This is a genomic window from Acetivibrio straminisolvens JCM 21531, assembly GCF_000521465.1.
Lineage (GTDB): Bacteria > Bacillota > Clostridia > Acetivibrionales > Acetivibrionaceae > Hungateiclostridium > Hungateiclostridium straminisolvens.
The window spans coordinates 1-57,671 of record NZ_BAVR01000001.1 but is presented as its reverse complement, the minus strand read 5'-3'; the positions used below and the strand labels follow the sequence as shown (position 1 = coordinate 57,671).

Below are 57,671 nucleotides of genomic sequence, written 5' to 3'. Positions count from 1 at the left end.
CTCAATCTTTTCCCTGAACTCCTCCCCTGTCAGATAGGTAACTTCCTCGCCCTTTGCAATCAATTCTTTAACCAACCCAATAGTTGGATTAATATGTCCGTGAGCCGGAAGATTCATAAAAAGTACTTTTGACATCACATATCCCCCTTATCTAATCATTAACCGTTAAATCAAAGTAATCTTTCAGTACCCTGTCATATTCCTTATCATCTTCTATTACTGTTTTTGTAACTTCACCATTCTGCCTGATTTTCAATTCCTTGCCCATCAAGGTTATACGTCCCTCCGGTGTAGGTTTTGTACATATTTTCTTTCGTGTAAAAATTGAATAGGGCGATTTTGAGCAAAAATAATTTGCCACCAAATAGTCGGACGGATAGGTTTCTTCCAGCGTAAACGAGTACAGGCTGCGGTATTCTTCCAATCTTTTATGCTGCAATATATATCCGAATTTTTCATCACGAGTTAACCTGAAGGTTTCGGTAAATTGGTTTTGGACTATCCCTTCTTCAAAAGGAATTGGTGCTATAAGTCCGTTGCCCCCAAAGCCGACATCGGCGAGCCAATTTTTATCTCCAATTTCCACAAGCAGTAGTTGATGAATCTTGGCATTAACCTGTTCATTATCGGTAATTGGTCTTCCCAAAAGGATCTTACTTTGAATCCTAAGCTTTTTAGTATAAACTCAAAGAAAAAGTTCATTTCAAAGCAACATCCCCCTCGTTTACGTAAAACGATTTTCTTAAATAAAGATTTATTATCAAGCAGTATTTCTTTCCCCCGAATAATATCCAAATTTTCAAAAGGTACATTAGTTGTATAGCAAATATGAAGACCTTGAAGGGTATCGGCAGAAACATCTATTTTTCCACTGTACTTTATCCTGTGAAGGCATGCTTCCAGATTAAGTTCGTTTCCAGCCATATTATTTTTCCCTCAACCTTTCATCTATTTTAATTCCCACATGGCGTCCGCCGGCACAAACATATGCCAACACCTCATCTCCGGGTTTGAGTGTGGAAGCATTTAGCGGCTCGCCGTTCCCGCCGAGTATACGTATGTGCCAGTCATCCTGGACTATCACATTGATATTTACGCCTTCAGCCTCAACTTCAATCTTCAAAAGCGGCCTCAGTTCTGTTTTTACCCTGCCCACAGTTACTTCCCTAGTGTTTCCTTCTGTATCGACACAAAGTACCTTGCTTCCTGCTTTAAGCTCTGTAAGATAAGCAGTCATGCCCTCCGGAGCCCATACATATGAATGCACTGCACCTGCATTAACCCTGAAAGGTCTAAGTTCCATATATGGAAGGAAATGCGTCTCAGAGCTTACCAGGATACCGCCTTCGGATGTAGAACCTATGAGCATGCCTTCATTTTCCTTCATAAGAGTTGTAGTATCTATGCAGGATCTGTATCCCATTCCTACATGCTGAACATCCATAACTTTTCCTTTAACCAGTTCGATTTTTCCTTTTTCCTCTTTTGACATAAAGTTGTTTACCTCCACAATTTGATCCATATCCTCGGTTTTAAGCAAAACTCCGTCGCTTCCCACTTCCATCACCCCAAAGGCAATCTCGGCGTCCTCTGCAGTGTTTACTGCTTTTAAAATCACTGTATTCGTTTGCTGCAAACGGGCAATCAATAGTTCCAGAGGAATGTTGGTGGGGTCTTTAAACTCAACCACAAGAAAGTCTGCGGTTCTTCCGTCCATCCAGGCATTATTCATATCCTCCTCGTTATCAATGTTCTGATACAAGGCAGTTGAATATCCTTTGACCTTTGCTTCTTTAAGAATATCCTTGTTTTTCGATAAAACTACAGCTTCCTTCGGGAGGTTTTCAATCTCCTCATCGTCATACACCTCAACAATAAGCTTCATTTTGTGAGGTGCCTTGACTCGCTCAAGCATATCCTGCGAAATCAACAGATTCTCAAAACGAAGATTATAAATCAGGGGCAAAACTTTTTCTTCATTTTTTAAATTTCTCGCATCAAACCACACTAATTTTTTATTCATTTTTGATTCCTCCGACCATTTAATTGATTTTTTAGGCAATAAAAAAGCACCTCATTATATCGATGCTCCTTTTCGATTATTTCTTTTAACTTTTCTTGCGCAAAAGAAAAACTTTTCTTTTTTATACACTGAAGAATAAAAATATTTTGCAATAATCTTTCTTACTTCAGTCCAATCGGCAATGATTTCATCCAGCATCCCTATGGCTTCAAATTCTTTTGTGTAAAGCTTTTGAAGCCTGTATCTTTCCACCCGCTTAATATTTAGTACATTGTTAAGACCGCTAAAAATACTCTCTGCATGTTTTTTCAGCAATTCCTCGTTTCCGGTAATGCTTTCAAAGTCTTTACAGTAGCTTTTGAGGCTTAAAATTCCTTCAAAGATTTCTTCTTTCTTTTTAGTCATGTTCATATTGAAGATGTGCTTATATGCTTCCGATTCTTCCCGGTTTTCAACTTTGGCGGAAGCGGAGCAAACGCTGTAATACTCAGAATATACAGGCATGTCCACCTTTTTGCCGTAAAAATCATCAATATATCCTCTGCAGCAGTTTACAACATCCTGATAGGGAATTAGTTTTTTCTCATAAGAAAGGTTGTCCCTGTGATTGTGCTCAATTACACTGTATACCCTTTTTTCATTATCATAGCCATATACAAGGATACAATGCTCAAAATGCTTTTTGTTGTATGCATCAACTCTGACCGGTGAGTAAAAGCAGTCAATCCACAGCACCACAGGCCTTCCGTTTGAGATGGCTGTGTTTATTCTATCGCACAAGTTGTTGTCGTCCACTGTTGACACGCTCTTAATACCGATATCGTCAAGTATCTTTTCTATTGGCTCAACAAGCATGTATTGAAGGATGTTTTGCATATCTCCGGGTTTGTATTGGTATGCAATAATCTCATTTACCAAAAAAGGCATTATATCCCTGTTAAAATGTCTGACTATGGGAATCAGCGAATTTAGGTAACAGGATCTGTAAAACACATCATTAAACGGCTCAATATTATCAAGTATTCTGGAATCTTTTAATGTTTGCCCATCCTTTGAGTATTCATCCTTCGAGCAATACGTTTCTGTCTTTGGCTTTTTAGCAAAATTCTCCCCAAGTCCTTTATCCGTACTTTGGATTTTGCAGCTTTCAATTTTGCTTGCAAGATTCCTTACGGTTTTAAGTTCATAGACATCCCAGGCTGCCAGATCAATATTGCGTTTTTCCATTTCCACTTCGAATTTTATAGCCAGTATGGAATTTCCCCCTATATCGTAGAAGCTGTCATTCACATTGACTTTGTCTACATCCAATATTTCTTTCCATACATTCACCAAAAGTTTTTCCAGATCACTGGCAGGTTCTTCATCAATTCCGGCTGACGTCTTCTTTATTTCAATATTCTGTAATGCCATTCTATCCACTTTTCCGTTTTCGGTAAAAGGCATTTTGTCGATCCGGACTATGTGAGAAGGCACCATGTACTCCGGTAGTTGTGACTCAAAATACTGTTTTACATCCGATAATGACACTTCCTTGTCCGACACAAAAAACGCACAAATATAATTTTCTCCCCTATAATCCCTCTTTGCAATTACTGCCCCTTCTCTTACCGACGGGTGGTTTAACAATTTGGTTTCTATCTCCCCCAGCTCCACCCTGTTTCCTCTGATTTTGACTTGGAAATCTTTTCTACCTAAATATTCAATACTTCCGTCCTGCAAAAGCCTTCCCATATCACCGCTGCGATACGAACGCAATTTGGCATCGGTACTGTCCGCTGTAAAAACACTTTTACTAAAGCCGTCCATATTCCAATAGCCGGGCGCCAAATACTGGCTTTTGTAAACTATCTCGCCTACTTCATTTACTCCTGTCTTTATGCCCGGAAGACTTTCCAAGGTGATGTCCACACCATTTACGGGCAAGCCTACAGGCACTGAAATACTCTTTACTTCTGCCGATTTATCGAGAATATTTGCGGTCGCAATAATAACCTCTGAAGAGCCAAACAAGTTAACAAATACGCATCTGTCGGAGCAATACTTTTTGTAAAGTTCCAGATCCTTTGCATATACCGCTTCTCCCCCAATAACCATAGCCCTTACAGATGAAATTTGAACCGGATCGGTCAAAGTTTCCATAAAGAGCCTGTAGACTGTGGGAACCGAGTGAAATACAGTAATCCCCTCATCACATATCCACCCGGCAAGTCTTCCCATACTGCTTCTTTTTTTATATTGTAGGGATAAATGGCTGCACCGTTTAGCAATGCTGTAAATATGTCTATTGCCGCCACAGTATGGCTGTAAGATGTAAATAACGCAATCCTGTCATCCGGTGTGACATTCAGCATTTTTGAAAAACAGTCTATAAAGTGTAAAACATTCTCTTCCGTCTGTACTACTCCTTTAGGTTTACCGGTCGAACCCGAAGTATAGAGAACGTATACTTCTTTCGGCTCTTCCAATCCTTCTTTTATATCTTTTGCTTTGGGACTTGCGGTCAGCAAATCTACATTTATCACTTCAATGGAAGAAGAAACTTTACAAGCGAGCCTGTTTGCAAGCTCTAAATTTTTATTGTTGGTAAGAATCAAACCTGCATTTGAATCTTCCAGCATATACGAGAGCCTCTCAAAGGGATAGGATGGGTCTAAAGGAACATATATTTTTCCTGCTTTTAAGACTCCCATTAAACCGCTTATCATATCCGCACCATGCTCAAACAACATTGCCACTGTGATTTTGGGGAAAGTGAAATCCCTCCTCATTTCACAAACCCCGGTGATATGACCGGCAATGATATTTGCTTTATCATTCAATCCCCTGTATGTGAGAATTCCCGTATCTGTTTTTACCGCTGTTCTGTCTCCATATTCTTCTACCATTTTTTCAAAACGCTTAACTATGGACTTTGTCATACATTTCATCCTTCCCACGCCCCTGTTAATTAGCTGCCAAAATCAACTTAAAGAATTCCAAGGTGCAATCCTCAATCACCTTGATGCTTTCTTCCACCCTATCAAGAGGCAATGTTTTTCCCCTGTACAGACTTGCAACATAATTGTTAATCAGCATGTTCGAGTGGTTTATAATTCTTATGCCTAAGTCCTGAATATGCTTTTTCTCCTTACTTTCGGGACAGAAATATTTAAGCAAGGTATCTATTAGCAGTTCTTTCCCTCCCAATTGTGCATAAAGCTTGTCAATGCATTCTATGTCAAGGCTATTTCCCTTTTCCTTTACACTGTTATATACTGTGTAAGCATCTTTACCGGCATTGTTGTTTAATATAATAAACTTAACCGTATCCATAAACTGTTCGTGTAATTTGCCTGTCTTTATCAAATCAATCTCAGAAATCCTGTCTAAGGTAATAATAAACCTTTGCTCATTATCCTGACAGGAGTAAATGTTATCAATTGTATCAAAAGTGCAGTAAAACCTGCCGTAATCAACTTCTCTTGAATTGTTGAGTGAGCGCAAGTGGTTGTGGTCCAAAACCGAGTACACCTTTTTTTTCTTTGTTACAGCCGCTAATCACTGCAATATGCTTGGTATGGGAACTTAGATAAAAAGGAGTATAGAACAGGTAATATTCGTCAAACCAAACACAAACCGGTTTTCCGTCATCAATTACTTTGCAAATCTCAGAATTAATATCCTTTAGACCTATATCAGTAACTCTCAATTTGCACCCAAGCTTCTCCAACACCTTGTTGTGAAAAATCTCTTCCATCCAATCATCAGATTCTTCAAGTCCTATGTTTCCCAAGTCAAATCCTCTTTTGGCACCGATAAAAAATTTGAAGTAATTTACGAGCACATCATCCTTGTGCCCTAAAAGAAGAACAATACTTCTATCCCTGCAGTTCATCTGCCTCCACGTAAGACCGCTGACATATTTTACAGCATTGTTGTCACTTATTATATCATCAACAGTTTTACCGTGTACTGCGGTTGAATAGCCGTCATAAATGCCCCCAAAAGGATTTAATTTCTCCTTGCTTAAAGCTTCATTGCATATTTCTTTTTTGCCCTCATCATGAAATACGGTTTTGTAGTTGACAATATCTATTAAAATATTCCCATCTTTGCCAAACAGTGTTATGTCATAACTACTGCCCTCTGAAACATCTTCATTCGATATTCTTTTAATATATAAATAAGTTTTTTGAGTTACTTCCCCATACCACACCAGTTTGTCACAAGCAACAGGCTTCCATCCTTTTCCCGTCATATACTCCACAGACTTATCAAGCATGCAATCAATTATATTGGGAGTTAGCATATACCCCTTGAAAATTTGCGGCATTTCCTCAGGAATTTCAAATTCAAGCAATGCTTCCCCTTCACCTTTGTAAATGTGAAGATTGATATTCCACTCTTTATCCTCCCCGGACTTTTTTGCATAGGCTTTTAAGCTTGCAGCCGTTTCAATTCCCCCGCACCTATTTTTAATGTCTATTAACCCATTGCTCATGGTTTTTGGTGCTTTTTCTCTACACATTATCCCTTTCGCATGCTTTATCCATTGGGAACTTCGCTGTTCATCATTTTGAATGGCCTTACTGGAAATGATAAATTCAAGGTAATCAGCCTCTTTTTTTATCAAAGTACGTATCTTAGCAGGGTTTTCGTCATCCAATTCAAAAGGCTCAAAAAACATTACATCTCTAAGTTCCATGAACCCGTCCTGATAGTACTTGATAAAAGCATCCTTTGCAATTTCCATATATGTACTCACAGGAACCCTGTCGAATCTGCAACTGCTTAGCATGCTTTCATGTCTTACGGCACTAAATTCACTTACAACGCCGTTAACCCATTGCACGTATTCTCCCCCTTTTCGGACAGCTATTGTTGTATTTACGCAAAGCTTATTTTTTGATGTTTGACCTTCCGGTAATTTTAAATGAGTTTTACTTTTTAACGTGTATTGTCCTTGAAACGTATGTACGCCCTTCTTAGTTCCTCCGCCTTTTCCTCCGGCTGTGTAGGATTTACATGGGCCCAAGCTCCGGTCTCACCGGCTGCATTATATTTTTGGCTAAACTCAGACCTTAATGGCGAATAGAATTCTACATGGAAATGATAATGCTCTCCATAGCCATCACAATTTACAGGTGACTGATGCATACACATCATATACGGAAAACGAAAATTAAAAAGAGCATCATATGCTCCCGTAACCTCTTTTAAAATTCTTGCAAAATTTGACTTTTCGTCTTCGTCAAACTCCACAAGACTTTTTCTATGCTTTTTGCTCACAATATATACTTCATAAGGACATTCACTGAAAGAAGGCACAAAAGCAGAAAAATCCTTGTTTTCCGTTACCACTCTTCTTCTTGATTCTGTCTCGGTTTTGAACATATCGCAAATCAAACAGCTATTGCTCCGCTTTTGATACTCACGGCACGACTCAAGCTCAAGTTCAATTCTTTTCGGTATAAAAGGATAAGCATATATTTGTCCGTGGGGATGGGGTATTGTGGCCCCTACCATCTCTCCTCTGTTCTCAAACATATAAATGTACTTGATCCTTTTGTCTTCCTTTAAGGCATTAAATCTTTGTATCCAGAGGTTTACCAGTTTTTCAATCTGTTCTTGGGGAAGTTCCCATAAGCTCTTGGTATGCTCCCTTGAATACAATACTACCTCGCATTTTCCATAGGCCGTTTCACGTCTGTATCTTTCTCCTTCATAGCCTTCTTCCATGCAAGCATCCTTGGCCAAAGAAGGAAAATCATTGTCATAACACAGCACATCATAGCTTTCAGGGACCTTTCCCGAACCGGGACAAAAAGGACACCAGTCCTTTGGCACATCAGGCCTTCCCTGTCTTTTGGGTGCAATAATCACCCAATCTCTTATTAATGGATTCCAACGAAGTTCCGACATAAGCTCTACCGTCCTTATAACACTTTAGTTCAAAGAAGATTTTTCTACCTTGTTATAATTTCGCCCATTCCATACTTATCAGATTTTTCAACTCCAAAACTTCCTTTGTCTTTTCCAAAGAAATGCTTGCAGCTTTTGCTATCTGCTCTGCCGCTAGTTTATTTTGATTCTCTCTTCCCAGAGTTTCTGCGAGTTTTACGTAAAATTTAACCAGCAGGCTGTCCTTATCCCCCTTAAACTTTCCATTTTCCTGTGCAATCCTCAATGCTTCAAGGAATCCGTCAGTATCAACAGCCGCTTTTTGTTCATAGTAGTGCATTATCCGTGCCCGGGATACTGTGGGCGTTCCTTGCGGAATTCTATATTTTGAAGGAATATGGGGAGAATAAATATAATCCCCTCCTCCGGCAGAATACCTAAGCCAGGCATGCTGATCTTCCGACACTCTCTCGGCCGGAAACGGATATTTGAATGCAACATCAGTTCTTACAGCCGTTGAAGAAGTCAGATTTGTGTAACCCTTTTCAATCCCTATCTGTATCCAGGCGTTACTTCCGCAAACGGGATTTTCCTTATGGCCCTCAAGTATTTCCAATATCGAAGGCGTTAAACATTTTTCATCCACCGGATTGCTGTTTTCATCAATAACCTGGAATGTGGAATATACCACTGCCGCCTGGGGATTTTGAATAAATTCCTTTCTTACAGTTTCAAGCCTTTTAGGATGGGATATATCATCGGCATCATTGAAAAGTATAAAGGGCGACCCTTTTTCATAAGCCACTTTATACCTATGTTTCTGCATATGCCCGGTCCGTCGTTGGTATCCTTAAAAATAACATGAATCTTCTGAGGACTCCTTTTTCTTACCTCTAATAAATACTCCCTTGCCTCGGCACAAGGAGACAAATCGTCAACAATAACCAATTGCCAGTTTGAATCAGTCTGGGCAAATATCCCGTCTATTGCCTGGTCCAGATAAAACCTGCTGCATTCATTATCGTTTCTCCAATGAGACATTACAAAAGTTGCGGTTCCCTTGGAAAAATCCACACTCATATCTTCACTCCCTGTCCGTTCTGATACTATTCAAAATTTCATTCACTGATTCTTTCAAAGATTTTTAATATTTTTTTCCCGTCAGTATTGCTTCAAAATTTTTATCTTTTACAAGCAGCCATACTTTGCTCATCCACCCACAATGTAATAGCGTAAATTATTGCCGTGTGTATGTTTTCAATCTGTTCCATATTATCCGACTCTACAACGACAGGTATATCAGCCATCTTTGACAGTTTTCCTCCACCCATGCCGGTAAGCCCTATTACCTTTATTCCAAGATTATGTGCCGCCAAGGCTGCTTCCAATATGTTGGGGGAATTTCCGCTCCCACTTATACAAATCAACAAATCACCCGGATAAGTCATGTTCTCTATCTGGGAGCGGAATATCTGCTTGTAACCCTCACTTTCAGCCACTGATGTTATTGCCGCCATACTGGAGTTTAAGCTTAGTATACATGATTCATAGTTGTTTCTTTTTGCAGTTTTGGACAGTATGCCGGCAAAAAGATTTGCATTAGCCCCGCTTCCCCCATTGCCGCAAATAAATATGTTCTTTTTCTTGTTCATGGTATCAAGCACAAGCCGGGCAGCACTTTCAACATTCTGCACATTAATATTGTTCATTCCTTCACAAAAACCATCCACCATATGTTCCAATGTCATTTTAGATACCTTCCTTAACTTATTGTCTTTAAAAATCATGGAAGTAATATTTTATTTCTTAATTGAGAAAAAGCTTTGTACTACCCTGTCTTTCAAAACTGAATGGAAACTCTTTTAGCTCTCCCAGTGCATTGCGCACAGAATCATGAAATTCAGGCTCACAAAAAATGAGAAGGAAGCCCCCTCCTCCGGCACCTGTGATTTTGGCTGCCAATGCCCCTGCAGCATATGCCTTCTCAATGGTTTCGTTTATCCAACTGTTGCTTATTTCGCTCGCAAGCTGCTTTTTCATTATCCAACCCTCGCGCATCAACTCTCCAAAGCCCTTGATATCAGCTCTTGCTATAATATCCGAGGCTTTTGCCACTTGATTTTTCATCTCTCTTAAAATAGGTCTGGTATTGTTTATAAGCCGGTTTTGCTCTTCGAGTATTCCTTCCGCTTTCCTGCCAACACCCGTGTAGAATAGCAACAGATGGTCTTTTAAAATTTTATAAATATCATACGCGGGTTCAACGGCTTGCACTTCTACATTCCCATTAGATTTAAAAGTCAAAACGCGCATTCCTCCAAAGGCAGCGATATACTGGTCCTGTTTTCCTATGGGTTTTCCGAGAATATTGATTTCAATATCGCATGCAAGTTGTGCAAGAGCATCTTTCTTAAGTTCAATTCCTTTAAAAGCATATAAAGCATTTAAAAGTCCCACCGTGAGACTGCTTGATGAGCCCAGTCCGCTTCCGGTATGAGGAATATCCGAAAGAATTGTAATTTCAATACCGTTCTTAATTCCTGTCAAACGCATAGCTTCCCTTATTAAGTCGTGCTTGATTTCATCTACCGAATCAACACTTTCATCTTCAAAGCACCTTATATGTATCCGTCCGTCATAGCTTTCCTTCACGATAACGTATATGTATTTGTCTATTGTACAACTTAAGACGCATCCGTCCTCCTGCGACCAAAACCTTTCTATATCGGTGCCTCCGCCAAAAAAGCTAATTCTGAGCGGTGTTCTTGTTATAATCAAAGTTTCACCCCCCTATATTCAGTTTAAGTAAGGCTAAATTTAATTGACTCTATCTCTGTGCCTTCATGATAGCTGTTTTAGTTTTCATGTCTCTCATTGCCGATGCAAAATAGTCATCAAGATTCTCTGCTTCATTTAAGTATTCAAGATAGTCGGCAATCATATCCCGTAAGTTCTTTTTAGGTTTCCATCCCAAAGCCTCAAGTTTTGCCGGTGACGATACTATGTGGCGTACGTCTCCAACCCTGAATTCACCGTTCATTATTGGTTTTAAGCTGCTGTTCATATACTCGGATATTTCTTTATAAAATTCCAATACTGTGGTGCTTACGCCGCTTCCGACATTGAAAGACTGATAATCGGCCTCACTGCTTTCGAGTACACACATATTGGCGCTTACGACATCATCAATGTGTATATAATCCCTCATTAGCATTCCGTCTTCAAAAATAACCGAGGGCTGCCCCAAAGTCAGCAATGTTGCAAAGCTTCGCAAAATTCCCGTATACATATTGTAAAATGACTGCCTTTTACCCAGGGTAATGGAATACCTGAGACATACTACTGGAATACCATGCCTGCGGCCAAGATTGTGTCCGATAAGCTCTTGGGAATACTTTGAAATGGCATACTGTGTATTCGGATTAACCAGTTCTTCCGTAGCTTTGAGATTTTTCAGCGTTTCGCCGCAAACAGGACAGGTATGTTCCCATTGTCCTTTAACCAGACGCTCAATGGGTCTTGGCATCGGCTGGAACTGTCCGTGCTTAGGCACATATATTGGCCTTCACCATAAACAGCCTGGGAGGAAGCAATTATAACCTTTTTTATATCTAGCTTTTTCTCTGCTATCACTTCAAAAAGCATTGATGTACCAACACTGTTGATATCAAAAAAAGTGCTGTAGTCGGGAAGATATCCTTGGTGGGCCGCCTCATGGAATACAACATCAACGCCTTCCAATGCCTTAGATACTGCTGATTTGTCTCGAACATCACCTATAATAAGCTCCGCTTCCTTTGATAAATAATTGGGTACTTTTCCCCCCGGATGAACAGGTTCGGTTAAGGCATCCAGTATTCTCACTCTATATCCTTTAGCCAAAAGTGCATCCACTATGTGCGAACCTATAAAACCCGCCCCTCCTGTAACAAGTGCTAACATAAAAACCCTCCTTTACAATATTCAAATAATAATTAGAAACTATCAAAAACATCCAAAGCAATTTCAGCTGTTCCTTATTGTATACTGCACAATAAAGATGACTGTTCTTCAAACCTTTCAGTGTTATGTTTGAAATTTTTACTTAATATCAAATCTGCAGCTTCAGGCAAATCAAGAGCATAATAGTCAGGTACAACGTTTCTGCTTTCCGAAACTACTCTGTCCCCGGACAGCAAAATAGTTGTAAGCCCACTTTTCTGTCCTGCTTCAATGTCTGTATAACTATCCCCAATCATTATTCCTTTTTCCCTGTCCAGAGGAAGTTCTTTAAAAGCCTGTTCAATCATTCCATTCCTTGGCTTGCGGCATTTACAGTTGTCGGCAGGCACATGGGGACAATAATAAATTTTACTTATCATTGCCCCCTGACTATACAAAGCGCTGTCCATCCGGGCATGTATGTCATTTAGAACCTCGAGTCTTATAATTTTATGTCCAACCACCGCCTGATTTGTTACCACAACTATGGCATAGCCCTTCTCATTAAGCTTTCGAATTGCTTCTTCAACACCGGGAAGGAAGACAAATTCATCCCAACTTTTTATATAATCCGGCCTGTTTCTGTTTATCACTCCGTCCCTGTCCAAAAAAACCACAGGCATTTTAAGCTCCTTCTTAAGCTGAACTGCCCAACTGTGGCATAAAAATGTATGCGCCGAATCGATTTCATCTGTTGATTCTCCCTTAACGCTGCAGAGCACATGGGAGTATTCTTTAAGGCCCTTGGGCAATTCACCTGTTACCGATACGACACGGAGTCCTTTTTTGAAACTGAATTTTGCACCTTCAACCAAGTTTCTATGGGCTATGCCCGATGAAAATATTATCAACAGGTCACCCGGCAGAGCACAAGCTTTTAAGTACTCCACATATGCCATGTCCGTTGAAATATCATTGGAAACAGCCGTAAAAAGGGCATGTTATCCGAAAGTGCAATTACTCTGATACCAAGCCCAAGCAAATTGGAAATATTTTCACCCGAATTTTTCATTAAGTCATTGGCAAAGTGTGAGACCGTTATACTGCTTGCGCCGTTTCCGACAAGATATATTGTATGCCTTTGCTGAGCCGCCCTTTTGATTTCGGACAGAACACTGTCATAAGCCCTCTTGTCCAAAGAAGAGACAATTTTGGTCACATTTTTTAAATAACTGGCGATCGTTGTCACATTAACCTCCCTTTTCTTCTATGTATTCCACAAGGCTTTTTATGGTTTTAAAATTGCTAACGTCCATTATTTCATCCTGAAACTCAATATTAAATTCTTTCTCAAGCTCTACCACCAGTCTGATAAAGCTTATAGAATTTATATTAAGGCTCGATAAAGTATCCTCAAGTTTTATGCTTGAATTTAAATCCACATCGAATTGTTCCTTCAATATGGATATCAATTTAGCTGCGACATCTTTATGCATAGGCCCCCTCCAATTCCCTAAGCAGGCTTAAGCACTGCTCAAGCTTTATCTTCCTGTGAACCAGCTTTCTTATAATGTCCGTAATTAATGCCGGATTCTTGTGCTGGAAAACATTCCGTCCTATTGCAACACCTGATGCACCTGCATTGAGAGCATCATTAACGGCATATAGCAATTTTTCCGTGCTTTCCGTTTTTGCTCCTCCGGCAATAACCACCGGTATTCCGATACCTCTCATCAATTTTTCCATGTTTTCAAAAGAACCGGGATATGCAATTTTCACAATATCTGCCCCAAGCTCTTCCGCTACACGCGCACAATGCATAAGGGTGCTTATATCCTCAGCATTCTTATGAGCATAAATCATAACTAAAAGAGGCATACCCCATTCCATGCACTCTTTAGAAACCACTCCCAGATCCCTCATCATTTCCGTTTCTGACCAAACCCCAAGATTTACATGTACGGAAACTCCGTCAGCTCCAAGCTTCACTGCCTCCTCCACCGAACCGGCCAGTATCTTGTGGGTGGAATCATTGCTCAGTGAGGTTGAAGCGGACAGATGCATAATATACCGTCCCTTTGACAGCTCGGGATGACTTGCAACAGATTTCAAAAGCCCTTTGTGTAAAACAATTGCGTCTGCGCCGCCGTTTATTATCTGGGTGATTGTATCTATGTAATGCCCGATTCCGTCAATCGGCCCCAATGTTACGCCATGATCCATAGGAACAATGCATGTGCGCCCCGAATCAATATTCATAATCCTTGACAGCCTTAAACTTTTGCCATACATACATTCTCCCCCTTTTACATTTCAAACAAGCTTTCAAAACCTGTTTCTTTAGATATTGTTTCAAATCTTTCCCTCTGTTCTTTTAAATCCACACCTTTGGTTCTGAATATGTGTTTAAGCATTTCAGCAGCTTCTTTAATCTGTTCGAATGAAGGCTCATAGCTATTTGACTCCATCTCTTCCTTTATTTTTTGAATCCTGCGGTATGGTTCAACTACCCCTTTTGCATACTCCTCTTCATTCCAATTGGTATTTTTTGTGCTTACAGCAGTTGCAAGACACATCTTTAAAAACTTAAGTCCGTTGCCCGATCCTTCCCCCGCTTTGTTTTCCGTGTTTGAAAGTTTTCTCTCGAGCAGCAGGATGTCATCCTCGTTATCAAAGGAAAATGCCGGAATACCCGGCACATTTCTTTTCATAAGATTTCTCAATACCGTTTGAGGTCCAAGCTCGACAGCCATATCAACACCTTTTGTCTCAAGGTATTTCATCGATTCATGCCAGCGAACCGGGCTTACAATCTGCAGTGCCAGGTTGTCAACAATCTCTTCCTTCCCTTTATACGGCAATGCGTAGTGTTTGATATTACCTGCCATTTTGGTTCATTGTAGGAATAGAGCTTAAGCTCTTCCCTAAGCCTGTCGGCGGCCGGCTGCATCAAAGGACTGTGGAACGGAGCGCTCACTTTTAAAGGTACTATCCTTGCACCGTGTTTTTTCAGTATTTCACTTGCAGTATTTACGGCAGAAGTATGTCCCGATATAACTATCTGGTCTTTGGAATTATGATTCGATACTACTACCAAATGGTTCTCATCGGAAACTTTTATACATGTTTCTTCAATAACCGGCTTGTCTACACCGCTTACAGCCGCCATAGCACCGATTCCTTGGGGAACTGCTTCCTGCATATACCTTCCGCGGTTTCTGACGATTCTAACTGCATCTTTAAAAGATATTGCTCCCGCACAGGTCAGTGCCGCGAACTCCCCTAAGCTATGTCCTGCCAGAAAAGCCGGTTTTACACCATATTTTTCCATGTAGACCCTGAATGCGGCAACACTTGCTGTCAGTATCACCGGCTGAGTGTTCTCCGTCTTTGTGAGCTCATTAATGTCTCCGTTAAAGCAAAGCTCTTTTAAGTCAAATCCCAAAACCTCGTTAGCCTCATCAAAAACTTCCCTTGCTGCCGAATAATTTTCATAGAGTTTTTTGCCCATTCCAACATATTGTGATCCCTGTCCGGGAAATAACAATGCAATTTTCTTCATACATCTTCATCTCCAATCACTAAAATACATCTGATACCCATAGGATTCAGTCTCACTATTTTCCGCACCGTCTTCATCTTCGTTTTCGATTATTGCTGCTATCTCCGATATAGTTGGACATGTGATAATCTCCTCTACTTTTGTTTTTCCGGGATAATGCTTTTCCAGCTCATTGTGCATGTTTACAAACAACAGCGACTCTCCGCCCAACTCAAAGAAATTGTCCTTTATTCCTACAGGCTCAATTCCTAGGATACTTTGCCAAATCTCTGCAATACGTTCCTCAATTTCATTAGAAGGTGCTTCATATTCTGTAGATAATTCGGGTCTGGTATAAGCATTCTCCACATTATCACTGTACCAATCACTTCCGTTCTTGATATACTCCCTCATATTGAACTGTTCTACCAATACTTCTTCCTCTCAAAAGGATAAGTAGGAAGAGGGATTCTGCGCCTTTTCTCACCACTGTGGAAGTCCTCCCAGCTAATTTTAAAGCCCTTTTCCCATAGTTTTCCAAGGGTATAAAGCACCGTTTGAACTTCCGATTGATTGCTTTCTTCACCGGGCAGGGATAAAAATACTTTTGCACTGTGAGCATCCTTCAATTCGAAAGGCACACCCATATGAAGAAATATAACTGTGTTATCTTTTGCCAAAGTCTCTATCTCGTTATCAAAACTGCCATAGCTTCCGGACCCATCATCAGAAAAAGCACGAATCAAAGCATCTTCGAGGGATAAAACACCTCTTGTCAAATCCGCCGTATATTGACCTATTCCCTTTCCTATTGCAGTATAAGGTTTAATTCCCCATGACATCCAAAGCTTTGCCATTGCATACTCAATAATCATGTTTATTGAACGTGAGATTTTTTTATCGTTCAAATACTTTTCCGATAAATTTTTAGGTGTATCTTGAGAGAATAAAATTCCGACAGGGTCCTCTCTAAGATATGATTTAAGAATTTCGGCTCCCCTGTTAAACTCTTCTTTGAATACATCAAAATTATTGTACAATTCAATGGCAGTATTGGGTTTAAGCCTTTCCCTCTCTGCAAAGACAAATACAATTGACGGATTGGTTCCCCCGCTAAAATCGCAAAGAGAGCTCTCCCTGTTTTCATTGAGGAGTAAGCAAATGGCTTCTTCGGCATTCTTGCACACCAACGTTCTTCGGTGTTCAAACTCTTTTCTGCCCACATGCAAAGTATAAACAGTATCTGCAAAATTGATATCCGTATTTTTCTTTAAAAATTCTCCCAGATTATGGGCCATCCTGTCCAATGCAGTCTTACTGCGGGCCGACAGGGTTAGAAGCTGATGACTTCTTGATTTTGCGGAAGTCTCAATTTCAGGAGCTTCTTCAAGAATTGCGTGGACATTGGTACCGCCAAAACCAAAGGAATTTATCCCTGCCAGACGGGGTTTTCCGTTACTTTCCCATTCAGTGAGCTTGGTATTTACATAAAAAGCGCTATTCTCAAAGTCTATATTGGGATTTGGAGTCTTATAATTAACGGTGGGCGGTATCTGCTTATTCTTTAATGCAAGGGCTGTTTTAATTATCGCCACCGCACCTGCAGCCGAAGTTGTATGTCCCACATTTCCTTTTACCGCTCCTAATGCACAGAAGTTTTTGCGCTGGGTTTTCTGTGAAAACACTTTATTCAGCGCGTCAACTTCTATCTGATCTCCAAAAAGAGTTGACGTTCCTTGGGCTTCGATATATCCTATATCATCCGGATTTACTCCTGCAAGGCTCTGTGCTGCAGCAATAACTTCCGATTGTCCTTCCCTGCTTGGAGCAGCGAACCCTGCCTTTGTGGAACCGTCATTATTTACCGCAATCCCTTTGATAACTGCATAAATGTTATCACCGTCAGCTATTGCATCTTCCAGCCTCTTTAACACAACAACTCCAACAGCATTGGTAAAGACAGTTCCCTGGGCATCGGCATCAAAAGGTCTTGCATGGCCATCGGGTGAAGCTATCATCCCCGGTTGATACAGGTAGCCAAGCTTTTGCGGAAGCTTTATTGCTGCACCGCCCGCTATTGCCATGTCACAGTTATAATTGAGCAAGCCTTCGCAAGCCAGTGCAATGGCAGTCATGGATGTGGAGCAAGCTGTCTGCACGTTAATGCTCGGCCCTTTTAAATTAAATACATAAGACACTCTGCTGGCCAGATAATCCTTGTCATTGCTTAAAAGCATGTTGAAGTTGTCCTTCAGCCCCACTTTTGCCATTAGATGATACAGAAAATATGTGCTCATGTTTGACCCTGCATAGACACCTACGGGATATTCATATTCATTTTTTGCATATCCCGCATTTTCCAATGCCTCATAGGCGCACTCTAAAAACAGCCTGTGCTGGGGGTCCATATTTTCAGTTTCTCTCGGGTTGAAACCAAAGAAAGACGCATCAAAATATTCAATGTCTTCCAAAATCCCTCCGGCCAAAACATAATTCGGATCGTTTACATCCTCATCGCTAGCCCCGGATTTAATTGCCTCTTCTTTTGAAAATGTAGTAATGGAATCAACTCCGTTCTTTAGATTTTCCCAGAACTCATCAATATTTTTGGCACCGGGAAAACGTCCGGACATTCCGATAATAGCTACACATCCTGAGGATTTATTTTTCGGTAATTCACAACAGTCGAAATTTCCAAATTTATTCTGCCGGGCTTGCTTTTGTTTTCTGAGCCTTTCTTCATTTTTGACAAATGACGGCTGTTCCTGTTCACCCTTTATGAATTTTGCAAGGGAGCTTATCGTTGAGTAAGTAAACATATCTACCAATGGGAAGTCTTTGTTAAACTGCTTCTTTATGCGGCTGTGTATTTTGGTAAGGAGCAGCGAGTGTCCTCCTACTTCGAAGAAATTATCATTGACTCCTACACTCTCTAAACCAAGCTCTTCCTTCCATATATCCGCCAATATCTTCTCAACTTCATTTTGCGGAGCAGCATAGTTTGACTCCTTGGATAGCACCGGGACCGGCAATGCTTTTCGATCCGCTTTTCCGTTTGATGACAGAGGCAATGCATCCAAAAACACATATATCCTCGGCACCATGTATTCCGGTAAGCTCTTTGCCAAAAAGGCCTGAAGTTCCCCTGATTCTACCGGATTTTCCTTATCGCACACTATATATCCCACAAGATGAACATTGCCCGGCTCTTTCTCCCAAGCTGTGACAACGCATTCTTTAACCGACGGATGTGAAAGCAGTGCCCCTTCAATTTCCCCCAACTCTATTCTCAATCCGCGCAGTTTAACCTGAAAATCCATTCTTCCGAGATATTCAATGTTTCCGTCGGGCATCCATCTTGCCAGGTCACCGGTACGGTATATTCTTTTGCACGGAACTAAAGGGCTCGCCACAAACTTTTCTGAGGTAAGCTCGGGCCTATTTAAATATCCTCTGGCCAACCCCACACCGGCTATGCACAGTTCTCCAGGAACTCCTATCGGCTGGGGCTGCATATTTTTGTCCATAATCAGAAGCTGGATGTTGTCAATAGGTTTGCCTATCGGTATGATATCAGGAACTTCATCTGTGGGGCAGTCGTAATATGAAACGTCAATTGTTGCCTCGGTAGGGCCGTATAGATTTGACAGCCTTGTACCGTTCGTACCCAACAGACTGTTAAAAAGCTTTACTTGTTGGGAAGTCAAAGCCTCTCCGCTTGCAAAAACCTGTCTTAATGATTTTGCTCTTTGCGCCTGGCCGGTTTCCTTCAAATATTCCAAAAAGATGTTTAGCATTGAAGGCACAAAATGTATTACGGTTATATTATTCTTCTCAATTGCTTCCAGTATCTTTCCCGGATCTTTTTCTCCGCCCGGTTCAAGAAAACATACTTTTGCTCCCTGCGTAGACCACCAGAACATCTCCCATACCGATACATCAAAGGTAAAAGGCGTTTTTTGAAGTATTGTGTCATTTGGTCCGATGGGGTATTTTTTCTGCATCCAGTTTATCCTGTTTACCAGTGAATGATGCTCAATCAGTGTACCTTTGGGCTTTCCGGTAGACCCGGACGTGTAAATTACATATGCAAGACTATTGGGCAATACTGCATTTGCCGGATTATTGCTTTCCCCCTGATAAAGGGATTTATCCTCCAGAAAGATTCTTTGAATATTTCCTTGTATGTTCATGTCATGGAACTTGCCGCTCGTTAGCAGCACCGATACCCCGCTGTCTTCAAGAATATAGTTTATTCTGTCTTCCGGATAATGGGGGTCTATGGGTAAATAAGCTCCCCCTGCTTTTTCAATGGCCATTATTCCAATAATCATTTCCATGGAGCGTTCCAGCATAATACCCACTATACTCTCCGGCTTCACACCCTTACTTTTGAGCAAATGGGCCAATTGGTTTGCTTTCTCGTTCAGCTCTCTGTAGCTAAGTTTATCGTCACCAAATATTACAGCAGTGCTGTCGGGATTCTTTGCTGCCTGTTCTTCGAATAGCCGGAATATAGCCTTGTTTGTGGGGTAATGAGCCTGGTGTTGTTGAATTCAAAGAATATTTTTTCCTCTTCGTCTTTTGTAAGAAGCTTGATTTTTGACACCTTTTCTTCGGGATTTAGGCAAATGGCTTCCAGAATGCTCTTTAAATGCCCCGCCATACGTTTTACAGTATCAGCATCAAACAAAGCCTTGCAGTAGTCAAATCCGCCTTTTATTCCATCTTCGCCCTCCGTAAGCTGAAGTCTCAAATCAAAAGGTGCCAAACCGCTTTCAACATCAATAGGCTCCATTTTCACCCCCGGCATCTCAAGCTCAACCTGTCTGGTGTTGTGCAATATAAACATTACCTGAAACAGCGGTGTTCTGCTGATATCCCTCTCCGGCTTAAGTTCTTCGAGCATTTTGTCGAAAGGCAGTTCCTGATAGCTATAGGCGTTGAGGGTCATCTCTTTTACTCTTTTTAGCAAGTCGCGGAATTTTGGATTGCCCTCAAAGTTGGTTCTCATCACTAATGTATTCATGAAAAAGCCGACTACATTTTCTATTTCCCTTCTATTACGGTTTGCAACAACAGTTCCGGTAAATATGTCCTCCTGCCCCGAATACCTGTAAAGCAAAGTCTGGAAAGCTGCAAGAATTACCATAAAAAGAGATGTGCCTTCACTGCTGCAAAGAGCCTTAAGTTTCTCAGTCAGCTCTTTTGAAATCACCACCGGTTCAAAACCGCCTTCATAAGTCTGAGTTTTCGGTCTTACCCTGTCGGTAGGAAGCTGTAGTGTTGTTGGCTTGTCCAACTGCTTTTTCCAATAGTCAATCAGTTCTTTCATAGTGTCTTTCTGAAGCTGTTTTTGCTCCCATACGGCATAATCACCGAACTGAACGTCAAGCTCCGGCAGTGACGCTTCCTTGCCTTGGGTCAATAACTCATAGAGTTTAAAAAATTCTCCCACAAAAATTGCGTTGGACCATGCGTCGGATATGATGTGGTGAATCACCATGGAAAGAGCATGCTCATTTTCTTTGAGGCGAATCAGGCAGAATCTGAAAAGGGGACCTTTCTCCAAATCAAATACATACCGTGCCTCTTCCTTCAACAGCTTTTTTAGCTCATCTTCGAGTTGTTTTTCATCGGAAAGATTACTTAAATCCATTTCAAAAAGCTGAACAGTTTCAGGTTTTTGAACAATCTGCACAGGGGTTCCGTTTACATTTTTAAAAACAGTCCTCAAAGCCTCGTGGCGTTCAACCAACGTGCTTAGCGATTTAATAATACTGTCTTTGTCTATATACCCTTTTATTCTTACTGCATTGGCTATGTTAAATACAGGGCTTTCCCCTGTAAGTTGGTGATAAAACCACATGGATTTCTGAGAATAAGTAAGAGGTATCTCATCCCCTTCTTTACGGGGAAACGGTAAAATAGGGTCCTTATTGGCACGGGCTTCAATTTCTGCCTTTTTAAGAAACTCTATTATCTCTGCTTTCCTTTTTAAAATCTCTCCCTTTAATTCCTCTGTCACCGCCCCTTTTGGAGCTTGAATCCTAAGCGAGTCACCGTCAACCTTAAGTTTAACACCGCAATTACGCAGCTTTAATAGAAACTCCACTATTGACATATTTGCCTCCCCAATAACTTACCTTTGTTTTGCAGAGGGACATTTGGAATCCCCCTCTGCAAAGTTAAATATCATTTTATACTGTACATTCTTCAATTTCTTCTTCATTAGCTTTCTCATCGCCGGTATCCTGAGACACCCACCGATATGTTTCTATCAGATTTGCAATACCTTCTACCGTAGTTGTCTCCATCAGTTTACGAAGGGGTATCTGTACGTCCAGTACCTTGCCCAGTTCGCTGGCTATAGCTGCTGCAATCAAAGAATGTCCTCCAAGCTCAAAGAAATCGTCATGAATACCTATTCTGTCAAACCCGAGAGCTTTTTGCCAGCATTCAACAATTGTTTTCTCCAATTCATTGCGGGGCGGTACATAATCCGATTGCAGGTTCGGCCTTGGCCTTCTCTTAAGCTGCTCTGAAATTCCAATGTTTGATTGGCTATCTGTTTCAAGCAATTTTAATCCTAAAGGAGACACTTCAACTTTACCTTTGATATGTTCATTGCTTTCACAGAATTTTACTAAGTCCTCTTTAAACTTAAGCAAACTCTCCAGTTGCTTTTTAACGTCACCGTTTAAGTCCGTTCCATTGCTTCCAACGGCTTGTTTTAAAGTGACAGTAATAACACCCTCCTCAAACTTTGAACTTGTAATGGAATCCGAGATCTCCTCACTTTTTGAAATCAATAGCTTTGGCTGAGTATCCTCATCATTGCGTTTTCCGGGCTGTATCCAATATCTCTGTCTTTCAAAAGGATAGGTTGGAAGCAGGATACGGTGGCGTTCCTCATACGTGTAGAATTTGTTCCAGTTCACCCTGTTTCCTGTAAGCCAGTATTGTCCCAAGCTGCCAAGCAGTAGATGTACATCCTGGGCTTTTCCCTCCATGCTTGGCAGAGTCCGCAGTATTGTTCTCTTCGTATCCTGATTTTGCGTATCTTCCATCATTGCGCTGCTTGCAGCAATTTCATACAAATCACTTGCCGGACCCATTTCAATCAGTATTTGATCAGGGTCTTTCAAAACTTCCTTCAATCCGTCATAGAATAAATTACCTCTTCTTTGGCTTATCCAATAGTTACTGCTGGATACCTCTTGTTCATTTATCCATGAACCTGTAACACATGAAATGAACGGAATTTTAACTGAATTTAAAGAAATACCTCCCAGCCTGCTTTCCATTTCTTCCTCACCAGCTACTACAAGGGAGAGGGCATCTTCCAAGGTAAACACTCCTGAAATACATGCCGCCACATATTCCCCGACGCCTTTTCCCAACATGCATGCAGGTTCTATCTCCAATTCAATCCATAGGTTTGCCATGGCGTATTCAACTACAAACACTGCCGCCCGTGCTATAGCTTCTTCTTTCATTTTGGAGGCTGCATAGTCCATTTTATCGTCACCGGGATAAAGCACTTTGCGTATGTCCAGGCCGAGCAGCGGCTCAAGAATCTCTGCGCATTGGTCTACAGTGTTTCTAAAGTCAGGTTCTGTTTCATACAATCCCCGTCCCATGTTTACATATTTGCTCTCTTCTCCCGGGAACATGAAGACAACAGGTTGTACCCTGGGTTTCTGGAAACGTGTAAATACCTCATCATCGTTCATTGCTTCAAGTTTTTGGAGCAAATCTTGTGCATCCTTGCAAACTATCATTCTACGGTGATTAAAGTTTCGGCGTCCCACCATTAAGGTAAATGCGATGTCTGCAAGATTTATATCCGGATTTTTTCTTATGTGGTTTGCAAGGTTTTCAGTCATCTTTTCAAGAGCAGTAGCCGTTTTGGCAGAAAGGGTTATTAACTGCCACGTTCTTTGAGATTCCCCCGACTTTTTAACTTTAGGCGGCTCTTCAATAATAACGTGGGTATTGGTACCTCCTATTCCAAAGGAACTAATACCTGCCTCAGCGGGAATCCGTCGGTTTTCCATTCGGAAAGCTTCGTATTTACATAAAACGGACTGTTTATAAAGTCAATCTTCGGGTTCGGTTCTTCAAAGTTCAAGCTTGGAGGTATTACTCTATGCTTCATAGCCAGTACTGTTTTTACCAAGCTTGCAAGCCCTCCTGCAGTTACCAGATGTCCTATATTGGTTTTTACCGAACCTATTGCACAAAACTGCTTTTTCTTTGTGTATGCACGGTAAGCCTTTGTCAGTGCAGCGATTTCAATAGGATCCCCAAGGTCTGTTCCCGTACCGTGGGCATCGATATAAGTTATTGTCTCCGGATCAACCCCCGACATTTCAATGGCTTCAACAATACATTCAGCCTGCCCGTCCACATTTGGAGCTGTAAAGCTGTTTTTTTCCGAACCGTCGTTGTTAATACCTACACCTCTTATGATTGCATGAATTTGATCCCCATCTCTTATAGCGTCCTCAAGCCTTTTTAGCACCAGCACCACAAGACCGCTTCCGCTGACCGTTCCGCTTGCTTTGGCATCAAACGCTCTACAGTGCCCGTCACCGGATCCAATTCCGCCTTCTTGATAAAAGAAGGCATCATTTCTGGATACCTGCAAACTCACACCACCGGCCAAAGCTATATCGCATCCGTAATTCTGGAGGTTTTGACATGCAAGGTGTAATGCAACCACGGAGGATGAGCAAAGGTGTTTACATTAACACTGGGGCCTGTTAAATTCATTTTGTATGATACCCTTGTTGCCAGAAAGTCCTGGGAATTGGCAATCATAATTTTGAATGAACCCAGATTTTCCACCAGCTTGGGATTGGAATAAAGGTTTCGAACCATATATCCGCTAAGATTTGCTCCGGCATATACTGCAATTCGTCCGTCATATAATTCAGAGTTGTATCCTGCGCTCTCTAATACTTCCCATGCACTTTCAAGGAACAATCGGTGCTGAGGGTCCATAATCTCTGCCTCTCTGGCAGAATAATCGAAAAACTCGGCATCAAACTTGTCTATATCGTCCAATATGGCATCAGCGGCCACAAACCTTGGATTGTCAAGCAGATGCTCATCTATACCCATCTTCAATAGTTCTTCACGGTTGAAAAACTTAACCGATTCCACGCCGTTGTACAAATTATTCCAAAACTCATCCATATCTTTTGCTCCGGGGAAACGGCCGTTCATACCTATTATAGCTATTGCCCCTTCATAGCTGCCGTCTTGATAATTAATCAACTTTAACCACTCCTCTTATTTGTTTCATTTGCTGTCTTTTCAGCTTCATTTCCTGCCTTTTCTGTTTCATCGCTTCAAGCTGTCTGTTTGACCTCTCGCTTACACTTTGGAATACCGGCTGCTCCTCCTCTTTATTCTCACTGCTTAAGTATTTTGCAAGAGAAGCTATTGTATTGTATTTGTACAAATCTACAACTGCCAAGCCGGTGGAGAAGGATTCCTTGATTTTTGAGTGCAGCTGTATCAGTAGCAATGAATCCCCGCCTAAAGCAAAGAATTCATCATGAATGCCTACCGCTTCTATGTTCAGAGTTTCCTGCCAGATATCCGCAAGTTTCTGTTCTATGTCATTTTTGGGAGGTACATAATCGTTATCAAGTTCGGGTCTGGGATGTTTCGGTCTTGAATCCTTCTCATAAGCTTCTTTCTTCATACCCTGCTGGTTAATGTAATTGGCTTGTTCAATTGCTGTATTTAGATCTTTCACAGATACGATTATCTGGGATTTGCATAAACCGTTTACAATGCGTCTGAAAACTTCCTTGCCCTCTGATTCGGATATACCGTTATTTAAGAAACCGGATTCTTTTTTAACTGCTATTTTGTATAAATCATCAAAGGCAGTCTTTCCTATTTTCTGCTGTCCCGAAATCCTTTCTCTGATATTTTTTGCGGCGTCATCATCTGTCAGTCTCATTGAGAAATTGCATATCTCAACAATCTGCTCCCCTTTGTCGTTCATTATGTCAATATCGCAGGTTATAATATCCTGTTTTGCGCTGTATCCGTTTTTAAATCTTATAAATCCGTATATTTTTCCGGGTAACGGTCTGTCTATTGTCAGCTTCTCATAGGAGAAAGGAAGGAAATTACCGCCGGATGCCAATCTCACCGAACCAGTAGCCACATCAAGCAGGGCCGGATGGAGTTCATAGTCCTTTAGATCACCGATAAATTCGTCTGCCAGCTCAACCTCAACCAACCCCTCATTTTCTCCGAGGTCAAAGCCTTTTAACGATTTCCATCTGTCGCCGAAGCTGATAAATTCCTTGGTTTTATCGCCTTGAGCTTTACTTATTTCCATTTTGCTAAAACACCTTGCTTTTATTTCCTCAAGGTCAAACTGTTTCGCATTTTCCTCTTCCAAGGGTTTTATCTTTCCTCTTACATGTTCATGCCAGATAGCCTCTTCTTTTGCACCCTTTAGCTTGCTTGCAACCTGGAAATCGTACTCATTTCCGCTTTTAGTCAATATGGTAAACACTTCTCTTGCTTCATCCTGTCTTACAACCATCGGAGTTAAAAAGATTACATCGCTTATTTGCATTGAATCCTTAGAAGTCATTTCTTTATAAGCTGCCCTTGCCATTTCCAGATAGGTTGTACCTGCTATGGTTGGTATGCCCATTACAAGGTGCTCGGACAATACCCAATCCTTGCTGGGGCTAAATTCTGCAAGATAGACCTTCTTTTCGGAAGTAGCCAAGACTTTTTTGCCCAATAGGGGATGAACAGCCGGCTCCCCTTCATCTATCTTCTGTCCGGTTCCACCTGCCATACCGACTCCCGGCCACCTATCCCAGTTAATTGAGATAAACCGTGTTCCCCTGTAGGAATCATGGGCTTTTGCAAAAGAATCAAGGAAAACGTTGGCAGCACCATAGTCAACCTGTCCGAACCCTCCGGTTATGGCATTTAATGAAGAACAGAAAATAAAGAAATCCAGCTCACTGCTCATAAAAGTCTCATAAAGGGCAAGAGTACCGTCAACCTTTGGTGCCAAAACGTTTTCACAAAACTCTTTGGTTTTCATTTGAATCATACCGCCGCCGGGATTTCCAGCCGCATGAATTATACCGTCAATTCTGCCAAACCTATTTAATGCATTATGCCTGATAACTTCAAGCTGTTTTGTGTCGGTAACATCGGCCTTGCACACCATGATTTCCGAACCGAGATTTTGCAAAGTTCCAAGCTTATTTATCTTCCTTGATATACTGTCATTTTTGCCGTATTCCAAAAGCCAATCCTGCCACTTATCCATTTCCGGAAATTCCGAGCGGCTTACCAGAATTAGTTTAGCCTGTACTTCTTTTGCCAGGTATTCTGCAAGATTCAGTCCAATTCCGCCAAGCCCTCCGGTGATAAGATATACTCCGTTTTTCTTCAGCAGAGAATCCGGGCTTTCTTCAACCTGTGTACCGTCAAATGTCTGAATCCAGCGTTCCAAACCACGGTAAGCGGTTATGAGCTCTGTGTCTTTTTCATATATTTCCGATACAAAGCACTCAATAATATCGTGTTGCTGTAAACTTTCTCCGTGCTGCAATTCGAAGTCGACTATACTGCATCTGATATTGGGGTATTCTCTCGGAATAACTTTGCAGGGTCCCACGGCAAGGGTTTTGCCGTAGTACAAGGTTTTTTCATTGAACAGCTTGAAAGTATTGTCAGTAAATACCTTAAACTGTACCGGTGTATTCCAGCCTTGATTTCCAAAAGCCTGTGCCAGATAAACCAAGCTGTAGAAAAGCTGTTTTCCGCATCTTACACCGTTTGTGTCTTCCGTGTTTGAACCATCTTCGGTAACTCCCAGAAGATTCAAGACTATATCCGGCTTATTAGAAAGTTTTGAAATTTCTTTTAGCAAGCTGTCATAATCTTCTTTTTGCTCCGGCCTAAAAAGAAAATCTCTGTCTCCCATCTTGCCAAAGCTTTCTCCCGCTTTAGCTACAATTATGTTCTCGTTTGAATGTTTGACTCGTTTTATCAAGCTGTCGCAAAAACTGCTGTCTTTTGTGAGGATAAGTATAACATCGTTTGCGTTTACATACTTTGTACTCTTCGACAAACCACCCTTTGCCGATTGCTTCCAAACCGGAGCATAGAACCATTTTGAAATATCACTTATTTTGCCTTTTACCTCTGCCTCTTTATTTTTCTTCACTCCATCCACCCAGTAGGATTTACCTTCAAAGGGATAGGAAGGAAGCGGGATTCTTCTTCTTTTAGTTCCCTCATACAATACTCCCCAGTCAATTTTTGCGCCTTTTAACCAGAGATGTCCCAATTGCTCCAGCGTATAGTCTTTGGGATTAACTTCCATAAATCTTTCCTCGCCGTTTTGCCCTTCTATACTGTCAAAAACCCTTTTAGGAATTGAGTCAATATTTTCAAGGGCATAAATAGCATCTTCCCTGGACTTACAGACTACAAATCTCCTATGCTCCATTTCCTTGCGTCCCAATTGTAGAGTATAGGCTGCATCGGCCATATTAATATCGCTGTTTTTCTTTAGGAAATCTACAAATTCATAGGTCATCTTATCTAGAGCGGAACGGGTTTTGGCAGAGAAGACAAGCAAAGTTTCATCATTTTTGCATATATCAGAATCTACAACAGGGGCTTCCTCAAGCACAGCATGAGCATTGGTACCTCCAATACCGAAGGAGCTTACCCCTGCCCTTAGGGGCCCGATATTGCTTTTCCATTCTTTCAAACTATTGTTTATGTAAAAAGGACTGTCGTGGATATTCAATTTGGGATTCGGCTTTTTAAAGTTCAGGCTTGGAGGTATTATTTTATTTTTCAATGCAAGGACGGTTTTTATCAATCCTGAGACACCTGCTGCGGCATCTAAGTGGCCTATATTGGTCTTAACAGATCCTATAGCGCAAAAACCCTTCTTTTGGGTTGTTTTTCCGAATACCTGTTTTAATGCTTCAATCTCTATCGGGTCTCCCAATGGTGTACCTGTACCATGGGCCTCAATATATGTGATAGTTTCCGGATCCACACCTGCTTTCAAATGTGCTTCCGAAATAGCTCCTGCCTGTCCCTCAATTCCCGGAGCAGTATATCCCACTTTCACAGAACCGTCATTGTTTATGGCCGTACCTTTAATAACTGCCAGATGGAATCTCCGTCACAGATTGCATCTTCCAGCCTCTTTAATACAACCACCCCTGCACCGTTTCCTCCGACGGTACCTTTAGCTTCTTCGTCAAAAGCCCTGCAATGTCCGTCGGGAGATAGAATCATTCCTTCCTGATACAAGTATCCGGTTTTCTGCGGAAGCCTTATACTTGCTCCTCCTGCTACAGCCATGTCGCACTCTCCGTTTTGAAGACTTAAGCATGCAAGATGAACTGCAACCAAAGAGGATGAGCAAGCAGTCTGTACTGTAACTGCAGGTCCTTTGAGGTTTAGTTTATATGCAACCCGGGTGGCTAAAAAATCTTTATCATTGCTAATCATAATCTGGTAATCGCTTGCCAGACCCTTTTCCTTAAAGCTTTCGGCCAGGTTTTGTGTATATGTGTTCATACCCACACTGGCATATACCCCGATCTTTCCCGGATACTTTTGGGCATCGTAGCCTGCATTTTCAAGGGCTTTCCACGCCTCCTCCAGGAATATTCTCTGCTGGGGGTCCAGTACTTCCGCCTCTCTCGGGTTATAACCGAAAAAGGCTGCATCAAACTTGTCAACATTATCCAAGACTCCCCATGCTTTAACATATTCCGGCTTTTTGAGTGCGTTCGGGTCGACTCCCTCACCGATAACCTCTTCATCAGTAAACTGCTTAACCGACTCAACACCGTTACAAAGGTTTTGCCAGAATTCCTCTATATTTTTAGCACCGGGGAACCTTCCGCTCAATCCTACAACAGCAATATCACCTTTACCGTCAATGCCTTTTTTATCTTGTTTGACCTTATGTTCCAAATCCTGCTTTCCTTCAAGAAACTCCGACAGTGTTTTTATTGTAGGATATCTAAATAGATCAATCATTGTGATTTCTTTTTTAAGCGCTGCGGAAATTTTGCTCCTCACCTGTGCCAGCAGCAGTGAATGGCCTCCCAAATCGAAAAAGTTATCGTTTATTCCTATGTGCTCAAGCTTTAAAACCTCCTGCCAGATAGAAACTATAGTTTTTTCAATCTCGCTTCTTGGTGCCATATACTCGTTTTTCAGCTGAGGACGCAAATTTTCAGGCATTGGAAGCGCCTTTCTATCAATTTTGCCGTTTGGTGTCATCGAGAAAGAATCCATCATTACAAAGGCTGCAGGAACCATATAATCAGGAAGCCTTTCCTTAAGTTTTTTTCTTAGAGCATCTGAAGATAAAGCCGCTTTTTCATCCGTTGGAATAATATATGCCACGAGGGATTTTTCTCCCGGGGCAATTTCCTTTGCAACCACAACGCTTTGTCTTACATTATCAAATCCGTTGAGAAGGTTTTCGATTTCTCCCAACTCTATTCTAAAGCCTCGAATCTTCACTTGGTGGTCATTTCGTCCTATAAACTCCAGATTGCCGTCAGACAAGAATTTTACCATATCTCCGGTTTTGTAAAGCCGGGCACCGTCTTTATTTCTAAATGGGTCTTTAATGAATTTTTCTTCCGTAAGGTGAGGTTGGTTAAGATAACCTCTGGCCAAGCCGTCTCCGCCTATGTAAAGTTCTCCCGGTATTCCCGCAGGAACAGGGTTCATATTTTCGTCCAAGACGTAGACTTGTGTGTTTGCAATAGGTTTTCCAATTGTTATCTTGTCTGTATCGTGTTCCACCTTTGCAATGGTTGACCAGATGGTGGTTTCGGTAGGCCCGTACACGTTGAGCAAGGTACCGCATCTGTCAAGAAGCTGTTTTGCCAGTTCTTTGGACAATGCCTCCCCTCCGCATAAAACCGTCAGCCCTTTGTTTCCTTCCCATCCTTCTTCAATCATAAGTCTCCATGTAGCAGGTGTGGCCTGCATTATAGAAACAAAGTTCTCGTCTAAAAGCTCAATAAGCTTTCTTCCGTCTATTACTTCGTCTCTTCCGGCAATTACAATTCCGGCTCCTGACACTAGAGGCATAAACATTTCAAGGCCCGCAATGTCAAAGGACAGTGTAGTAACGGCAAGCAATGTGTCATCTTCTTTGATTCCTGTTTTATCTGCCATTGACAAAAGGAAATTTATAAGCGCATGATGTTCAATCTGAACTCCTTTCGGTTTTCCGGTGGAACCGGATGTATAAATAAGGTATGCAAGATTTTCCCCATTATTTTTAGTTTCAGGATTTTCATCACTGTATTGAGAAATTGTCTTCCCTTCTCTGTCGAGGCAAATTACCTGAAAATCCTTTTGCGGCAGCGTTCCTTCCAGTGCGCTTTCCGATAAAATTATTTCAACCTTTGCATCCTCCTGCATATACATCAAACGGTCTTTAGGGAATATCGGGTCCATGGGTAGATAAGCTCCGCCGGCTTTATGAATACCCAGCAGCGCAATAAGCATATTAACGGTACGGTCAAGATAAACACCTACTACTGTTTCAGGACAACTCCCTTGGATATCAGATAGTTTGCCAACCTGTTGGCACTACTGTTAAGCTCGGCATAAGTCAAGCAACGTTCTTTATCCCTGACGGCAACTCTATGGGGTTTCTTCTTCACCTGTTCTTCAAAAAGCTTTGTCCAACATGGAATATCCCCATAATCAACTTCTGTGCTGTTCCATGTATTTAGCATTGTGGTCTTTTCTTCCCTTGTCAAAATGGATAACATGTCCACTTCTTTCTCCGGGCTTTGAACAATGCTATCTAAGAGCTGTCTGTAGTGTCCTGCCATTCTCTTTATTGTGTCTTGGTTAAGCAAATCGGTATTATATTCAAAATCAGCCTTAAGTCCATCTCCGGCTTCTCTAATATCCAAAGCCAGGTCAAACCTTGCAGAACCATTGTCTATACCTATAATTGAAGCATTTATTTCCGAAAAGCCCTCAAGGGATATATGGGTATTCTGTAAGCTGAACAAAACCTGGAACAGAGGGTTCCGGCTCATGTCACGTTCAACGTGAAGTTCTTCCACCAACTTTTCAAAGGGTACATCCTGATTTGAATATGCGTCCAGCGTTGTTCTTCTAACCTGCCTCAGCAGCTCCAAAAAGCTTGTCTTTCCTGAAAAGCGGGTTCTCATAACCAAGTTGTTTGTGAAAAATCCTATTAAATTCTCAATATCTTTTCTGTTCCTGTTGGCTATAGGCGTACCCACAACTATGTCTTCCTGCCCTGTATAGCGGTAAAGAAGCGCTTTAAATGCCGCAAGCAGAACCATAAACAACGTGGACTTTTCTTTTCCCGCAAGCTTCTTAAGCTTTTTCACCAAATCGGACGGAATAGAGGCCGTAAATTTAGCTCCGTTATAGGTCTGTATAGCCGGTCTTTGCTTGTCCAAAGGAAGATCCAACACCGGAATATCTCCCGAGAGCTTGTTTTTCCAATACTCCAGTTGATTATTAACAAGGCCTTCATCAAACCTTTTGGCCTGCCAGTAAGCATAATCGGTATACTGGATGCTCAGTTCTTCCAGCTTTTGTCCTTTTCCGCTTCTAAACATTTCATAGTAATGGGTCATCTCCTTTAGGAAAATTCCAAAGGACCAGCCGTCAAACACAATATGATGCACAACCATAACTAAAATATGCTCATCATTATCAAGGCATAATAGACTGGCTCTCAAAAGGGGTGCCTTGCCCAACTCAAAAGGCTTTGCAGCCTCCTTTCTTGCAATTTCCAGTGCTTGCCTTTCCCTTTCTTCTTCAGGAACTTGGCGTAAGTCGACAAACACCATATCCAATTTCGCTTCCGGATTATATACCTGAACCGGCTGCCCGTTTTCTTCCCTGAAAGCCATCTTAAGTATTCTATGCCTGTCCATTATTTCGTCAAGGCTCTTTTGGAGACTCTTTCTATCAAGATTTCCCCGTAATTTTAAGGCTGTGTAAAGGTTGTATTGTGTACTTTTTTCGCTTAAACGGTCAAGGAACCACAGTCTCTTTTGTGAAAAAGAAAGGGGCAAATTGTCAGTGTTTTCACTTGCCCGTACTATAGCATCATGTTCTTTACTGCCTTTATTTTTATGCTTCTCAATTACCTCAGCCAAACCTGCTATATCGGAATTTTCCAATATCTCCGTCTGTTCTATTTCAACGCCAAAAAACTCTTTTATTCTGGAAATAAGCTGTGTAGCCTTAAGAGAATCGCCTCCAAGTTCAAAAAAGTCATCCCGGTTCCCACGTTTTCTAGCTCAAGCAAATCCGACCATATGGCAACCAGCTTCTTTTCAATAGGATTCTTGGGCAAATCAATTTTTCTGCTGCTTCGTTCATTATCCATAAGAACAGCCAATTCGCTTCTTATTTTGTCAAACTCACCATTGATAAAGCTGTTTCTGAGTTTGTAGCGTTGGACCTTTCCGCTGGTAGTCTTGGGAATGTTCTTAACCGGAATGACTTCCGACACTTCAATTCCCATAGTACGATTTATAGTACTTTTAAGCTGTAAAGCCAAGCTCACAAAGTTCTCAAGTTTCTGCTTAAATAAAACAAAAAGCACGAGTTCATCACACTTCGTACTTTGGTTGTAAACACCTGTAGCAACTATTTTCCCAAGTTCTATACCGTCAACACTTTCGGCCACTCTCTCAATATCATGGGAGTAATAATTTTGACCTGCCATAAATATGACATCTTTTGCCCGGCCCGTAATAATCAAGCGTCCGTCCCTAAGTAATCCCAAATCTCCTGTGTTGAGCCATCCGTCATCGGTAATAGCTTCTTTTGTGGCTGCCTCATTATTGTAATAGCCGCATGTCACATTTCCGCCCCGTATCTGTATATATCCAATGCGGTTTTCTCCCAAATCCGCATTGTTTTTGTCGCATATACGCACGCTGCAGTTGTATATGGGATAGCCCACATCTACAAAGGTCACACCGTTTGTATCATCTCTGACTGTTTCGGCTATGGTGTCTCCTATACCAAGATTATTCCTGTTAAAGACAGAATACTTTATTTCATCTCCGGGTTTTGGGAAGGTTACGGCAATTGTTCCTTCGGCAAGTCCGTAAACAGGATACATTGCCTGCCTTTTAAGACCATAAGGTGCCATCTTGTCCAAAAACTCATTGCATATATCCAGGGATATGGGTTCCGCACCGTTAAAAATATATCTTACACAGGACAAGTCCCAGTCCCTCTTGTCTTCCGGATTAAAAAACTTCATAAAATGCTTATATCCGAAATTAGGCGAATACAATAAAGTCGCCTTATGCTCACTTGCCTTTTGAATCCATAAGGTAGGATGTCTTACAAACAGCTGGGTCTGGATATTATACTGATTCATACCCGCCAGTATTCCCTTAATATGTGTTCCAATAAGCCCCATGTCGTGGGTAAGCGGCATCCAGTTCAAACCCACATCATTTGGGGTCATGTTTGTCCACTGAATAACGGAAGTCAGGTTTATCAAAACATTCCGATGAGTGATTATAACTCCTTTCGGGTCCCTGTAGAACCTGATGAGAATTGTATGAAGGCTATGTCATCCGGTTGTGTCTCATGGATTTTTCCGTAACATTCCATATCCAGCTTGTCATATATAAACTCAGCTCTCTTCTTTATAACTTCCATTTTCTCCGAAAGGCCGTTTTTATGGGCATAAGCTTCAAGTTTTCCGATAAACTCCTGTGATATAATTATTCTTGGGTTATTCAGAACTTCCCATATCTTAAACAGTTTTAACTTGTGTTCATCATTTGTACCGGTTGTAACCGGAACCGGAATCATTCCTCCCAATATACATGCCCAGAAAGTTAAAATAAATTTTTGGTTGTCGTCAATCTGGAAAATCACCTCGTCCTTTGGCTTAAATCCTGCAGACTGCAGCCTGTGTAAGAGGTTTAGAGCTGATAAATACAGGTTTTTATACGATACAAAACATTCCTCAGTGTCGCTTAATATAAAAGTAATTCCCTTTTTATCCTCACTGCCTCTTGAAACAATCATATCGGTTAGAGTTTTATAACCACACATAACACTTATTCCCCTTTTTAAGTAGTCTATTTAAAAACTTCTATTTTCTCAAAGACAGGATTATCCGGCGACTGCCTTATATTTCTTGGACGGAAATATACTTCCAGTGAAAGGCTGTCCGGCTCAAACAGCACCATATAGAGAGTCATCTTGTTGTATAAATCCGACGCCTCAGACAATGCATCAGGTTCACCGTGTTTATATGAAATAATCTCTTTCATCTCCCGGGCATCTACTTATCCCCTTTTGAAAGGATTTGATTCTTCATGGTTTCCCATCTCTTTGTGTTGTATTTGTTCCCCGTATGATTATCATAATTCCCATCTAAAATAAAGGAATTAACACTGCCTACCGCATCACTTATCCCCCATGTAACTCCCTTGTTCAGTTCCGAATCCGCATATCTTAGTGCCCTTTGAACTTTTTTGCCATCTCTTCGGTAACCGCTGAAATTGTTCTCAAGAATTACACTCTTTTCGGGATCGGAAAATGCAATTATGTGATTGACTGCATATAGTTTTTTGCTGTCTCTCATAAATTCAGCTGCTTCATCCATAGTCTTGCAGTTTTCCAGCGCATAACGAAGGTCCAAGGTATACGACCTTCTACCTTCGGAACTGTATGCCACACCGACTATGGAATCCAAAATTCCGGCAAACACTTTGCTGTCATTAAAGCCTGTCAATATTCCCATATATCCAAGGTAGCCGATAGAGCAAATCTTGCTCTCTTTATTCTTGATAGTTATTATGGCTTGAATCCTGGGAAGTTGGTTTTGCGTTCCTCCAAACCAGTCAAGATTTCGACCGGTAATAGTTTTATTTGTTTCGGAACGTGAACCGTACACCGACACAAAACTGCACTGGGCGCCCCTAAATACATCTGTAAACAAATTCAGAACATAAAGCTCCCCCTTAGACAGCTTTTTATCATCTCTGATATCTTCATCACCTCCGGAAAAGACCGATGCCATTCCCTCAATTTCTTCCACATACCTTTCATCCAATTGAGGTATTATATCTTCTATCCTTGAGAAAATGAAAGGATATTCGTAGTCCGGCAGGTTTTCAGCAATATATGAATCAATCAAACTTCGTAATCGGGCACCACTTTAAGAATTCCCTTGGCGAAAGCTTCCCCCATCTCTCTTGGTGTTAATCCGCTGGTATAATCCAATTCCGCTTCAAAGTAATTGCCTTTATCTACAATCCTAACTCCTCTTTCCTGATAGCTCTTCTCACCTTTAGTCACAGATACTTCTCTAGTGCATCCAACCTGCAAAAACAGCAAAAGTACCATAAAGCAGCATAAGATTCTTTTTTTCATCTTACATCATCCTTTCTCTCAACAATTCTCCCCATTTCCATTTTTATAAGCCTGTCCGCTTCATCAAAATAGCTGTCGTCATGGGTGATTGCAATTACTGTTTTTCCTCTGGCTTTCAGCTCCGGCAAAAGTGTCTTGTAGAAAAACTTTCTAAACTCAGGATCCTGATCTGCAGCCCATTCATCAAAAAGATATACCGGGCGGTCCTCAAGGTAGCTTACCAATAGGGCCAACCTCTTTCGCTGACCGGTGGAAAGCTTTAATGTACTGAAAGCTCCATCATTAATTTCAACTTTGTCGGCAATATCGAGAATCTTAAGATACTTTTCGATTTCTTCACGTTTTTCCTCACATTGTATTCCGTACAGTCTTTCAAAAAGATGAAAATCGCTGTAAATAGCAGTAAAATAACTGCCCAAGGTCTCCGGATCCACATTTTTTCGGTTAACAGTGATTTCTCCTTTATCCGGTTTGTACAAACCTGTAATTAGCTTTGCCAATGTTGACTTTCCGCTTCCGTTTCCACCCGAGATAAAAACAATTTCTCCCGGTCTAAAAGTATAATCAATTGGCCCCACAGAGAACTTTTCACCATTTTCATTTTTATACTGGTATGTTACCTCTTTAAGTTCTATAGTTGGCTTTTCTTCGATGCTTGAAGTCACAGCCGCTTCTTCTTCTATAGATTTAATCTCTTCTATAAACCCGTTTATTCTTTTCCAGCTTACCAACACGCGAACAAATTCAGGAATGAGGAATATTATCTGATTTACAATTCCCCCCATGTATAGATACACCAGCACATAGTTTCTCAAAGTATTTCCGTCTAAGCTGGGTAAAATCATCGGAAAGGTAAAAACCACTATACCTATTACGCTAATATACATAATCTCTCCTATAATGGATGCGCCTACAAATTTATATTCCCCTTCCACACGGCTGTCTCTGTACATCTCACATTTACTTTGTATGTCGTCCCTGAACTCTAGACGCTTCTTTTTGCTTATGTAAAGTTCTTTAAACCCCATTACCATATCGCTTATATAATCGAAAAAAGTATTCTGAATTTCTCTGTTTTTATCGAACAGTTTTTCAGCCGACTGGCTGATTTTTAAAAACATAGCCACAGCCAAAACAATTATCAGTACCGAAAGCACCATTCCGTAAAAATTCAACGTACCCAAGTAAATAAAGCACGTAATCATTGTGATTACACCAGAGAAGAAACTTACGAACATATTGACAAATCCGCTCACAGTTTCAGTATCATTATTTAGAGCTGCGTATATTTTTCCGTTTTCTATAGCTTCAAATTTATGATAGGAAGCTTTAAGAATACTGTCGATTATCTGCATACGCTTTTCATATACAATGTTGCTGGTAATCTTAATCAATCTCTTTCTAACTATCATTGCGCATATGGTAAAAAGCAATATCCCTAAAATAAAATACACATACAGTCCGCTTTCTACGGCTGCATTCCATGTTTCAGGTTCAAGGTTTCTGTTGAGGGCTTCATTGACTATAAAAAGAACAAGGGAATTTCCAATCCCGCTTACTATACTTAATACAATAATCATAAAAAAAGGCTTGTCATTTGGCTTTACAAAATAATTGGCAAGTAAAAAATACACAAAAAACACCGGTATTACAAAGGAAAAAGCCGTCACTGCATAAATAAGAGACGATGGCCCCCACTCTTCAATCATTTCCCACGATACACCGTTAAACAGTATATAAGGTGCCTTGTAAAGACAAAAAGCTATGATTCCCATCATAGCAAGAGTCATCAAAAAAGTAAAAAATCCTTTAATCCCGTTCCCTTGAAAGCTTCGTTCTTTTTTTATGATTTCCCACAATAAAACTCCAATAAAATAGAGGGTTACAATAGTAACCGCTCCGGATGCAAGCATAATCGTTAGTGACAACCCACTGTCAAGCACTAAAACCACCCTTTCATATAAATAACCGTTAAAAAAAGATAAGTTTAGGATTTATTCAAAGAATTTGAGTATATTTTTTAGACCTGTACCTATAGCTTCGCCCTTTCGTCCCCCAAATCCCGAAGCACTACACAGAATAAAGCAAATTATGTCCTCCTCGTTCCACTAACGTGTCGCAACATCGATTAGCTTCCCTCAGATTTTTATTTAATTTTATGATAATACAATTTTTTTAACTTTTTACTATACTTAAGTATAGGTATAAGCCTCTTTTGAAAAGCTCATGCTTTCAACTTTTTAACCATATTTGCCGCAATATCAGAAGTAAATGTACAGCCTTATTACTATCACAACCAAACATCTAAGGCGACACTTGCAATAACATACTGAACTTACAGTAATCCAGCCTTCAAAAAGTATTTAAAACGGGAGTTATAACAGGCAGAAATCTCTTTGCCAAAAGTATAGTGCAGAATAAAAAAATTAATGATATTATTGAGAAAAATGTTGCAATGCTATTAGGGGGAGATAAGATGAGCTGGTACGCACTTCATGTAAAAACCGGGGCTGAAGAGGATGTTGACAAATTTCTCCACTATCATTTTGACGATAATGAATGTTATTCTATTGTACCAAAAAGAAAACTTACTGAAGTAAGAAAGGGACAACGTTATGAAGTGATTAAAACATTCTTTCCGGGTTATGTACTTATAAATCTGGATATGGATACAAGCATTTATTATGTAATTAAAAAGATTCCTAAAGTATATAATATTTTAAGACAAGACGGCGAATACTACTCATCAATTTCCGACGAAGAAATAAATCCAATTTTAAGGCTTCTAAAAGATACCGACCTTATCGATTACTCAAAAATATTTATTGAAAATTCCAAAGTTATAGTAAATTCAGGCCCGCTTTTAGGCTGGAAGGGATAATCCGAAAAGTTGACAAGAGAAGGGGAAGGGCTAAAGTTGCTTTGAATTTTATGGGCTCGGAGAGGATTATTGATTTAGGGGTCGAGATACTAAATTCTCTGTTGTAACGACCTATATAGTCAAAAGTGTAACTACCGATATTCCTTTGCAATTTTCATTTTATACGAAAGGTTTCTTCCCGCCAGGCAATAATAACTACACGTGCCACAAGATATACATTTTTTTATATTATATTTTGAGACCGCATCAAGGTTGTTATTGTCAACTAATTCAGCTATTTTATATACTTCCAGTCCACTTGGACATTTTCTTACACAAATTGCACATTTGGAGCATAAAACAGACTCCTTGTAATAAGGAAATTGGCTAATTGCAATAAAATTAGTAGTCCTTATTACTTCTTCATTGTCATCTATCCGTCTTGCCGCCATAAGTCCACCACCGGTAAAAATAGGACCTTCTCCCGGATAAACCGCATTTGCTATTTCCGATATTTTACTGCCAAGCTTCACTTTTAAGACTCTGGCTTGCTTTTTATTGAGGTTTGCCACCGTAATATATTTCGAGTCTGCTTTTCTGTTTAAGTATACGGCTTCATATACAGAAAGAAGGGTTTGCACATTTAGAACCAAAATACCAGCGTTTGCAGGTATAACATCATGAGGCAATTTAATCTTCAATGTGTTTTCGATTAAAATCCTTTCAGCACCTATCGGATAAAAACCAGGCACCTCCACGATATCAATATCTCCAGGAAATTCAAGGCCTGAAATATCCTTAGTGGCTAATACAACCTTATCAAATTTAATACAGCCGCATACCAATTGAATTCCTTTATAGATTTCATTGGGATACTGCCTTAAAAGCCAGTAATCATGCACAAGTCCTGGGTCACATTCAACAGCATTAATTACAAAAAACTTCTTTTTTTCATTACAAGCCATAACCGACTGTATTTTTCATGTGTTGGAAATGCTGCTCCTCCAAGTCCAACAACTTCGTTATCGCATATTTTCCTCAGTATATCCTGTGAAGTGATTTTCATATGCTCCATGTTTATTTTTTGTATTCCAGTATGTTTCATATCGAGAGGCATATGGGCATTATCACTAATAATTTCCGAATAAGGCTTTGCTATTCTGGCAAAACGTTTTTTACTGAATCCTTTTACCGCAATAAATCTATCAGCCAGAAAAGAAATAATATTTAGTCCCAAAACAAGTATAGCCATTGTTCTGGCAGAAAAATGCCCTTCAATGAATATAGGAGCAAATCCCGCGGCAAATCCCCCCAAAGCTCCAATAAAAGGCCTGTAGCTAACTGTAACCGGATCCGTGACAATTATACATCCCCAGAAGACTACTCCTGAAGAAATAATATTTGCTATGCTTAGGGTATCATTAACTACCATGGATAAAAGCATTCCAAACATCATGCCTATTGACGCATATGGTCTAATACCAATAAAAGCCAAGGAAAGCAGCATTGCAGGAATTAAAGCATAGTTGGCTGGAAATAAGCCACCCTCATTCTGAAAAAGGAGACCGAGTAATAAAACGCCTATTATAGCAGGATTCAGTATATTTTTACCCGTTCCACCAAAAAAGTGCTTTCCGAGAATCAAAGCAGCTGCAGTACCCGCAATGCCTCCCCAAACCGGTATAGCTGGGAATAAGGCCAAAATGACTCCTACCGTCACAGAGGCTGATACCGAACAAACCAATCGCTTGTATCTTAGCAGGTTTAAGATTGTATCAATTAAGAGTCCGACCGCTAAAACAGTTAAAAAATTCAAAATATATGTAGGTTTACCGACCCAAAAAGGTATCTGGTACATGACAAGTACAAAAAATACCGCTGCCATAATGTGCTCATTTGTTCTCCTCAATCTTACTAAAGGAAACTGCTTCATTTCCAACCCCCCATATAAATCACATTATCTTTTGACACCTGCAATAAAGCCATGCAACCTATGTATTAAACCATTGCTTAAAAACATCCTCGGACAGGCTACTACAGCTTCTATGCCCATCTTTTTGCATTCATTCAAGGTACTTTCATCTACAGTATCGGCACTGTGAAATAATATCTTCTTTATGCCTTTGCCCTTCAATCTTTCAACAGCCTTTTTCGTATTTTCCTTGTTAAGGAGTATATAAACACACTCCGGTACTTGCGGCAGTTGGCCTATATCTGTATAAATCTCCAAACCGTCTTCGCTGAATTTCTTACTATTAACCGGATATACTTTTATACCGGCTTTGACAAAATCATTATATACCTTTCTGCTAAAGCTATTCGGGTTGCTGGAAAAACCTATGAAAGCAACCTGATTGTCTGTAAAAAAATTTTTCATTGATATTGCCATATCTCGAAACCTCCATAATCATAATTTCCGAACTTATAAAGTTCTTCCTCATTCGTTCCAGTTGTAAAAGACCTTTATATCCGGCATCCCCATACCTTCACTGAATTTCTTCAGTTCCGGTTCACCAAAAGAAGTAAACTTCATAAAAAACAATCATACAATAAAAGCAAGCACTATAAGAACTTTGAATTTAGTTAAGACTTTTTTCTTTCGCATTTCCATATCAAACCTTTCAGGAATTGCATTCTTCATAAAGCCACCTTCAGATTTCAGACTGTTGACATAAGCATATCCAATATTTATACTGATATTATATAGGTATACTGTCAGTATATAAGTATACTATAAGTATACTTATATTTTAAACTTTGTCAAGAATGGAGTTGTTATCTTTGAATACTTCTTCTAGGAGAGAACGTGAAAAAAAGGCACGTGAATCGGAAATACTGGCAAAGGCTGAAGAATTATTTCTTTCTAAAGGCTTTGATAATACTTCCATGGATGATTTGGCTAAAGAATCACAATACACCAAAAGAACCATCTATAAATACTTCACGTCCAAGGAAGACCTGTTTTATGCCGTTATTCTGAGAGGTTACGAAAGGCTTTTAGCAATGATAGACAGCGAATGTAGCACAGGGAAAACAGGTTTTGAAAAGGTTAAGCTGGCCTGTCAAGCATATTATAAATTCTTTTGCAAATTTCCCGAATTGCACAGCCTGATGAGTCTATGGACAACTGTCAAGGCAAAGGGAAACGGCTCGGATTCTCCATTTCGTCAAAAGTTCATGAATTTCAATCAAACCATGTTTCAAAGGCTGATGTCGCTGTTTGAAGATGGTAAAGCCGACGGAAGCATTTGTTCCGACTATGACATATCAGAGCTTTCATACTCCTCAATATTTTTAATCACCAGTTTTTTTCATATGTTTTCGCATGTTGGAAACACATATACACAGAACTTCAATCTCGACAAGGAACGTTTTGTATCTTTTACAATAAATCTATTAACCGACTCGTTTAACGGCCATAAATAAACTCATGTAACAAGTAGATGATTAAAAAATTGAATATTCAAACTATATATATTAAAAATGGAGTTTTTGATTTCCTTCCAAAAACTCCTAAGGTATTTCAGTAACTTTCTCATGGAAATAAATATCCAAGACCAATCCCACCATACGTTTCTCTACGATCAGAAAACCCTTACTATCATATCCTTTAACCGTATAAACATTATGAATTCGGCAAATTATAATCAAGTGTCATAGAAACTCCGCTATCCGGAGAATTATAAGTCATCTCAGGAAGATTACCATCATTAGTGCAAGAAACTAAGAAACATGTACTGAATAAAAGCAGACATATTACAATTGTAAAATATTGTATCTTAATAATTCGCCTGCACCATACAATCTGATTTTTAAGAAAATGTGCCAACGAATGTACTAATAGAGTTGGAAATTTGCCTTAAAGCAATTTAGTGTTTTAAATCAAATTTCCAATTAGATTTCTATATCTTATATTATAATTCAAAAAATAATTATTACAGTTCAATTACTCCATATTTTTCGATTATTAAAATAAAAACCCATCTAAATGCAATATGCCGGTACTATTTACTTCTATCAAAGGAGGCATATATTTTTCCTTATTAATATTTACTTTTTACAGTTTTTACAAGTAAAAAACATTCTCCTTCTTGGCAAAATTTAACAAGAAAAGGGTGCCAAGAAGGAGAGTCTATATCAACACCATCTATTTCCAATACCCACATTTAATTTTTTTGCCACCTCATTTGCCGTTTTCAACCTTTCATAATTATATTGAACCAGGCTATGAGTGTCGGAACCAACAGATACATGAATTTTTCTTTTTGCAATCCCCTGCAATACAGCTTCGGTATTCTCATCCATTCTACGGGGATTAAGAATATTTAAAAAGATATCATATGCCGAATCAGTGTTAATCTCCCAAAAAAGGTTGCTTTGCTCTATAAAATCCAAGACATAATCCAACCCGCCTTTATCCTTATAATTATCAGCCCATTTTAACAAGTCAGTATGAGCCAAACCTTTGCTGCACTTAATAAGCTTCAAGATTTCTGCGACATACTCAAGCTTTACGCTTTGAGGTATATAATCAAGGTGCTCTATCAAAATAAAGTCAAGCTGATTAAGTAGCTTATAGGGTAACGTACTGTAATTTTTCAGCAAATAAACAAACGATATTTCAATTCCGGTAAAAACTTTAATTGAATTAATGTGCTCTGATTTTAACACATTAATGTGGTTCATATAAATTTTCAGATTGTCATTCCCTAAAGAGTAGTTATCAAAGTGATCAGACACCCCAACCGCTTCCACTTGATGCTCTATAGCATTCATTATTATCTCTTCGGGAGTATCAGCACCGTCAGACCATATTGTGTGATTATGTAAGTCCATAAAGCAATTGAAATCCGGCAAACTTATCCCATCCCTTCATATTGTATCTTATCTGTCAAACTTACAGTCTCGGGTCCACCGGCTCACTTTCAAGTGCCAGGACTCCAAATACACACTCATGCACTCTATAGAGAGGCTCATTCCTCACAAAACGTTCAAGAGCTTCCATTCCAAGGGAAAACTCACGAAGAGCCAACGAGCGTTTCTTTCCGACAGCCCTGTTTCGAAGCCTCTGGATATTTTCATCCATTGTGTACTCCGGCCCGTAAATGATTCTCAGATATTCTCTTCCGCGGCACTTTACAGCCGGCTGCAAGAGTTCTTTTCCATTCTTTACAACAAAGTCGTAAGGTTTTACCACCATTCCCTCTCCACCGGAAGCAGTCAGGTCCTCCCACCATTTTATACCCTTGGCAACACTTTCTTCGTCAGTAACGTCAACAAGAATATGTTCTGTTGCTATAATCAGGCTGTCATCCTGGGCACAGTATTTTGCAATACTATCCATGTGCCATATGTGGTTTTTATCCGAATGCACTTTTCCTTCCGTAGCAAGGATGTGGAAAGGCGCGAGCTTTAAGTCATCGATGGAACTAACAGGCCAGCAGTATTTTCTGTATGCATCTACATACTTGTATATCATCTCAGCTCGTTCGGTAAATCTCTGTAACAGTTCATTTATATCTGCATTCTTCCCTGAAGTTTCCTTGTTCACATCAAACACAACAGCTTTATTTAAAGATGTCTGTTTAAGCAGCTTAACGGCTTCATCCAGCGCAATTCTGCCTGAAATGCCTACTGCGGAGTATTGCTCTTTCAAAAGCTTTTGTGCTTTGGCTGACCATGGCATTAATTCACAGTCAAGACATACCCAATCAGTGTTAAAGTCGCTCCAGAAGCCTGACTTGTCTAAAGCTCGTCTTACTCTGTCAATCAATGCCGCCTCAAGCTCCATATCATCGAAGAAATGCCTTCCTGTACGAGTATAGCATATTCCCGAAGTTCCGTCCAAGACTCCAAACCTCTTTTCTGCCACCTGACTGTCCTTACATACGATTACCACTGCACGGGAGCCCATATGCTTTTGCTCACACACCACTTTGTCCACTCCCCGTATACGGAAGTATTCAAAGGCTTCGGCAGGATGCTCCAGCATACCTTCTTTCTTACTGGTTTCGCTTGGCGACATGGTAGGCGGCAAATATATGAGCCAATGAGGGTCGGCAGCAAACCTGCTCATTACCTCCAGGGCCGCAATGGAGTTTTCCTCATGTATCGTAATATTGCTCATAAGCCTGGTTCCGATAAATCTCTTGCCCAAAACGTCATTGATGTCGAGAATATCATTATCTCCCCTTGTCTCAAAACTCTCAGCTTTGTCTTGTTCAGGCAGGAAAGGCTTTGCCGGCTCATAATAGGTTTTCAAGGCCTTGACGTCCACAAATTCTCTTTCCGGATACCTGTAGGCCGTTAATTTCCCTCCGAAAACGCATCCGGTATCAATGTTGATTGTATTGTTCACCTTTAAGGCTTCGGCCTGCGGTGTATGCCCATAAACCACCATAGCCCTGCCGCGGTAGTCGGAAGCCCAATCGTATCTTACAGGCAAACCATATTCATCGGTTTCCCCCGTAGTCTCTCCATAAAGGGCAAATTCCCTTACTCTGCCCGAACCTCTGCCCTGAAATTCTTCTTTCATGCCGGCATGAGCCACAACAAGCTTTCCATCATCCAATACATAATGGCTTACCAACCCGTCAATAAAGACTTTCACCTCTTCAATAAATTCCGGTGATTCTCCTTCCAGCTGTTCCAAAGTTCTATCCAAACCGTGAGTAATTTGAACATCACGGCCGTTAAGCTTCTTTAAGAGCTTTACATCGTGGTTGCCCGGCACACAAAGGGCAATTCCGGATTTAACCATACTCATAACAAGTTTTAATACTTCAGTAATTTTAGGACCGCGGTCCACCAAGTCTCCCAGGAACAGCACCTTTCTTCCTTCAGGATGTGTCACCCTGTATTTGCCGCTTCCATCGCCACCCTCAACTTCCTCAATGGAGTAGTCCAATTTCTCAAGCAGCATTTTCAACTCATCATAGCAGCCGTGAACATCTCCAATAATATCAAAAGGACCATGCTCATCTTTCTTGTTGTTCCATAACGGCTGCCTTTCAAATACAACCTCTTCCACCTCTTCGGGAGAGTTGAGTACATACACATACCTGAAGCCTTCCCTCTGAAGTCCTTTGATTGATTTTTTCAGCTGCTGGGTGTGTTTTCTTATTACATGCTCTCCTACCTGCCTGTCGGTCCTGTTTTTATTTCTATCCTGGCATATTCTCTCCGAAAGGTTGAACACCACAGCCACAGGAAAACAGTTGTTGTCTCTGGCAATCTCTATAAGAGGCTTTCTTGCAGATTCCTGCACATTTGTGGCATCAACAACTGTGAGCTTTCCCAGCTTGAGCCTTTTGGAAACTATATAATGCAATACGTCAAACGCCGTCTCAGTAACTGTCTGTTCATTTTCGTCATCCGAAACCAGTCCTCTGCAGAAATCGGACGATATTACCTCTGTCGGCCTAAAGTGCTTCTTTGCAAAAGTGGATTTACCGCTTCCGGAAGAACCTATTAATACTATTAACGATAACTCCGGTACAGTCAACTTCATAACGTAAACACCCCCATCTGTGTAGGACTACCGAATTCGTCATCGACCTCACCTATTTGTAAAAACCTCACATTATATCCGTAGCTCTCGGCAACCTTAACTGCCCAGGTTTCAAATTCTTTACGGGTCCACTCAAAGCGATGGTCCCTGTGGCGCAAATCTCCTTCAAAAAGGTTTTGGTAATGCAAATTATATTCCTTGTTTGGTGTTGACACAATCACTGTCTGAGGCCTTGCAAATTTAAACAACACTTTTTCAAAAGCTTTAAGCCTGTTTTCATCAAGGTGTTCTATAACCTCAATAACGGTTGCCGCATCATATCCAGAAAACCGCTTATCCCTGTACACCAAGGAACCTTGGAACAAGTTGATTCTTTTTCTTTGCATTTCGGGCAGTCTGTCAATTTTTAATTTGTCCTTGGCTCTTTCAAGGACACTGTATGAAACATCAACACCGGTAATCTGTTCAAAAGTTTTGTCCTTCATGAGCAGCGAAAGAAGATTTCCTTCTCCGCAGCCTATGTCTATTACTCTTTTTGCATTGACACTTTTTAATACTGCAACTACCGTCCCGAGCCTTTGCTGGTTCAAATTTAGTTTTCTTTCGGTTTGGTCATTCTGTGAAGGCTCATTCTCTTCATCTTCATCATCTGCCACATCACTTGCTTCCAACAACCTTTTAAATGCCTCGTTAACAAGCCTCTTTTTTCTTATTAAGTACCTTCCTGTAATCAGTTCTTTTTCAGGGTGGTTAATAAGCCACCTATCTCCATGGGAAAGCAGCTTGTCAATCTCATCTTCCCCGACCCAGTAATGCTTTTCCGAGTCAAGTACAGGTATTAGCACATATATATGATTCAACAAATCCCGAAGTCTGACTTTTCCTTCAAGAGAAACTGTATAATACTTGCTTTTGCCCCATTCAGGAAATTTCTCATCCAGCATATATCCTTCAACCGAAACCTTGTAGCCTAAAGGCTCAAACAATCTGTAAATGATTTCTTCCCCTCCTTTGCAGGGAAGCATCATTATTTTTGCTTGAAGCGGTAATTCCATCTCAGCCAGTTCAGGTTTCTCCTTAGATTTACCCGACATTGCTGTTCCAAACACTCTTGATATTGCCACACTCAAAAACGAAGATGCAACATAAGGCCTGTCATTTACATAATCAAACAATCCACCATCTCCCGAGGACCCTTTTTTCCCACGAGCCAAATCAATAGGATCAATATCAAGAAGCAGCGCAACAGTACATCTTTCTTCAGTTGCCTCAGGATAGAATATATGGGCTTTTCCGTGGTTAAGCGTAAATGTTTGCGGCCTTGAAGGATTTTTGTGCAATAGATATCCCAAATCCGTTGCCGGCGGCTGGGTATATGTAATTGAAAGTATCATCTTTTCACCTCTATTCATTCATTTATAAACATTCTAAATTTTAAATTAGTTTTCAAATAAAAAAGTGGCTAAATCTATTTGCTAGACTTAACCACCTATTGTTCATTTATTATATACGTAATTTTTCTAAAGTATTATCTGCCTTTACGTTTGAATAATAGAGGATTAAGCCAATGTATATGCATATTCATACCTGGTTTATGAATTTGTTGAAGTGATATATAATTTTTTATACATTCTCGGCAATTACCAATATACATGGTTCATCCTCCTTTCAAAAACTAATTTACTGAATATACTAGCAACCATGTGCTTATTTTACTATACCGTCCACTATCTGTCAATCAATGCAACTCAAGCGCTTTGCAATTTATTATACGGCTGATAGCAATCTTAGATTTTCTCGATAACAAAATTAACTGATCCTTTCTCAAGCATCATACCCGCTTCATAATGAACATGATCTCCGCTTTCAAATTTCTGGGAAGCCAGAATCAGCAGATGTTTTGCCAAAGAAGTTAACCCTAAAGAATTAGCTTCGATAACAAATTCATTGCCTAAATCTTTTGCTCTTATTACCGCTCCATCTTCCAGTCCAAAATTATTATCCTTTATATTTATAATCACATTCATTACTATCAGCTCCTAAATTCTCGTTTCTATAAGAAAACTTAACTCTTTTAATGTAGATGGTAGAAGAATATTTTTCTTTTTGATGTCATCACATAGGCTTTGAATTCTCTTACCTGTAGCTTCATCCGGCTTATAATAAATATTGGTAGCTCTAATGAGCCATTTATTCAATAATTCCTTCGCCTTATTCTGTACTATTCCCTCGTTATTTGCAATTACAAACAAGATACCTTCAAGAGCGTGCCATCCTCCGTAACCGCAAATTATTTCAAGAGCCAACAGTTTTATATCAGCATTACCACCCTTAAGCTTATCTTTCATTTGAAAAAGTACCGTTGGCATTTTAGAATTTTTTAAAAACTTTTTCGCAGTCTTCTTAATTTTGGGGATATCCGATTCAAGAAAATCCATAACATGCTTAACTGTATCATCTTTCGACAGATACCACATAGCCGTCATAGCTGCAACTTTAAATTTAGGCTCCTCATGGTTAAAGAACTTGCAAACAATATCATAATCACTCTTGTTTCCGGTCTCACCCAAGCCAATCAACGCACCCGGGACAGGATTTATAAGTATTTGCTGCCTATAGAATTCCGGAAAATCCTTTATTATTGAATGCTTTTTACAAATAAACCTCGCCTCATCACGAACCGATGCATTATCATCTGCTACAAGGCTAACAAGTCTTTCCTTGAATTTTAGGCAAACAATCTCTTCATAATTTCTCAGTACCGCTGTTTTCACTTTTGCAGATTTGTCTTGAAGAAGTTTCTCGATAACATCATCCCGTCTGTCCTCATCCAGATTTTTTATCGCATCAACAAGCCACATATGTATTTCAAAGGATTTATCTTTTAGTGCAGAATTTATAATATCATCATCAGCAATCTTATCTTCCAGTAACCAATAACAGAACCGACGCAATTTAACATTAGGGTTCTTTAATCTGAGCATTAAATTATTCAGCATAGTATCTTCCTTAAGATAGTCCGCAATCTCCTCTCTTATACTCTTAAGGTCAACTCTTAGCGCATTTTGAAGCTTATCGACAAGATAAAAGTTATCAATAAATGCATCAAAATTTTCAGTAGTAAACTTGCTTCTTAAAATATGTAAAGCTAAATTTCTCACTGGCAGCACCCAGTCATTCAGCCTTAACAGTATATATGGAACTATCCTTGAATCCGACAAACCCGAAGCAAGTTTTAGTGCTTTTTCTCTTATATATCCATTATAATTAAGGGAAGCCACCCCCAAAAGATGAACGGAAACTTCAGGAGAAAATTTTAAAAGTATGCTCATCCTATCTATATTTATATTAGTGTATTTAACACGGTCATAAACCATGTTCCACTGCTTTCCCTGTACTTTTCCCATTACCTCTGAAACTATTTGGGCAGCAGTCCACGCAAGCTCCGTGTCCTTTTCAAAGACAAGGGGATATACATATTCTATATCCCCTAAATCTGCATAATTCCTTAACGAATTTAGCAAATCAATCTTGTCTTTAGCGTTAGGGTGCCCAAACAATTTTACAGGCTGCAGCAGAACATAGTGTGCCGAACTTTTATCAAAGAGTTCCGTCATAAAATCACCCACTCTGCTTAAAATAGTAGTTTCCGATTTTTTCAGCCAAAGAATCCATACCTTGCTCTACTGAAGATATAAAATCGAATACTCTCTCGATCCATCCGGCAATGATGTTTACATTCTTGCCTTTAAACTGCTGCGTGCCATATCCCTGCATATCTATCGCATGAACCCAGACATCAGGATTTATCCACTTTTTATATCTCTCAACAAAAGCCTGACAAGCCTTCGATCCACCATAGCCGACGCCATCTGTGTATCCTCTGTTTATCTCATTGTCGGACAATAAAATAATGCGGTCAACGAATATCCTCTTATCCAGCAAATAGCGTAGCGGTAAAGTAATATCAGTTCCCCCGCCGTTTACTTTGATACTGTTTGCATTGGCAATTATACCGTTTTGCGTTGACAGATTACATGCATATAGACTGTCGTCAAAAGTCATCGTAATGGTCTCTTCACATATATAGTTTGCAATTGACAGCATCAATACGGCAACCTCGGCACATGTCAGATCGCTTCTTGCACTAAAAGGGAAATTCATAGAACCGGAAACGTCTGCAGCGATTAATGTTTTTCCGGGAAGTCTCTTAATATTTTTGGTTGATGTTTTTATTGCAATTTCCAAAGCATCATAAATCTTCGAGGTTCCTATTCCTTCATTTTTCAATACCTTATACGCGCTATAGTACCTGAAAGGCAACTGCTTGTTCTTTAAAACCCTCTCTTCATCAGTCAAATATGCGTATACTTTATCTATATTGGATGCTCCCGAGTTGATTATATTACGAAGATTTCTCATCATCGCCATATATCCCAGTCTGTTCTCCTCAATCAACCTTTCCCATGTCGCTTTTGTATTTCCTTTCATCGACAGCTCCGTTTCCCATGTAACAGGAGTTTCAAGCCTGTCTTCCAAAAGTCTCTTCCAAAGGTCATTTTGGTTTTCATCTTTGGCCTTTGGGTGAACCAGGCATAAAATATCTTTTAATTTTACAGTATTTTTTCTATTGTATTTTGCCAGCTGATACTCGTCAAATTTGCCGAAGCTGTCCGCCAAACCTTTCTTCATCGAGTTTGGTATAGGTTTACCGTATGTATTTATAAAATATGAAAGTACCTCTGTCATATCGTCAGGGCGCTCAATTATCTCATATAAAGTTCTTCTCACGTATTCTTTTCCCTCTGTACTTTTTGCAAGCTCCGATACCAAAACATGGGATATTGTTCTCAAATGCATCTCTTTCCTTGCGAAAATACACAAGTTGGCAACAAAAGAGGCTTCACTCTTTATTACATTCCTAGCGGTATTTAATATATCCTGAGAATTATCTCCGTAAAATTTATTTTCATTAAAAAGACTCGTTAATACTTGCGTAATAAGCTTTTCCTTGTCACTCATCGAGTAAGCAATTGCGCCCTCATTATTTACTGTTTTTTTAGCTTTTGCGACCCCTAAATTAAACTTAGACATTGTCATTCCCCTTTCTCAGGAAATTATTCTTGGGAGAAAATCGGAAGGAGACTATTACTGTCGCGTCTACTCATTCCGCCACCCCAAAATTTGGGGGCAGGACTTGCACCTGCACACGTTTTCACGTCCCAGTTTCCGAAGTAACTCCTTCCTGCACTGCCCAAGTATTCGTTGGGAGAAAACCGATTAGAGTTTGTAAAGTGCTCTACCACCTGAGCTACATGGAATTTCCATGACCGGACTCGAACCGGTGACCTCTCGCTTAAAAGGCGAAGTAACTCTAGTCTACACTACCCAACTTATATTCATAGTGAGAGAAAATCAAAAAGAGTATGATTCATCCAACTATGAAGTAACTCTTTTCTGCGCTGCTCACTACATTTTTAGTATATGAGAATAATTTACCAATTAACAGACAAAAAGTTTGCATCTTTAATAAAAGACTGCAAACTTTTTATATATTATGCAAATTATATATTATACAAGCTTATAGCTTTTTTAACTCTTGAGACAATCTCATCTGCAATCCTTTGAGGAGATATGACTTTCACATAGGGGCCCAGTGAAATGATGTTTCGGATGATGTTTTCTTCTTCAAAAAGATAATAATTAAGCCTAATCTCATATTTATTATTGCCCAAGCTCCGTGCGGTTCTCTCCATTCCCGAAAAACACATAAAGCACCTTTCCATCGCTGCCTTTCTATCCATTACTTCCAAAACTATCGGTTCTTCGGAATATTTCTGTTCAAACAAGAGCTTTTTCGCCGTTTCCCTGTCAATACCTACATCTTCGTCCACAATCCTTATGCCCGACAAAGTAAATATGTTTGCCATGATAGGCCTGTTTTCATCCAACAAATACATGGAAACACGAAATCTTCCGTCTCTCATTGAGTACTCAATGCTGATGGGCAGCGCCAGCCTGTTTTTGTATATATTGCCTTTTCTATCTATATTATTGTATCTTATCGGTTTTTCCTGTATAATCGCATTCAACAGCAATCTGAAATTCTCTTCGTATGCTTCCTGATTTGCAATTTCAGGCAGTTTTATTCTATTGGTAAATTCAAAATATTCGTCTTTTATCGGAGTATCTGTATCAGCAAGCTCTTTTTGGAGTTTGTCAAAGGTTTCTTTGCTTAGAATCAGCTTGATACCTTCTTTGTCCAAAAGAGCCTTAAGCCATGCTTTCTCAATCTCAGAAAAGCGCACCGGAAGAGGAGGCCGGTTATTTTCCGGCTTGTCAAAGCTTCCAACCGAAGGATAATACATGCCATCCATTTCGGTTAACAGATTTAAGTCTTCATCCGGTCCGCATTTGTTTAAAACAAAGTCTGCAAAGGATTTTTGATTCTTTCCTATAACCTTCTGTTCAAATTCCCCTTCATCGATGATTTTCAGTATCTCACTTTTCGTCCTGCCTTCGGCGCACTCATTGATAATTCTGAACATCAACCGAAAGTACCTGTTTTTAATTTCACTGAACAACTCCATAGGATAAAAGCATCTCCTTCCAGTCATTAAGAATCCTCTCTGCCAGCTCCTTGCTTTCTAAAACTCTTACATATCCTGCGTACCCTCTTATCCAAGGAATAAGCTCTCCACTATCGTTGACTTCAATGGTTACATGATAACGCCCATCTTCAATCTTATCTACCATCCCGTTGGGTGATTCATTTAGAATTTTTTCAATAATATACCCTTCTGTTTCCTCATTGATAACGACTTCAAGCTTCACCTTTTCCGGTTCTCCCCTGCTTTTCAGGGGCATACCGGACCAACTGCAGCACATCTCTTTATCATACAATTCATCATAATCCTGTCTTTGAAATGTTTCTTCCAATATTTCTATACTCTCAATCCTGTCAAGCCTTGACACTATGCAATTTTTGCTTTTGCCGAAGGATACCAAGTAAAACCTTCCGTGCCGGACATCATATCTTATTTTATACGGGGCTAAAGGTTTGCTGCAGTGACAAATGTAATTACTGCTTGCCTTGCTTATACCGGAACTTTCGTCTTGGTTTCTTTTTGTCAAATGATATAAAATCTTTATTTTATGTCCCGTATGCATAGCCTTTAAAATCTCCCACAGCACCTGCTCTTCAATTACAGGATGAAAATGCACATTCCTGTAGTTAAAGTAATGATTGTCATTTCCACTGATGCTCCTCTCAAAATTCATATAATCCTTTAGAGTCTGCTCACAGAAATAGCCTGCAACCACAGGAAATACAATGTTTTTAAAAAGGCCCACAGCCACAAGAAGCTCTGCCAACTCATTATTGTCCAGTGTTTTTAATATGTCGGGTGCTATTGAGTAGATTTTTCTTCTCTTTACCGTTTCACAGCTTAAGACTCCAAAGCTTGTGCACATTTCCGAAAGCTTTCTTTCAATAGTCTTACTGCTAACTTTGTCAAAGGATAAATATCCTCCTGTGCCAGCCCGTCTTCAATCTCACTTAGGGAACAAGGGCGGTTTTGTGACTGAATATATAACAGTATGAAAAAATATGTCAGCAAGTCTGTGCGCGTGAAACTCTTGGTCATATAAGTACTCACAAGAAAATTATCTGTATGCCGCATAAAGTCATAAGTGAGATTTAAAAGCTTGTATCTTCCGTCTTTATCAACCTTGATATATTTTTCTTCCACATACTGCTGAATACGCCGCATTTCATAACTGACTTTTCTTGAACTTATATTTCTTTTGCTTTCCAAGTCATCTTTTGAAAAGCATCCGTACAGGAAACAATCTCTTAGGATATCCCTTATGATACTATAGTGTTTTATAAAATCACTAAACATGAAATAGCTCCCATTAAAATCCATGTATTAATTCTATCATAAATACCTTTTGGTACTTTTCAGGTAACCAAAAAGGCTCATACTATTATACATTGATACCTCTATTACATATTCTATAACTAATCAGAATATTTTCAAAACCAATCTTTTACAAACCTCCGATGTTCTGTGAAATAATTGTAATAGCACAAACCCAAACACATATCCAATGACATGCGAAACAATACTCAATGGAGATATCAGGATAATTAATTTCATGTAAAGTTCCAAACCATTCCACGGTGTCGGAAAGAGCAAAAGCATTAATCCCCTCCTTAAAACTCCTATTACAGTAGCAACTAAAATAATATTCCGAATCCTCTCCATCCTTTTTGAAAAGATAGGAAGATAATATCCAAGGGCAATAAAGATTATATCATTTGGTATAAGAGTATAAAATAATATGCTGGAAATTGGGAGATCCCAATATTTTGGGCCGTATACAGGCACGGAAATATATTTTCCAATTATAAAAACAATTAAAAGTATGATTACACCACCAATAATGTTATGAAAGCTCTTATAGCTTAGCAGACTTTTTGACAATTCTCTTTTTAGGCGGTTTTCTTCACCAAAAGTAATCATAGCTTGTTTAACAGCATCAATTTCACTCATACCTTTTGATAAATACTCTTTCTTTAACATTTGCAAATGATCCAAAAACTCTTCAGCTATTTCATCTTTTTTCTTTTTGCTTATCTTCAAGTCTTTTATGATTGTGTTAATGTATTCATCAAATTGGTGCATACAAACCCCTCCTTACACGAATTTACCAATTTACTCAGCATATCCCACTCGTCTAATCTTTTAGCAAGCTGCTTTTTACCTTCTTCCGTAATAGAATAATATTTACGCCTGCCACCGCTATCGGAATCACCCCAATAGGATTTAATCAGTCCTTTTTTCTCCATTCTTTGAAGGGCAGGATATAGGGTCCCTTCCCCGATATTGTATAAATAATTGCTTTTTTCTTTTAGCTTTTTAGCTATTTCATACCCGTATAAATCCTCCTTAGCTATTAACAGCAACAGAAGTATATCAATGCTTCCTTTCATAAGCTCTTTATTCATAGATACCACCTCCTGCATTGTATTACCAATTATATTGTAACACAAATTACCTCGTATTACAATGTATGTTGAAAATTTTTTCCTTATATAAATAAAGTTTGTTAACCCAAGTACCTTTAATCCCAATCTCAGATTCACTTTGTTCGACCGATTACCCAAAGTAGCCCAGTTCAATCTTCCAAGTGTTTGTATATAATGCTCATAACATTTATAAATAAAAGCTCGGGACATCGAGTCCCTTCGCTTTGGCCTCTTTCATTTCATTCCAAGAGGCCAAAAAGTCACTCTCTAACCGAGAGTGACTAATAATCATAAACACAGATATAACTAATAGTCTTTTTTCTTTACCGGAATCCAGATTTCACTTCGATATTTTGGATTTGCAGTATCCGGACTTTCGTTCCACAAAATTTCGGGGCCCTCAACCGCCTCATATCCTGATGACGGGAACCACTCCGAGTATATCCTTCCCCACACATTCTGAAGAGTTTCCGGGAATGGTCCAATGGATTCGAAAACTGCCCAAGTACCGGCTTCTACTTTCAATACATCATATCCTGCCGGTTCATTACCGGTAGTTGCCACACCGATATAATGATCCATCTCACCTTTTTCTTTCATTCTTTCTTCCGAGAAGTTTGCAGATGCGCTAATAATCCCTGTTGGCTCTACATTTGAAAGTGCTTTTAATTCTTTTATAACCTCAGGAGTTAAAAGTTCAGTCATTTTTGCAATCTCCGGATTGATACCTTTAAAAATTATCGGTACCCTCTTCTTAAATCCTACCAACTTAAAAGGTCCTTTCTCAACAATACGGTAATTCATTTCACATCCTCCTTTAATCGATAATTGAAAGGTCATTCTAGGATAAGCTTTTATCTGTGTATTCTCATTTCTTGCTTCGGAAGGAAGAACACCATGCATAGAGTAAAAAGCGCGAGAAAATGAATCTGCCGAGTCATAACCGTATTTGACAGCTACATCGATTATTCTCAAATTCGAATCTTTCAAATCAAGGGCAGCCAGCGTCAGCCTTCTTCGTCGAATATATTCAGACAAACCAACTCCCGATAAAAATGAAAACATCCTTTTAAAATGATATTCCGAGCAGTGTGCAATTTTTGATACTTCGCTATAATCGATATCCTCTGTCAGATGCTCTTCAATATATTCCAATGCTTTATTCATTCTGCTTAGAGAATCCATCAAACGACCTCCTTTCATTATCGATATTATCAAAGAATATGCTTTCTCATACGACAATCTGTGCACAGTATAGTCGATGGGTCAATATCTATATTCTTTCCATCAAGAATATTTATTTCTTTGAGTCAGCCTTTATTTTAAAGGGCATAACTTTATCCGATCTAACTTGTATATGTTTTCCTCCAAATCCTCTTTTAATAACATTTTGCTCCGGGGTATATATAACCGGTGTCGTTTAATAAATATCCTTTATGTAGCTTTATAACATAGTTGCTGCTTATTTTGTTCCAACATTTATAATTTCCACGCCTTTATCTGACCATTCCAATTCTTTACTAAGTTATATTTATCTCTTTATATTTTATCTTTTTATTTTACTTCTTAATTTTTTAAATACCCAAACTGTCTTGTCATGATTTTCACAGCTTATGCACGGCTTGCTCTGTAAGTCAAAAATCACATCTCTAATATTACAAACCCTCAATTTCAGAAGCAATTTGTCCTGCTTCATGATAAATCTTTTCAATCATTTCACAGCATTCAACTGGGGAAGTACCGAGCGTTTCAAAAACTCGATTCACCCTTTCGGCATATTTTTCAGGCTTATATTCAAAATTATCAATCAGCTTTATTGCTTTCTTTTCATTAATGCAATAAACATTGTTGCATGCAAACAATACTTGATTTATACATGAAATTGCACGAAAAGCATGCCCTGCAATATAATATTTATCGCCTGAGCTCAAATTTGCTTTCACAAACATTAAAGAGAACTCTGCTTCAAACATAAAAAAGTCAACTAAACTTTTCCTCAATGCAGCGGGATAAATTTCTGCCCGTTTTTTTAATTCCCGTATTCTTTCATTCTTTGAATATAGTATTTCGCTTATCGCCAATTCGCCGCGATACATAGCACTAATGTATCCATGGGGATGCCCCGTCTGATAATTCGTAGTAACAATTCCTTGTTCTGTCTCTTTGATTACTTGTTCCACCCTTTTTATATCACGTAAAATTAAGTCCACATGATATCCGTTAATAACCAACCATCCACCGCAATTAACCCAATTTCCCCATGCTCCGGGAGGTACAACCAGGTTCATCCTATGCTCGTCATCCAAATCTGAGGCAACTTGTATAATGCTCCCCATTGTCAAGACAATTTTTTTAGCTTTTCTAAGTTAGATCCTCCCTTCCTTAAATTTAAAGATTTTATATTATTTTACACAGGTTAGTATG

46 protein-coding genes and 3 pseudogenes (1 of these 49 running past the window's edge) are annotated in these 57,671 nt (G+C 39.8%); 2 read left to right on the top strand and 47 right to left on the bottom strand.

What is annotated here, in order from left to right; genetic code table 11:
* From JCM21531_RS00205 to JCM21531_RS00090, 32 genes and pseudogenes are all read right to left on the bottom strand, one after another.
* Window positions 1–135 carry the start of a macrolide family glycosyltransferase gene (locus tag JCM21531_RS00205; protein ID WP_038286511.1) on the bottom strand. Its footprint begins 1,071 nt before the window's first position, so only the first 135 of its 1,206 coding nucleotides appear in the window; its start codon is at window positions 133–135; the stop codon falls past the left edge of the window.
* Between the two features lie 16 nt (window positions 136–151).
* Window positions 152–586 (bottom strand): arylamine N-acetyltransferase family protein, encoded by a 435-nt coding sequence (locus JCM21531_RS24965; RefSeq protein WP_500784515.1) that lies wholly within the window; start codon window positions 584–586, stop codon window positions 152–154.
* Window positions 526–924, bottom strand: coding sequence for an arylamine N-acetyltransferase (locus tag JCM21531_RS24960; RefSeq protein ID WP_500784514.1), 399 nt, complete (start codon window positions 922–924; stop codon window positions 526–528). The genes JCM21531_RS24965 and JCM21531_RS24960 overlap by 61 nt, the downstream gene beginning before the upstream one ends.
* Before the next feature lies 1 nt (window position 925).
* Window positions 926–2,023 carry a 3-dehydroquinate synthase II gene (locus JCM21531_RS00195; protein WP_038286509.1) on the bottom strand — a complete coding sequence of 366 codons (1,098 nt, stop codon included), beginning with the start codon at window positions 2,021–2,023 and terminating at the stop codon, window positions 926–928.
* Window positions 2,024–2,077: 54 nt separating this feature from the next.
* On the bottom strand, window positions 2,078–4,243 hold the full coding sequence (locus tag JCM21531_RS23335) for an AMP-binding protein (protein WP_094184688.1): 2,166 nt from the start codon (window positions 4,241–4,243) through the stop codon (window positions 2,078–2,080).
* Window positions 4,153–4,944 (bottom strand): AMP-binding protein, encoded by a 792-nt coding sequence (locus JCM21531_RS23330; RefSeq protein WP_054846936.1) that lies wholly within the window; start codon window positions 4,942–4,944, stop codon window positions 4,153–4,155. Before JCM21531_RS23330 ends, JCM21531_RS23335 begins: the two co-directional genes overlap by 91 nt.
* Window positions 4,945–4,969: 25 nt before the next feature.
* Window positions 4,970–5,536 (bottom strand): hypothetical protein, encoded by a 567-nt coding sequence (locus JCM21531_RS00185; RefSeq protein ID WP_162149292.1) that lies wholly within the window; start codon window positions 5,534–5,536, stop codon window positions 4,970–4,972.
* Window positions 5,478–6,857 carry a BtrH N-terminal domain-containing protein gene (locus tag JCM21531_RS00180; RefSeq protein ID WP_038286505.1) on the bottom strand — a complete coding sequence of 460 codons (1,380 nt, stop codon included), beginning with the start codon at window positions 6,855–6,857 and terminating at the stop codon, window positions 5,478–5,480. The genes JCM21531_RS00185 and JCM21531_RS00180 overlap by 59 nt, the downstream gene beginning before the upstream one ends.
* A gap of 95 nt (window positions 6,858–6,952) precedes the next feature.
* Window positions 6,953–7,927 carry a galactose-1-phosphate uridylyltransferase gene (gene galT / locus JCM21531_RS00175; protein ID WP_038286502.1) on the bottom strand — a complete coding sequence of 325 codons (975 nt, stop codon included), beginning with the start codon at window positions 7,925–7,927 and terminating at the stop codon, window positions 6,953–6,955.
* Between the two features lie 52 nt (window positions 7,928–7,979).
* Window positions 7,980–8,711, bottom strand: coding sequence for a glycosyltransferase family protein (locus JCM21531_RS00170; protein WP_243466949.1), 732 nt, complete (start codon window positions 8,709–8,711; stop codon window positions 7,980–7,982).
* Window positions 8,630–8,986 (bottom strand): glycosyltransferase, encoded by a 357-nt coding sequence (locus tag JCM21531_RS19630; protein ID WP_243466948.1) that lies wholly within the window; start codon window positions 8,984–8,986, stop codon window positions 8,630–8,632. The genes JCM21531_RS00170 and JCM21531_RS19630 overlap by 82 nt, the downstream gene beginning before the upstream one ends.
* A gap of 101 nt (window positions 8,987–9,087) precedes the next feature.
* Window positions 9,088–9,654 (bottom strand): D-sedoheptulose-7-phosphate isomerase, encoded by a 567-nt coding sequence (locus JCM21531_RS00165; RefSeq protein WP_038286501.1) that lies wholly within the window; start codon window positions 9,652–9,654, stop codon window positions 9,088–9,090.
* A 58-nt stretch (window positions 9,655–9,712) separates the two neighbouring features.
* Window positions 9,713–10,684 (bottom strand): GHMP family kinase ATP-binding protein, encoded by a 972-nt coding sequence (locus tag JCM21531_RS00160; protein ID WP_038286499.1) that lies wholly within the window; start codon window positions 10,682–10,684, stop codon window positions 9,713–9,715.
* A 49-nt stretch (window positions 10,685–10,733) separates the two neighbouring features.
* Entirely contained in the window at window positions 10,734–11,459 is a 726-nt protein-coding gene (locus JCM21531_RS17485; RefSeq protein WP_157833632.1) for an NAD-dependent epimerase/dehydratase family protein, read from the bottom strand.
* Entirely contained in the window at window positions 11,360–11,848 is a 489-nt protein-coding gene (locus JCM21531_RS23325) for an NAD-dependent epimerase/dehydratase family protein (RefSeq protein ID WP_054846934.1), read from the bottom strand. The genes JCM21531_RS17485 and JCM21531_RS23325 overlap by 100 nt, the downstream gene beginning before the upstream one ends.
* 74 nt (window positions 11,849–11,922) lie before the next feature.
* Window positions 11,923–12,786 (bottom strand): HAD-IIIA family hydrolase, encoded by an 864-nt coding sequence (locus tag JCM21531_RS17475; protein ID WP_243466947.1) that lies wholly within the window; start codon window positions 12,784–12,786, stop codon window positions 11,923–11,925.
* Window positions 12,765–13,076 (bottom strand): phosphoheptose isomerase family protein, encoded by a 312-nt coding sequence (locus tag JCM21531_RS19625; protein ID WP_038286497.1) that lies wholly within the window; start codon window positions 13,074–13,076, stop codon window positions 12,765–12,767. The genes JCM21531_RS17475 and JCM21531_RS19625 overlap by 22 nt, the downstream gene beginning before the upstream one ends.
* Before the next feature lies 1 nt (window position 13,077).
* Window positions 13,078–13,323 carry an acyl carrier protein gene (locus JCM21531_RS00140; protein WP_038286495.1) on the bottom strand — a complete coding sequence of 82 codons (246 nt, stop codon included), beginning with the start codon at window positions 13,321–13,323 and terminating at the stop codon, window positions 13,078–13,080.
* The gene (locus JCM21531_RS00135; protein WP_038286493.1) at window positions 13,316–14,119 is read right to left on the bottom strand and encodes a class I fructose-bisphosphate aldolase family protein; all 804 of its coding nucleotides are present in this window, start codon (window positions 14,117–14,119) and stop codon (window positions 13,316–13,318) included. The genes JCM21531_RS00140 and JCM21531_RS00135 overlap by 8 nt, the downstream gene beginning before the upstream one ends.
* A gap of 14 nt (window positions 14,120–14,133) precedes the next feature.
* The gene (locus tag JCM21531_RS24180; RefSeq protein ID WP_369347546.1) at window positions 14,134–14,688 is read right to left on the bottom strand and encodes a hypothetical protein; all 555 of its coding nucleotides are present in this window, start codon (window positions 14,686–14,688) and stop codon (window positions 14,134–14,136) included.
* Complete coding sequence (fabD, locus tag JCM21531_RS24175) at window positions 14,634–15,389, bottom strand: ACP S-malonyltransferase (RefSeq protein WP_369347545.1); 756 nt, start codon at window positions 15,387–15,389, stop codon at window positions 14,634–14,636. The genes JCM21531_RS24180 and fabD overlap by 55 nt, the downstream gene beginning before the upstream one ends.
* Before the next feature lie 6 nt (window positions 15,390–15,395).
* Window positions 15,396–15,800, bottom strand: coding sequence for a phosphopantetheine-binding protein (locus tag JCM21531_RS00125; RefSeq protein ID WP_038286491.1), 405 nt, complete (start codon window positions 15,798–15,800; stop codon window positions 15,396–15,398).
* The gene (locus tag JCM21531_RS19620; RefSeq protein WP_243466972.1) at window positions 15,794–19,831 is read right to left on the bottom strand and encodes a hybrid non-ribosomal peptide synthetase/type I polyketide synthase; all 4,038 of its coding nucleotides are present in this window, start codon (window positions 19,829–19,831) and stop codon (window positions 15,794–15,796) included. The genes JCM21531_RS00125 and JCM21531_RS19620 overlap by 7 nt, the downstream gene beginning before the upstream one ends.
* A complete protein-coding gene (locus tag JCM21531_RS19615) occupies window positions 19,831–21,492 on the bottom strand; it encodes a condensation domain-containing protein (protein ID WP_054846932.1) in 1,662 nt (553 codons plus the stop codon). The genes JCM21531_RS19620 and JCM21531_RS19615 overlap by 1 nt, the downstream gene beginning before the upstream one ends.
* 76 nt (window positions 21,493–21,568) lie before the next feature.
* Window positions 21,569–23,428: a CurL C-terminal domain-containing protein gene (locus tag JCM21531_RS24170; protein WP_369347544.1), complete on the bottom strand. Its 1,860-nt coding sequence runs from the start codon at window positions 23,426–23,428 to the stop codon at window positions 21,569–21,571.
* Window positions 23,377–24,096, bottom strand: coding sequence for a beta-ketoacyl synthase N-terminal-like domain-containing protein (locus tag JCM21531_RS24165; RefSeq protein WP_369347543.1), 720 nt, complete (start codon window positions 24,094–24,096; stop codon window positions 23,377–23,379). The genes JCM21531_RS24170 and JCM21531_RS24165 overlap by 52 nt, the downstream gene beginning before the upstream one ends.
* A complete protein-coding gene (locus JCM21531_RS24160; RefSeq protein WP_369347542.1) occupies window positions 24,042–24,653 on the bottom strand; it encodes a beta-ketoacyl synthase N-terminal-like domain-containing protein in 612 nt (203 codons plus the stop codon). The genes JCM21531_RS24165 and JCM21531_RS24160 overlap by 55 nt, the downstream gene beginning before the upstream one ends.
* Window positions 24,646–34,517 (bottom strand): annotated as a pseudogene (locus JCM21531_RS24955) (amino acid adenylation domain-containing protein). The gene JCM21531_RS24160 and the pseudogene JCM21531_RS24955 overlap by 8 nt, the downstream one beginning before the upstream one ends.
* A gap of 26 nt (window positions 34,518–34,543) precedes the next feature.
* The gene (locus tag JCM21531_RS19585) at window positions 34,544–34,738 is read right to left on the bottom strand and encodes a hypothetical protein (RefSeq protein ID WP_243466944.1); all 195 of its coding nucleotides are present in this window, start codon (window positions 34,736–34,738) and stop codon (window positions 34,544–34,546) included.
* A gap of 11 nt (window positions 34,739–34,749) precedes the next feature.
* Window positions 34,750–35,607 carry a C45 family autoproteolytic acyltransferase/hydrolase gene (locus JCM21531_RS00095; RefSeq protein ID WP_243466943.1) on the bottom strand — a complete coding sequence of 286 codons (858 nt, stop codon included), beginning with the start codon at window positions 35,605–35,607 and terminating at the stop codon, window positions 34,750–34,752.
* The gene (locus JCM21531_RS19580) at window positions 35,604–35,843 is read right to left on the bottom strand and encodes a hypothetical protein (protein ID WP_243466942.1); all 240 of its coding nucleotides are present in this window, start codon (window positions 35,841–35,843) and stop codon (window positions 35,604–35,606) included. The genes JCM21531_RS00095 and JCM21531_RS19580 overlap by 4 nt, the downstream gene beginning before the upstream one ends.
* Entirely contained in the window at window positions 35,840–37,786 is a 1,947-nt protein-coding gene (locus JCM21531_RS00090; protein WP_038286488.1) for a cyclic peptide export ABC transporter, read from the bottom strand. The genes JCM21531_RS19580 and JCM21531_RS00090 overlap by 4 nt, the downstream gene beginning before the upstream one ends.
* Window positions 37,787–38,253: 467 nt before the next feature.
* On the opposite strand from JCM21531_RS00090, the gene loaP reads away from it, so the two are divergent.
* Entirely contained in the window at window positions 38,254–38,724 is a 471-nt protein-coding gene (gene loaP, locus JCM21531_RS00085) for an antiterminator LoaP (protein ID WP_054846931.1), read from the top strand.
* A 131-nt stretch (window positions 38,725–38,855) separates the two neighbouring features.
* Here the strand turns inward: loaP and JCM21531_RS00080 are convergent, their stop codons facing one another.
* From JCM21531_RS00080 to JCM21531_RS00070, 3 genes are read right to left on the bottom strand one after another with little or no spacing between them, the layout of a single operon-like run.
* A complete protein-coding gene (locus JCM21531_RS00080; protein WP_038286486.1) occupies window positions 38,856–39,668 on the bottom strand; it encodes a 4Fe-4S dicluster domain-containing protein in 813 nt (270 codons plus the stop codon).
* Window positions 39,635–40,636, bottom strand: coding sequence for an RnfABCDGE type electron transport complex subunit D (locus JCM21531_RS00075; RefSeq protein ID WP_038286484.1), 1,002 nt, complete (start codon window positions 40,634–40,636; stop codon window positions 39,635–39,637). The genes JCM21531_RS00080 and JCM21531_RS00075 overlap by 34 nt, the downstream gene beginning before the upstream one ends.
* 24 nt (window positions 40,637–40,660) lie before the next feature.
* Window positions 40,661–41,092: a CoA-binding protein gene (locus tag JCM21531_RS00070; RefSeq protein ID WP_038286483.1), complete on the bottom strand. Its 432-nt coding sequence runs from the start codon at window positions 41,090–41,092 to the stop codon at window positions 40,661–40,663.
* 392 nt (window positions 41,093–41,484) lie between these two features.
* Between JCM21531_RS00070 and JCM21531_RS00065 the strand changes: the two genes are divergently transcribed.
* On the top strand, window positions 41,485–42,129 hold the full coding sequence (locus tag JCM21531_RS00065) for a TetR/AcrR family transcriptional regulator (protein ID WP_038286482.1): 645 nt from the start codon (window positions 41,485–41,487) through the stop codon (window positions 42,127–42,129).
* A 711-nt stretch (window positions 42,130–42,840) separates the two neighbouring features.
* Here JCM21531_RS00065 and JCM21531_RS00060 read toward each other — a convergent pair.
* The 12 genes and pseudogenes from JCM21531_RS00060 to JCM21531_RS00005 all read right to left on the bottom strand — a co-directional run.
* Window positions 42,841–43,539 carry a PHP domain-containing protein gene (locus tag JCM21531_RS00060; RefSeq protein ID WP_131464332.1) on the bottom strand — a complete coding sequence of 233 codons (699 nt, stop codon included), beginning with the start codon at window positions 43,537–43,539 and terminating at the stop codon, window positions 42,841–42,843.
* 61 nt (window positions 43,540–43,600) lie between these two features.
* On the bottom strand, window positions 43,601–46,213 hold the full coding sequence (locus JCM21531_RS00055) for a polynucleotide kinase-phosphatase (RefSeq protein WP_038286480.1): 2,613 nt from the start codon (window positions 46,211–46,213) through the stop codon (window positions 43,601–43,603).
* Entirely contained in the window at window positions 46,210–47,607 is a 1,398-nt protein-coding gene (locus tag JCM21531_RS00050; RefSeq protein WP_038286478.1) for a 3' terminal RNA ribose 2'-O-methyltransferase Hen1, read from the bottom strand. The genes JCM21531_RS00055 and JCM21531_RS00050 overlap by 4 nt, the downstream gene beginning before the upstream one ends.
* Window positions 47,608–48,000: 393 nt before the next feature.
* A complete protein-coding gene (locus JCM21531_RS00045; protein WP_038286476.1) occupies window positions 48,001–48,240 on the bottom strand; it encodes an Imm32 family immunity protein in 240 nt (79 codons plus the stop codon).
* Window positions 48,241–48,252: 12 nt separating this feature from the next.
* On the bottom strand, window positions 48,253–49,842 hold the full coding sequence (locus JCM21531_RS00040) for a HEAT repeat domain-containing protein (protein ID WP_243466941.1): 1,590 nt from the start codon (window positions 49,840–49,842) through the stop codon (window positions 48,253–48,255).
* Window positions 49,835–51,307, bottom strand: coding sequence for a TROVE domain-containing protein (locus tag JCM21531_RS00035; RefSeq protein WP_038286472.1), 1,473 nt, complete (start codon window positions 51,305–51,307; stop codon window positions 49,835–49,837). The genes JCM21531_RS00040 and JCM21531_RS00035 overlap by 8 nt, the downstream gene beginning before the upstream one ends.
* Window positions 51,308–51,777: 470 nt before the next feature.
* Window positions 51,778–52,803 (bottom strand): WYL domain-containing protein, encoded by a 1,026-nt coding sequence (locus JCM21531_RS00030; protein WP_038286470.1) that lies wholly within the window; start codon window positions 52,801–52,803, stop codon window positions 51,778–51,780.
* Window positions 52,787–54,117: pseudogene (locus JCM21531_RS00025) on the bottom strand (helix-turn-helix transcriptional regulator). Before JCM21531_RS00025 ends, JCM21531_RS00030 begins: the two are co-directional and overlap by 17 nt.
* A 123-nt stretch (window positions 54,118–54,240) precedes the next feature.
* Entirely contained in the window at window positions 54,241–54,903 is a 663-nt protein-coding gene (locus JCM21531_RS00020; protein WP_038286468.1) for a permease prefix domain 1-containing protein, read from the bottom strand.
* Window positions 54,867–55,226: a PadR family transcriptional regulator gene (locus JCM21531_RS00015; protein WP_038286466.1), complete on the bottom strand. Its 360-nt coding sequence runs from the start codon at window positions 55,224–55,226 to the stop codon at window positions 54,867–54,869. Before JCM21531_RS00015 ends, JCM21531_RS00020 begins: the two co-directional genes overlap by 37 nt.
* Window positions 55,227–55,553: 327 nt before the next feature.
* Window positions 55,554–56,432 (bottom strand): AraC family transcriptional regulator, encoded by an 879-nt coding sequence (locus JCM21531_RS00010; protein ID WP_038286463.1) that lies wholly within the window; start codon window positions 56,430–56,432, stop codon window positions 55,554–55,556.
* Between the two features lie 470 nt (window positions 56,433–56,902).
* Window positions 56,903–57,577: pseudogene (locus JCM21531_RS00005) on the bottom strand (nucleotidyltransferase domain-containing protein); the annotation flags it as partial.
* Window positions 57,578–57,671: the final 94 nt, after the last annotated feature.

Bases quoted from the DNA above. Each gene is read 5' to 3' on its own strand.
- JCM21531_RS19585 (WP_243466944.1), bottom strand. From the start codon at position 34,738: ATGAAAGAGATTATTTCATATAAACACGGTGAACCTGATGCATTGTCT.
- galT (WP_038286502.1), bottom strand. From the start codon at position 7,927: ATGTCGGAACTTCGTTGGAATCCATTAATAAGAGATTGGGTGATTATT.
- JCM21531_RS00030 (WP_038286470.1), bottom strand. From the start codon at position 52,803: ATGGAGTTGTTCAGTGAAATTAAAAACAGGTACTTTCGGTTGATGTTC.
- JCM21531_RS23325 (WP_054846934.1), bottom strand. From the start codon at position 11,848: ATGTTAGCACTTGTTACAGGAGGGGCGGGTTTTATAGGTTCGCACATA.
- JCM21531_RS00045 (WP_038286476.1), bottom strand. From the start codon at position 48,240: ATGAATGTGATTATAAATATAAAGGATAATAATTTTGGACTGGAAGAT.
- JCM21531_RS00080 (WP_038286486.1), bottom strand. From the start codon at position 39,668: ATGGCTTGTAATGAAAAAAAGAAGTTTTTTGTAATTAATGCTGTTGAA.
- JCM21531_RS00140 (WP_038286495.1), bottom strand. From the start codon at position 13,323: ATGCATAAAGATGTCGCAGCTAAATTGATATCCATATTGAAGGAACAA.
- JCM21531_RS00010 (WP_038286463.1), bottom strand. From the start codon at position 56,432: ATGGATTCTCTAAGCAGAATGAATAAAGCATTGGAATATATTGAAGAG.
- JCM21531_RS19630 (WP_243466948.1), bottom strand. From the start codon at position 8,986: ATGAGTGTGGATTTTTCCAAGGGAACCGCAACTTTTGTAATGTCTCAT.
- JCM21531_RS00195 (WP_038286509.1), bottom strand. From the start codon at position 2,023: ATGAATAAAAAATTAGTGTGGTTTGATGCGAGAAATTTAAAAAATGAA.
- JCM21531_RS00060 (WP_131464332.1), bottom strand. From the start codon at position 43,539: ATGGACTTACATAATCACACAATATGGTCTGACGGTGCTGATACTCCC.
- JCM21531_RS24170 (WP_369347544.1), bottom strand. From the start codon at position 23,428: ATGGAAAACCGACGGATTCCCGCTGAGGCAGGTATTAGTTCCTTTGGA.
- JCM21531_RS00050 (WP_038286478.1), bottom strand. From the start codon at position 47,607: ATGATACTTTCAATTACATATACCCAGCCGCCGGCAACGGATTTGGGA.
- JCM21531_RS23335 (WP_094184688.1), bottom strand. From the start codon at position 4,243: ATGGGAAGACTTGCCGGGTGGATATGTGATGAGGGGATTACTGTATTT.
- JCM21531_RS19580 (WP_243466942.1), bottom strand. From the start codon at position 35,843: ATGAAAAAAAGAATCTTATGCTGCTTTATGGTACTTTTGCTGTTTTTG.
- JCM21531_RS17475 (WP_243466947.1), bottom strand. From the start codon at position 12,786: ATGGCATATGTGGAGTACTTAAAAGCTTGTGCTCTGCCGGGTGACCTG.
- JCM21531_RS00015 (WP_038286466.1), bottom strand. From the start codon at position 55,226: ATGAATAAAGAGCTTATGAAAGGAAGCATTGATATACTTCTGTTGCTG.
- JCM21531_RS00165 (WP_038286501.1), bottom strand. From the start codon at position 9,654: ATGACATTGGAACATATGGTGGATGGTTTTTGTGAAGGAATGAACAAT.
- JCM21531_RS00020 (WP_038286468.1), bottom strand. From the start codon at position 54,903: ATGCACCAATTTGATGAATACATTAACACAATCATAAAAGACTTGAAG.
- fabD (WP_369347545.1), bottom strand. From the start codon at position 15,389: ATGAAGAAAATTGCATTGTTATTTCCCGGACAGGGATCACAATATGTT.
- JCM21531_RS24960 (WP_500784514.1), bottom strand. From the start codon at position 924: ATGGCTGGAAACGAACTTAATCTGGAAGCATGCCTTCACAGGATAAAG.
- JCM21531_RS00070 (WP_038286483.1), bottom strand. From the start codon at position 41,092: ATGGCAATATCAATGAAAAATTTTTTTACAGACAATCAGGTTGCTTTC.
- JCM21531_RS19615 (WP_054846932.1), bottom strand. From the start codon at position 21,492: ATGTCAATAGTGGAGTTTCTATTAAAGCTGCGTAATTGCGGTGTTAAA.
- JCM21531_RS23330 (WP_054846936.1), bottom strand. From the start codon at position 4,944: ATGACAAAGTCCATAGTTAAGCGTTTTGAAAAAATGGTAGAAGAATAT.
- JCM21531_RS00135 (WP_038286493.1), bottom strand. From the start codon at position 14,119: ATGTATGGCAAAAGTTTAAGGCTGTCAAGGATTATGAATATTGATTCG.
- JCM21531_RS00035 (WP_038286472.1), bottom strand. From the start codon at position 51,307: ATGTCTAAGTTTAATTTAGGGGTCGCAAAAGCTAAAAAAACAGTAAAT.
- JCM21531_RS00075 (WP_038286484.1), bottom strand. From the start codon at position 40,636: ATGAAGCAGTTTCCTTTAGTAAGATTGAGGAGAACAAATGAGCACATT.
- JCM21531_RS00055 (WP_038286480.1), bottom strand. From the start codon at position 46,213: ATGAAGTTGACTGTACCGGAGTTATCGTTAATAGTATTAATAGGTTCT.